This is a genomic window from Streptomyces sp. MAR4 CNX-425, assembly GCF_048656465.1.
In the GTDB taxonomy this organism is placed as follows: domain Bacteria; phylum Actinomycetota; class Actinomycetes; order Streptomycetales; family Streptomycetaceae; genus Streptomyces.
In genome coordinates, this window is the sequence record NZ_JBMDLF010000001.1 from 623,917 (window position 1) to 681,587 (window position 57,671).

Sequence of the window (57,671 nt, forward strand, 5' to 3'; positions counted from 1 at the left end):
GGGTCCGGCCCCGCCGGCAGCCGGCAGGGCAGCGGCGGCGGGGTCTTCGGCGCCCGGCCGCCGGGCCCGTCGCGCAGGTCGCGCACCTCGAACACGCCGCGCGGCCCCGACCGGCGGACGGTGACCAGCTTGCCGCCGTCCGGGCTGAACGCCGCGCCCCGCAGCGGCCGTTCGCGCCAGCCGGCGCCGGCGATGCCGCCGAGCCGTACCGTACGCACCACGTGCCCGGACAGGCCGCTGAGGTACCGCAGCTCCCCGTTGCCCGGCGTCAGCCGCAGCTCCGTCGCGTACTCGCTGACCAGCGGGTGACGCAGCACCGGCGCGGAGGTGTCGGCCGTGCGCCAGACGACCAGCTCGTCCGGGCCCACGGCCGCGACCAGCGACCCGTCCCGGCTGAACTCGATCTCCGACAGCCCCGCGCGCGCGACCTCCAGCCGCTCCCGCCCGGTCGCCACGTCCAGCACCCGGAAGCCGGTGGCGTCCCTGACGACGACGCCGCGGCTGTCCGGCGTGAACTCGATCGTCGCCGTGCCGGAGCGGCAGGCGCCGCGGGCGGCGGGGTACGCGCGCAGCCGGCGCTGCCGCTCGCCGGTGCGCCACACCTCGGGCGGGCCGTGCCGCGGGCACAGCACCACGAGCCGGTCGTCGGGGCTGACGTGGACCGGCCGCCCGTCGCCGCCGGTGCCCGTCTCGTAGGTGAAGAGCTTCGTGCGGCGGCGTACGTCCCAGAGGGCGAGGCGGGTCCGCCCGCCGCCGGATAACCGCGTGCCGGCGGCGTACGTCCGGCCGCTGGGGCCGAACCAGCCCGTCGAGCCGGGTATCTCGCCGCGGCCGGGGCGCAGCCGTATGCCGCCGCCGTCGGCGGCGACGGCGAGGGTGCGGCCGTCGGGGGAGACCTGGAAGCCGGTCTCGTCGGCCGGGCGGCCGAGGCCGGGGCCGGAGTCGAGCCGGCGGTGCGTGGCGACGTCCCAGCGCTCGGTGCGGTCCTCGCCGACGCTGGTGACCGTGCGGCCGTCGGCGCTGAGGAAGCGCTGCGCGCGCGGCTCGCCGGCCGCCGGGAGGGCGAAGGAGTCGGACTCGCGCTGGTGTAGCGCGCCGAACAGGGCGCCGCGGGTCTCGGGGGTGTCGGCGAGCCGCCAGGCGGCGACGCTGAGCCGCATGGCCCGTACCGGATCGGTGAAGCGCAGGCTGTCGGCGACGGCTGCGACGCGGCGCGCCTCGGCGCGGCGGTGCTCGGCGTCGGCGGCGCGGTCCTGCTGCCAGGCGAACGAGCCGGCGACCAGGGCGAGGACGAGCAGCGCCACCACCGTGGAGAGCAGCCCGCGGAACCGGCGCCGCTCCCGGGCGCGGGCGGCGGTGCCGGCGGCGAGGAACGCGGCCTCGCCGGCGGTCAGCTCCTGCGGCCGGTCGGCGAACAGCTCCTCGGCCTGCGCCAGCAGGCTCCCCCGGTACAGCGCGCCGGGGTCGCGGTCCAGCTCCTCCCACCCGCGCGCGGCCTCGGTGAGCCGGCGCTGGGCGCGCAGCCGCTCGCGATCCTCCTCGATCCAGCCGCGGAGCCGGGGCCAGGCGGTGAGCAGCGCCTCGTGCGCGAGGTCCACGACGTCGTCGTCGAGGGTCAGCAGCCGGGCCGCGACGAGCCGTTCCACGACGTGCCCGACGTCGGCGCGGCTGGCGAAGGCGGCGGTGGCGGGCCCGCCGGCGTCGGGGTGCGCGGCGATCTCCGCCAGCTCCGCCCGCGGCACCGGCCGCCGGGTGTCCTGGGAGCCCTCGCCGGGTGCGACCAGGCGCAGCAGCGCGCGCCGGGCCACCAGCCGCTGGGCCGGCGTCAGCTCCCCGTAGGCCCGCTCCGCGGTCGTGGCGATGGCGCCGCGGACGCCGCCGGCGGCCTCGTACGCCTCCTCCGTCAGCGCCCGGCCGCGCCGCCGGCGCCACGTCTCCAGCAGGACGTGCGACAGGAGCGGCAGCGCGCCCGGCTCGCCGTCGACGTCCTTCAGGATGCGCGCCGTCAGGGCCCGCTCGACGATCAGGCCCTCGGCCGTCGCGGGCCCGACCACCGCCTCGCGCAGCTCCGCCGGCGACATGGGGCCGACGAGCAGCTGGGCGTCGCGGAGCGCCTCGGTCAGCTCGCGGTGCTCGGCGCAGCGGCCGTAGAAGTCGGCCCGGACGGCGATGACCACCCGCAGCCGGCGCGCGGGGTCGCGGGCGGCGAGGAGGCGGTCGAGGAAGCGGGCGCGCTCGCCGGGGTCCTGGCAGAGGGTGAAGAGCTCCTCGAACTGGTCGACCAGCAGGTACGTGTCGCCCTCGGCGGAGGCCGCGTCGAGCACGTCGGCATGGGTACGCGCCGGGTGCTCACCCGGGGTGAGGATGCGCAGCGCGCCGGGTGGCGGGCAGCCGTCCGGCCCCGGCCCCTCCCCCGGCCCGCGCTCCTCGCGCGCGTTCCGCCCGTTCCGCGGCCCCGCCGGCTCCCGCGGCCCCCGGGGCGACTGCAACGCCGGCACGAGCCCGGCCCGCAGCAGCGACGACTTGCCGCTGCCCGACGGGCCGAAGACCGCCGCGAAGCGGCGGGCGCGCACCAGCTCCACCAGGTCCGCGGTGAGCCGGTCGCGGCCGAAGAACCGGTCCCGGTCGGCGGGTTCGAAGCGCGCGAGGCCCCGGTACGGCGGCTCGGCGGCGCCGGGCTCCAGCGGCTGCTCCGCCTCCTCCTCCGCCGCCTGCCGCCAGCGCCACTCCCACTCGCCCGGATCGCCGCCGCAGCCCTCCACGTACGCCAGCGCCACCGGCAGCGACGGCAGCCGGTCGCCGGCGGCGGCCTGCGAGAGCGCCGTGACCGAGTACTCCCCGCGGGCGGCGAGCTGACGGTAGGTCGGTCCCCCTGCTTCGGCCCGCAGCTTGCGCAACTCGTGCGCGAAACGCTGGACCGGGCCCGCGGACGGGTCCACGGGCTTCTCCCGCCGCCCCATGGGCGACCCCCTCGTTCCCCTGCTCCCCCTGGTCGGTCCCCACGATAAACCGCGCCGCCGACACCGCCCCGGGGATTGTTCAGCACGGCCGGAACGGGGTGCTGAACAACGGCCGGACCGCTTTTATCAGTACAGACCGAACAAAACGAAGGGACTTCCCATGAGCACATCGGGGGGAGGCGGCCGCCGCCTGCGGCAACGCGTGGTGTGGGGGGCGCTGACGGCCGTCGCGGGCACCGCGGCGGCCGTCGTCGTGGCCGTGCCGTTCGGCGCGGCGGGCGACGACCGGCAGGACGGGGACCCGGGGGCGTCCGCATCGTCTCCGGCACCCGGCGCGCCGGGGACGCCGGGGGCGCCGGGCGCCGGAGGACCGGGCGCCGGAGAGCCGGGCAGCGCGCCGCTGCCGGCCGGCAGCACGGGCACCGGCAGCGACCCGCTGACGCCGGACGAGGAGCGGCGCGCCGAGGAGCTGGCGCTCGCGGGCGACCGGACGCTCCGTACGGAGAGCGAGGGCGTCCGGGGCCGCGAGGGCGTACCGCAGCTCGTCAACACCGAACTCGCCGACTCCTCGGTGAGCGCGGGCGACCGCCGTATCGCCGAGGTGTACTTCTACGACTACGCGCGCGACACCCTCGTGCTGAAGAGCGTCGACCTCGGCAGCGGCGAGGTCGTGGACACCGTCGAGTCCACCGGCGCCCAGCCCCCGCCGGCCGCGCCGGAGTCGGCGGCCGCCGCCGACCTGCTGGTGGCCAGCCCCCTGGGGGCGGGGCTGCGGCAGGACTACCGGGCGGCGACCGGCGAGGAGCTGACGGGCGCGGAGCAGTTGCAGGTCCAGGGGATGACGTACACGGCGCGGCCGGGCGACTCCGGCGGCCTGCAGCGGTGCGGGGAACACCGCTGCGTGCGGCTCTTCACCCGGGTCGCGGACGGCCCGTGGATCGACACCCGCGACTACGTCATCGACCTGAGCGAGCGGAAGGTGCACCATGCGTAACGTCACGACCCCCGGCCCGGACGAGCCGGACGGGCTCGCCGCCGGCCGGCGCGGAGCCGCGTACCCGCGCCGCTCCGCGGCCTGGCGCCGCGGCGCCGTCGCCGCCCTGGTGCTGCTCCTCCCGGCCGCCGCCCCCGCCGCCCTGCCCAGCGCCGGCGCCGCGACGCCGCACGCGCCGCGGGCCGCCGCGCCGGACTGCAGCGAGGAGTACCGGATCGCGCACAAGCTGCCCAACGGCACCGAGTGGCAGATGTGCTACCGCAACAACGACTACGCGGGCCTGGTCCTGGAGGACATCTCGTACCGGCCGAAGGGCGCCCGCAACGCGGTCCCCGTACTCAACAGCGCGCGGCTCGGCCAGATACACGTGCCGTACGACGACGGGAACATCGAGTACTACGACGTCACAGGTGTCGCGCTCGGCTCCGCCCCGGTGTCCCTCAAGGACAAGGACTGCCCCGGCGGCACCCGCCGCCCGGTCAGGGTCGGCGGCGACCGGTACGACGCGGTCTGCGTCACCCAGCAGCCGCGCGGCTTCGCACACTTCGGCGACAGCGCGTACGCCGGCGAGGACAACAGCCGCATGGACCGCGCGCAGGGCGACGACCTCGTCGTCTACGCCATCCACTCGGCGGGCTATTACTACTACATCACCCAGTGGAACTTCTCCGACGACGGCACCCTCACCGCCCGGGAGGGCGCCACCGGCAACCTCGCCCCCGGCGACTTCGACGCCTCCGACAAGCACGGCTGGCCGATCGGCAAGGGCTCGCGCGACCGCGCGACCAGCCACCAGCACAACGTCTTCTGGCGGCTGGACTTCCAGACCGACCGCGCCCGCCCGGCCAGGATCCAGCGGTACGACACGAAGCGCACCGGCACCGGATCGGGCGGCTACCCCGCGCAGGAGACCACCCGCAAGAACGTCACCAGGGAGACCGCGGGCAACTCCGGCCAGCACCGCTGGTGGCGTGTCAGCGGCACCGCGGGCCGGAACGGCGACGGGCACACGCGGTCCTGGGAGCTGGTGCACAGCAACGACGCGCGCTACACGGGGCGCAAGTTCACCGCCAAGGACGTGTGGTTCACGCAGTACCGGAAGTGCGAGAAGTACCCCAACCACAACCGGCAGTTCAACGAGAACTGCGCGAAGAACATCGTGGCCGCCACGAACGGCGAGCGGCTGAAGCATCCGATCGTCTGGGTCAACGTCGGCTTCCACCACATCGCGCGCGACGAGGACCAGTCGCCGATGCCGGTGCACTGGCAGGGCTTCCAGCTCTCGCCGCGCGACGTGACGAGCATGAGCCCGCTCACACCGGACCGGCTGCGCAAGCCGCGGTACAACGGCGACCCGTTCGACTGACCGGCGGCGGACACGCGCGCGCGGTACGCGCTGCGCGGCACGCGGCACCCCTGTCCGGCTCCGGTCCGGGCGGGGGCGCCGTATTGTCGTCTCCAGCCCCCGCGATCTGTCTGTGCGTGCGAGACCCGAGGAGATGCCGATGCCCCCTACCGTCGTCCACCCGTCGCTGCGCGAGCAGATCCGCGAGCACATCGTGGAGGGCGTCGTCAGCGGCCGGTGGAAGCCGGGCGAGCGGATCGTGGAGCGGCGTATCGCGGTCGAGCTGGAGGTCAGCCAGACGCCGGTGCGGGAGGCGCTGCGCGAGCTGGAAAGCCTGCGGCTGATCGAGTCGGCGCCGAACAAGGGCGTACGGGTCCGCGACCTCACCGCGGCGGACCTGGAAGAGATCTATCCGGTACGGGCCGGGCTGGAGCAGATCGCGGCGGAGCTGGCGGCGCCGCGGCTGGCGGACGACGTCTCGGCGCTGGAACCCCACGTGGGGGCGCTGCGGGAGGCGGACGCGAAGGGCGACGGCGGAGCGCAGGTGCGGCACACGGTGGCGTTCCACCGGGAGCTGGTGCGGGCGGCGGGCAACAGCGTGCTGCTGCACACGTGGGAGTCGCTGGGGATCGAGATCTACACGTCGCTGGCGATCCGCTGGCTGGGCACGCGGCAGCAGAGCTACGCGGAGGAGCACGCGGAGATCGTCGCGGCGTTCCGCCGCCGCGATCCGGCGATCGCGGAGCTGGTGAAGGACCACGTCCTGGGCTGCGCACCGGCCTGACGGGGGGCGCCAGCCCCCCGAACCCCCCACGCCAGGGCCGCGCCCACCCACGCAACCCCGCCCGCGCCCCCGGGGGCGCAGCCCCCGACCCCCACCAGACTCCGCGCCCCCTGGGGCTCCGCCCCAACCCCCGGGGCTCCGCCCCACCCCTCCTCGGAGCGGGGCCCCGAACCCCTCGGGGCCCCGCCCCGAGCCCCTCCGGCCACGTCCCGCGCCTCCCGGGGACGGCCGCCCGGAACCACGAGGCCACCACCCCGCCCCAGGAGCCCCCTCAGGCCACGCGCCAGCCCCACCGAGGGCCACACCCCCGAACCCCACCGAGGCTCCGCCCCGCACCCACCGACCCCCAGGTCCCCACCCCGCCCCACCGGGCTCCGCCCCGAACCCCCGGCGGGCTACCCCCGAACCCCGCCCACCCACGTCCCGCGCCTTCCGGGGACCGCCGCCCGGAACCGCGCGGCCCCCTCAGGCCGCGCGCCAGCCCCACCGGGGGCCACAGCCCCGAGTCCCACCGAGGCTCCGGACGGACCCCACCGCCGCTCCGCCCCGCAGCCCGCCGACTCCCCCGGGCTCCGCCCCCGGGCTCCGCGTCCGCGGGCTCGCCGCCCGCAGGACCACCGGTCACCTCCCGGGCCCCCTGCCCCAGGGCTCTCGACGCCCCGCCGGGCGCCACGCCGGACCCCCGCCCACGGGCCCGGTGTCTCGCCGCTCCACACCTCCACACGACAAGCCGGGGTCCGCCCCGGCTGCGCCTGCCCTGCCAGCGGGCCCGCCCTCGCCCCGTGCTCCCTCCACCTCATCGGCAGCGGCCCACACCCCGCCCCACCCCGCCGCGCCCGCCGCAGGCACTGCGTGCCTGAGGGGGTGGCACGGCATGCCTACTTTCGGCTTGCGGGGGTATTTTGCCTTCCGACCTTTGATCGATCATCGATCGCGGACTTACAGTTCGGAAGAGGAGGTAGCCATGCAGAGTCAGCTCGACCAGCTCCCGGACCGCGACCCCCAGGAGACCGCCGAGTGGCGCGAGTCCCTGGACGCCGTGGCACAGCACGCCGGCCCCGACCGGGCCGCCCAGCTGCTCCGCAGCACCGTCGCGCACGCCGCCGACGCCGGTCTGGACGTTCCCGCGCCGCTGGAGACGCCGTACGTCAACAGCATTCCCACCGCCGCCGAGCCCGAGCTGCCCGGCGATCCGGAGCTGGAGCGGCGGATCGCCGCGTGGAACCGGTGGAACGCCGCCGCGATGGTGACCCGCGGGTCGCGGTACGGGCTCGGGGGGCACATCGCGACCTTCGCCTCCGCCGCCTGGCTGTACGAGACCGGGTTCAACCACTTCTTCCGCGGCAAGGACGACTCCCGCGCCCCCGGCTCCGGCGACCAGCTCTACGTCCAGGGCCACGCCTCCCCCGGCATCTACGCCCGCGCCTTCCTCGACGGCCGGCTCTCCGAGGCGCATCTCGACCGCTTCCGCCAGGAGGCCGGTGGCGAGGGGCTGCCCTCGTATCCGCATCCCCGGCGGCTGCCCTGGCTCTGGGAGTTCCCCACCGTCTCCATGGGGCTCGGCCCGATATCCGCGATCTACCAGGCCCGGTTCAACCGCTATCTGGCCCACCGCGGCATCAAGGACACCTCCGCCAGCCACGTCTGGGCCTTTCTCGGCGACGGCGAGATGGACGAGCCCGAGTCGACGGCCGCGCTCGCCCTCGCCGCCCGCGAGCGGCTCGACAACCTCACCTTCGTCATCAACTGCAACCTCCAGCGCCTCGACGGCCCCGTACGCGCCAACTTCAAGGTGGTGCAGGAGCTGGAGGCCCAGTTCCGCGGCGCCGGCTGGCACGTGGTCAAGTCGCTCTGGGGTTCCGCCTGGGACGAGCTGCTCGCCCTGGACACCACCGGCGCGCTCGTCCGCCGGCTCCGGGCCGTTCCCGACGCGCAGTTCCAGACGTACGCCACCCGCGACGCCGCGTACATCCGCGAGCACTTCTTCGGCGCCGAACCCGCCCTCGCGGAGATGGCGAAGCTGCTCACCGACGACAAGATCCTCGACTGCTTCCACCTCTCCCGCGGCGGCCACGAGCCCCGGAAGGTGTACGCCGCGTACCGCGCCGCCGTCGCGCACGAGGGCGCGCCGACCGTGATCCTGGCGCAGACGGTCAAGGGCCACACCCTCGGCCGCGGCTTCGAATCGCGCAACGCCAACCACCAGATGAAGAAGCTCACCGGCGCCGAGTTCCGCGAGATGCGGGACCTGCTGGAGCTGCCCATCCCGGACAGCGCGCTGGCCGAGGGGCCGGTGCCGTACGGCCATCCCGGCCCGGACTCCCCCGAGGTGCGCTACCTCCAAGAGCGCCGTGCCGCTCTCGGCGGTCCCGCGCCCGCGCGCCGGGTGCACCCGGTGGCGCTGCCGGAGCCGTCGGCGAAGCCGTTCGAGGCGCTGAAGAAGGGCTCGGGCAGCCAGGAGATCGCGACGACCATGGCGTTCGTACGCCTGGTCAAGGACCTGATGCGGGAGAAGGAGACCGGCCGGCGCTGGGTGCCGGTGGTGCCGGACGAGGCGCGTACGTTCGGGATGGAGTCGCTCTTCCCGAGCGCCGGGATCTACTCGCCGCTCGGCCAGAACTACGACCCGGTCGACCGCGACCAGCTCCTCTACTACAAGGAGGCGGCGGACGGGCAGATCCTCAACGAGGGCATCACCGAGGCCGGTTCGCTGGCGGACTTCACGGCCGCCGCGACGTCGTACGCGACGCACGGCGAGCCGATGATCCCGTTCTACATCTTCTACTCGATGTTCGGGTTCCAGCGCACCGGTGACCAGTTCTGGGCGCTCGCCGACCAGTTGGGCCGCGGCTTCGTCATCGGCGCCACCGCCGGCCGCACCACCATGACCGGCGAGGGCCTCCAGCACGCCGACGGGCACTCCCCGATGCTCGCCGCCACCAACCCCGCGGCGCTGACCTACGACCCGGCGTTCGCGTACGAGGTCGCGGTCATCGTCCGGGACGGCCTGCGGCGGATGTACGGGCACGCCGCCCCCGGCGAGGACCCGGACGTCTTCTACTACCTCACCGTCTACAACGAGCCGAAGGTGCAGCCGCCCATGCCCGCGGGCGAGGGCGTCGAGGAGGGCATCGTCCGCGGCCTCTACCGCTACCGGACCGGTGGGCTCCCCGCCGGTGCCGCCGCGGACGACGCCCCGCGCGCGCAGCTGCTCGCCTCCGGCACCGCGATCCACTGGGCGCTCGCCGCCCAGCAGCTGCTCGCCGAGGACTGGGGTGTCGCGGCCGACGTCTGGTCCGCGACCTCCTGGAGCGAGCTGCGCCGCGACGCCCTGTCCTGTGACGCGGCGCAGCTTCGGGGCGAGGACCGGGTCCCCTACGTCACCCGTGCTCTGGAAGGCGCACCGGGCCCGGTTCTCGCCGTCAGCGACTGGATGCGGCAGGTGCCGGACCAGATCGCGCAGTGGGTCCCGCAGGACTACACGTCGCTGGGCACGGACGGCTTCGGCCTCTCCGACACCCGCGAGGCGGCCCGCCGCCACTTCGGGGTGGACGCGGAGTCGATCGCGGTGGCGGTGCTGGACCGGCTGGCGCGCCGCGGCGAGGTGAAGAAGGAGGCGGTCGCGGCGGCGGCGGCGAAGTACGGGCTGGCCTGACGGACGGGCCCGACGGGCCCGGTGCCGCCGTGCCGCGAAGGAAGACGGGTCCGGCCCGCGCGGCGCGCGGACCGGACCCGTGGGGCGCCGGGGGCGGCTCAGTCCCGTTCGTCGGGGTAGGTGCGCAGCTTGAGCAGCGCCGCGATGAGGCCGCCCCACACGATGACGATCGCGACGATCAGCATGACGATGGCGCTCGCCGACATCAGCGGCTCCCTTCCTTGGGCTGGGGGTCGTCCACGGGCCCGGCGTCCACCGCCGGGCCGCCGATGTCGCCGTGGCGGCGCCAGGGGATGAGCGAGAGCAGCACGGCGACGACCAGGACGCCGCCGGCGACGCCCCAGCCGGCCCAGCCGAGGAACGAGGTGGGATAGCCCTCGTAGTTCTCGTCGAACTCCGTGCGCAGGCTGTCGACCATCATCCAGCCCAGCACCAGCGGTGTGACGACGCCCAGGAAGAACAGCCACCAGCGGCCCAGCCGCACCGCGGAGGTCGCGTTCGCGTCCCGTTGCAGCATCGGCAGCCGGCGCAGCGCCCAGGCCACCACGACGACCGACACCAGGGCGGCCAGCGCGATGCCGTACTGGTTGATGAAGTGGTCGGAGGCGTCGAGCAGCGTGAGCCCGCCGTCGGTGGAGAACGCCAGCGTGGAGACCGCGGTCAGCACCAGGCCGACGGTCAGGACGGCCGCCTTCCGGGACAGGCCCGTGCGGTCCTCGACCGCCGCGACCTGCACCTGGACGATGCTCACCAGCGAGGTGAGGCCGGCGATCACCAGCGACAGGAAGAACATCACGCCGAAGAACGCACCGCCCGGCATGCTGGAGATGATCTGCGGGAACGCCACGAACGCCAGCCCGACCCCGGAGGTCGCCAGCTCGTTGACGCCGATGCCCTGCTGCGCGGCCATGAAGCCGAGCACGGAGAACACCCCGATGCCCGCGAGGATCTCGAACGAGCTGTTGGCGAAGCCGGCGACGAGCGCCGAGCCGGTCAGGTCCGACTTGCGGCCCAGATACGAGGCGTACGTGATCATGATGCCGAAGCCGATGGACAGCGAGAAGAAGATCTGCCCGTAGGCGGCGACCCACACGCTGCCCTCGGTGAGCGCGTCCCAGTCCGGCTTGAACAGCGCGTTCAGGCCCTCGCCGGCCCCGTCCAGCGTGACCGCGCGGACGACGAGGATGCCGAAGAAGACCAGCAGCGCCGGAATGAAGACCCGGTTGGCCCACTCGATGCCGCGCCGCACGCCGAACCAGAGGATGACGAGGGTGACCAGCCACACGCCGAGCAGCGGCCACATCACGCCGGGGACGAACTTCGAGAAGGTGCCCGGCTCGCCGGCCTTGAGGAAGTCCTCGGCGAAGAAGGCGTTGGGGTCGTCGCCCCACGACTCGTTGACGGAGAAGCCGACGTAGCGCACGGCCCAGGCCAGGATGACGGCGTAGTAGGCGGCGATGACGAAGCAGATCGCCACCTGCCACCAGCCGATCACCTCGGCGGGGCGGGACAGCTGCCGGTAGGCGCCGGGCGGCGAGGAGCGGTAGCGGCGGCCGACGACGTATTCCATGATCAGCAGCGGCAGCCCGGCCGTCAGCAGGGCGAGCAGATACGGCACGAGGAAGGCGCCGCCGCCGTTGTCGTACGCGATGTAGGGGAAACGCCAGATGTTGCCGAGTCCGACCGCCGACCCGATCGCGGCGAGCAGGAAGCCCGCCCTTGTGCCCCAACGCTCCCGAGGCTGGTTCGACATACAAAACTCTCTTGTTCTTGGTGCAGGACCAACAGAAGCTATCAGCGCCGGTGCACGATGGCTGGCATGCGCGCCGCCCGTCTCATTCACCTGGTCCTGCTTCTCCAGTCACGTGCCGCCATGACCGCCGCCGAACTGGCCCAGCGGCTTGAGGTCTCCGAGCGGACCGTCGCGCGCGACGTGCAGGCGCTGGCGGAGGCCGGGGTGCCGGTCCACGCCGCCCGCGGGCGGGTCGGCGGCTACCGGCTCGTCGGCGGCTACCGCACCCGGCTGACCGGGCTGGGGCGGACCGAGGCGGAGGCGCTGTTCCTGTCCGGGGTGCCGGGCGCGCTGCGGGACATGGGGCTGGCGGACGCGGCGTCGGCGGCGCGGCTGAAGGTGTCGGCGGCGCTGCTGCCGGAGCTGCGCGGCGCCGAGGCCAGCGCGGCGCAGCGGTTCCACCTGGACGCGCCGGGGTGGTGGCGGGAGCCGGACGCGCCGGAGCTGCTGCCGGCGGTGGCGGAGGCGGTGTGGGCGGACCGGCGGCTGGCGGTGACGTACCGGAGGCGGCCGGACGCGGCGGCGGTGGAGCGGGAGCTGGAGCCGTACGGGCTGGTGCTGAAGGCGGGGGTCTGGTATCTGGTGGCGCGGGTGCCGGAGGGCGGTGCCGGCGACGGTGCGGGGGCGGCGGGGGCGTTCCGGGTCTACCGGGTGGAGCGCTTCGAACGCGCCGAGCCGCTCGGGGCGGGCGGGGACGGCGCGGAAGGCGGGGGCGGCGGGGAGGCCGCCGAGCGCTTCGAGCGGGACGAGGACTTCGACCTGCCCGGCTTCTGGGCCGAGCGGGCCGCCGCGTTCGCGCGGTCGATCCTTCGCGACGAGGTCACGGTCCGGCTCTCCCCCGGCGCCCTGCGGCGGCTGCCGCACGTCACCGACCGGGCCGCCGCCGAGGACGCCGCGGCCGGCGCCGGGGAGCCGGACGACCGGGGCTGGACGGCCGTCCGGCTGCGGGTGGAGTCCCTGGACGTCGCGTACACCCAGCTCCTCACCCTCGGCCCGGACGCGGAGGTGCTGGGGCCGCCGGAGCTGCGCGACCGGTTCGCGGCGGCGGCGGCCCGCAGCGCCGAGCTGTACGGGCGCGCGTCCTAGGGGCGGAGCCGGTAGTCCTCCGGGTCGCCGGGGTCCTCGCCGGCCATGACGCGCGCGAAGTACGGCCAGCTGTCCGGCACGGTGCCATCGGCGTCCGTGAACCCGTACTCCTTGGCGACCTGCCCGCTGTACAGCGACGCCCCGTTCCACCGCGCCTTGTCCGGGTCCGCCGCCAGCGCCGCCGCCGCGCGGCCGACGAGGACGGGCGACTCGGAGAGCGCGAAGTGCCGCTCCTTCGTGACCGCGTCGCGCCAGTTCTCCTCCGTCACCCCGAAGTGGTCGAGCATCTGCTCGGAGCGCAGGAAGCCGGGGGTGAGGGAGAGCGCGGTGGCGCCGGCGTCCTTCAGCTCGTGGCTCAGGTTGAACGCCATCCGGATCGGGGCGTTCTTCGTCAGGTCGTAGAAGAACATCTCGCGGTACGGCCGGTTGGCCTCGGCCGTGCCGTCGGTGATCTCGATCAGCAGCCCGCCGCCGGTGCGCAGCAGCAGCGGCAGCGCGCAGTGGCTGGTGATGATGTGGGTCTTCACGCCGAGTTCCAGCATGCGCAGGCCGCGGTCGAGGTCGATCTCCCACATCCTCTTGCCGAACTCGACGAGGTGCTCGCCGCCCCAGATGTCGTTGACCAGCACGTCGAGCCGTCCGTGGTCGCGCTCGACGCGGGCGAGGAGGTCCCGTACCCGGTCGGCTTCGAGGTGGTCGACGGCGACCGCGACGCCTTCGCCGCCGGCCGCGGTGACCAGCTCGGCGGTCTCCTCGATGGTCTCGGTGCTGCGGCCGACCTCGCTGACGCGCTGCCGGGTCGTACGGCCCGTGGCGTACACGGTGGCGCCGAGGGCGCCCAGCTGCACCGCGATCGCCCGGCCCGCGCCCCGCGTGGCGCCCGCGACCAGGGCGACCTTCCCGCTCAGCGGCTTGTCTCGGTTCTGCTCTTCGCTCATGCGCACACCGTGACACCGAATCCGGACACCCTCTGTCTGGTTTTCCGGCGGGTTGCGAAAGCGGCTCGGGATGTTCCGATCCCGCCGCTCCGCGTGCGTACGGGCGCCGGAAGGCCGATGCTGGACCCGTGATGGAGGAGTCGGAGTTCTGGGAGCTGATCGACGGCACCCGCGAGGCCGCCGAGGGCGACCCGGCGGAGCAGGCCGACCTGCTCGTGGACCGGCTGACGGCGCTGGACCCGGACGCCGTGACCGACTTCGCCTGCCACTTCGAGTCGCGGATGAACCGCGCGTACCGCATGGACCTGTGGGGCGCCGCCTGGGTGCTGCTGGACGGCGTCAGCGACGACGCCTTCGACTCCTTCCGGGGGTGGCTCGTCGGGCAGGGCCGGACGGTCTTCGAGGGCGCCCTGCACGAGCCGGACGACCTCGCCGACCTGCTGGCGGACTTCGACGAGGAGACGGACGGGGACGCCGAGGAGCTGACGTACGCGGCGGACGAGGCGTACGAGCGGCTGACGGGGCTGAAGCTGCCGGAGCTGGGGCTGCCGGAGGGGCCGGCGGAGCCGGTGGGGGAGCCGATCGACTTCGAGGACGCACGGATGCTGGCGCGGCGGTTCCCGAAGCTGTGGCAGCTGTACCGGGAGGACTGAGCGGGCGGTGTCCGGGGCGGGGCGGCGGGCCCGTCAGAGCGCGCGGCCCATCAGCACGTCGTCCACGTACGCGCCGTCCAGCAGGAACTCCTCCGGCAGCACGCCCTCCACCGCGAACCCCTCCGACTCGTACAGCCGCCGCGCCGGGGCGTTGTGCCCCAGCACCCGCAGCGTCAGCCGGCGGGCGCCCGCGGCGCGGGCGTGCCCGGCCGCGGCGCGCAGGAGCGCCCTCGCGACCCCGGCGCCGCGGACGTCGGGGGCGACGACGAGGCCCTGGATCTGGCGTACGTGCGCGTTGACCGGCAGCGCGGTCGGGGGCACGACGCAGACATAGCCGACGACGCGGACGCCGTCCGCGGGGGCGGCGGGCAGCTCGGCGACGAGGTAGTCGTCGGTGCGGTGCCGGTCGTCGAAGAACGGGGTGCCGGGGCTGGGCGGCTCCGTCACGGCGTGCAGGTGCGACCAGGTGGCGACGTCGAGGGCGCGGAGGACATCGCCGTCGGCGGCTCTCGCGGGGCGTATGCGCAGCTCGCCGCCGCCGGCCGCCCCACCGCGGTGCACGTTGGTCATCGACTCACTGTGACACGAGCTGACCCGGGACGGCACGGGAGGGCAGGATGGTCCCATGCGCATCGCGGTCTCCGGCTCCTCCGGACTCATCGGCTCCGCCCTCGTCGGCTCGCTGCGGACCGACGGGCACGACGTCCTGCGGCTGGTGCGGCGGGAGGCGGCCGCGCCGGACGAGGTGCGGTGGGACCCGCAGCAGGCGTACGTCGACACCGCCCGGCTCACCGGCTGCGACGCCGTCGTGCACCTGGCCGGCGCCGGCATCGCCGACCGGCGCTGGACGGAGCAGTACAAGCGGGTCCTGCGCGACAGCCGGGTGCTCGGCACCGCGGCCGTCGCCGACGCCGTCGCCTCCCTCGACCGGCCGCCGTCCGTCCTGGTCTGCGGCAGCGCCATCGGCTACTACGGCGACACCGGCGACCGCCGCATCGACGAGACCGCCCCGCCGGGGCGGGGGTTCCTCGCCGAGCTGTGCGAGGAGTGGGAGGCCGCGGCGGGCCCGGCGGCGGAGGCCGGGATCCGTACCGTCCACGCGCGCACGGGCCTGGTGGTCTCCCGCAAGGGCGGGGCGTGGGGGCGGATGTTCCCGATCTTCCGGGCCGGGCTGGGCGGGCGGCTCGGCGACGGGCGGCAGTACTGGAGCTTCATCTCCCTGCACGACCACGTCGCCGCGCTGCGCCACCTCATCGACACCGCGTCGGTCTCCGGGCCGGTCAACCTCACCGCCCCGGAGCCGCTGACCAACCGCGAGGTGACGGCGGCGATGGGGCGGGTGCTGCGGCGGCCGACGCCGTTCCCGGTGCCGGCGGCGGTGCTGCGGCTGGTGCTGGGCGAGCTCGCGGAGGACGTGCTCGGCAGCCAGCGGGCGGTGCCGCGCAAGCTGCTCGACTCGGGCTTCACGTTCGCCTTCCCGGAGATCGACGACGCGCTGCGGGCGGCGCTGCGGCGGTAGGGCGCGCGGGGAGCGCGCCGGGGGCGCGTCCGTGCCCTTGTGTGCGCACCTGGGCGGCGCCACCATCCGACCTATCGTCCCTATTGTCATCGGAACGCGTCCACACCGTTACGCGGATACGGCCGTGCCCGGCCGGGCATCAAACGGGCGTCCAGAGGCAGTTGAGCGCGCCCGGTCGTGGACGCACAACCCCCGGGAGGCACCCGTGCCCCATGCAGGAAGCACGGACCCCGTAGACGTCGTCGTCGTGGGCGCCGGACTCGCCGGTCTCTCCGCGGCCCGGCACCTGGTCGGAGCGGGGCTCGACGTGACCGTGCTGGAGGCGGACGAGCAGGTCGGCGGGCGGATGGCCACCGACCACGTCGACGGTTTCCGGCTGGACCGCTCGCTGACGCTGCTCAACACCTCGTACCCGGAGCTGCGCCGGATACCGGGGCTCACGGGGGTGCCGCTGTGCCCGCTCGGCGGCGACGTGGTCGTCTGCGCGGGCGGGCGGCGGCAGCGTATCGGCGGATCGAGGGGCACGGGGGGCGCGTTCACGACGGCGAGCGCCTTCGCCAGCGCCGCGCGTGCGCCCCGGGGCGGGTTCATCGACCAGGCGTGGCTCTCCGCGGCGCTGGCCCGGCTGGCGACCGTACCCACGGCCCGGCTGCTGGCCCGGCCCGAGCGCCGGGCCGCGGACGCCCTGGCCACCCGGGGGCTGCCGCCGCGGATCGCGGCGGGCTTCCTGCGGCCGCTGCTGGTGGCCCTGCTCAACGACCCGGCGCTGACGACGTCGAGCCGCTCCGCGGACCTGGCGCTGCGGTCGTTCGCGCGCGGGCGGCTGTGCCTGCCGGCGGGCGGGGCGGCGACGGTGCCGCGGCGGCTGGCGGCGGGGCTGCCGCACGGGACGGTGCGGACGGGCGTGCGGGCGGTGTCGGTGTCGACGACGGCGGTGCGGACGGCGGGCCACGGGGTGCTGCGCTGCCGGTCGGTGCTGATCGCCACGGGGGCGCGGGCGGCGGTGGCGCTGCTGCCGGGGCTGCGGCTGCCGGGGTTCCACCCGGTGACGGTGCTGCACCACAGCGCCCCGGCGGAGTCGCTGCCCGGCGGGGGCGGCGGGGCGCGGGCCGGGGACGAGGCCGCGGAGGACCGCGGGGATGGCGCATGGGACGGTACGCGAGCGGGCGCGTACGCCGGCGCACGGGAGCCGGCGGTACGGGACGGCGGGGGCGGAGCCGCGGACCGGGGCGGCGGGGAGGACGGCGCCCCGGTCCGCAACGGCGCGGCCCGGGGCGGTTCCGGACGGGGCGGCCCGGGGCGGGGCCCGGCCGGTGCGCGGGAGGCGGCGCTGCTGCTGGACGCCGAGGGCGCGTACGGGCCGGTGTCGCACACGGCGGTGGTCAGCCGCGCCGACACCTCGCGGGCGCCGCGGGGGCGGGCGCTGGTCAGCTCGGTGGTGCTGGGCGAGGACGCGGGACGCCCGGCGCGGGTGCTGGACAAGTCGGCGCGGCGGCAGCTGAGCGAGCTGTACGGGACGCCGGCGTTCGACTGGGAGCTGGTGGCGGCCCACCACGACCCGGAGGCGGTACCGGCGATGCCGGCGCCGCACGACCTGCGCCGGCCGGTACGGGTGCTGTGCGGCCTGTACGTGTGCGGCGACCACCGCGACACGAGCACCCCCCAGGGCGCCCTGTACTCCGGCCGCCGCGCGGCCCGCGCGCTGCTCCGCGACTTCGGCCTGAGCCCGGCCGTGGAGACCGCGGCGGTCCCGGCGGTGGCCTAGCAGGAACGGTTCTCCACACCCCCGCGCAGGGTGCTCCCGGTACGGCGCGGCGCGCCCCGGAGCGCGGAGCGCGGAAGCGACCGGCTCTCCCCGTCCGTGCCGCTCACGCCACGGCACGGACGGGGAGCACCGCGCCACAGCTGTCCACCGGCCGCAACGACCCCCGGCCCGGCCCGGCACCCTCGCCGGAGACCTGCGGCCCGGACCCGGCCCGGTCAGGCGGCGCCGTACGCAACAGCCGTGCCCGCCGGCCGCAGCCACGGCCCCGCTCCGGAGCACCCCTGGGCCGGGGGCGGCGCCACCCCGCGCGAGCACCCGCCACCGGGCGGGCCGCCCCGCGCCGGTCGCCAGGCCGTACCGGGGCTCACACCGCCAGCGCCGAGACCCGTTCCCGGTACGCCCGCACCGGAGGCGCGTCGCGGTACGGCTCCAGCCGGCGTTCGAAGTCGCGCACGTACTCCGCCGCCCGCGCCGACCGCATCTCCGCCGCCTGCTGCGCCGCCTCCGCGCCCAGCACGCACGCCTGCTCCACCTCGCCCAGCCCCAGCCGGGCCGTGGCCAGCACCAGCCGGCAGAACAGCCGGCTGCGCGCGAACCCCGCCGCGCGCAGTTGCAGCGAGCGCTCCGCGTGCTGGGCCGCGGTCCGGTACTGCTGGAGGTCGCGGTGGCAGTGCCCGAACTCGTCCGCCAGCTGCGCCTCGTCGAAGAACCGCGACCAGTGCGGCGCCTCCTCCCCCGGCCGCGCCGACTCCAGCGCCCGCTCCGCCCGCGCCAGCGACGTCGTGCACGCCCGCACCTCGCCGAGCAGCCCGTGCCCGCGCGCCTCCGCGGCGTGCAGCAGCGCCTGCACCACCGGCGGCGCGCCCCCGCCGACGCCCTGCTGGGCGACCCGGGCCAGCTGCACGGCCTCCCGGCCGTGCCCCAGGTAGACGGCCTGGCGGCTCATCGTGACCAGCACGTAGCTGCCGTACGCGCGGTCGCCCGACGCCTGCGCCAGCCGCAGCGCCTGGACGAAGTACCGCTGGGCGAGGCCGTGGGCGGCGATGTCGTACGAGGTCCAGCCGGCCAGCCGCGTCAGGTCCGCGGCGGCGGAGAACAGCCGCCGGCCCGTGGCCTCGTTGTACGTGCCCCGCAGCATCGGCTCGACCTCGTGCTCCAGGTACCGCACGAGGGCCTGGCGGGCGTGCCCGCCGCCGTACGCGTTGTCCAGCGCCCGGAACATCTCGGCGACCGACCGCATGGCCCCGATGTCGCCCTGGGTGACCCGCTGCCCGGGGGCCCGGGCGCCCGGCCCGCCCCATCCGGGCCCCGGGTCACCGCGCCCGCCCGGGCCCCCGGCCCCGGCGGCGGGCCCGGGCCCGCCGCCCGGCCCCGTACCGGCGCCGGCGGCGCCGGCTCCGGCGGCCGCGGCCACGCCCCGCCCGGACCGCGCCCCTGCGCCGGCACCCGCGCCGCGCCGGCCGGCCCGGCGGCGCCCGCCCCCGGCGGTCCCGGCGGCGCCCCCGCCGCCCGCTGCTGCAACTCCCGCGCCACCTTCTCGTCCGGCCTGCCGATCAGCCAGTCGCGGCTGGGCACCACCAGACCCGCAGGAGTGAACGCAATCTTCCGCAGCTCCGCCTGGCTGCCCGTGTCCTTGCGCCACAGCCCGCTCACGATGTCGATCGCCTCGGCCGGCGACGCGGCGAACTCCAGTCCGGCGTACACGGGTGCGCACGCGTCGAGCCCGAGGTCCTGCGCGGTCAGCCGGCGCCCGAGGCGCCGGGTGAACACCTCGGCGATCAGCGCCGGCGTCGTGCCGCGCGGCTGCTGGCCGCGGAGCCAGCGGGTCACGGACGTCTTGTCGTACCGCAGATCGAGGCCGTGTTCGAGACCTAGCTGATCGACTCTGCGGGCCAGCCCCGCGTTGGAGAACCCGGCCTCGGAGATGAGGGCGGCGAGCTGGCGGTTGGGAGGTCGCTGTGAAGGTCGTTCCGTCGTCACCTGTGGGGTCTCCTGCCTGGGCCTCCGGGAACGGCGCGAATGTAGCGGCGAAACAAGCCTTACTCGCCACTTTCGTCCCAGCTTCATTCGATCGTGTGAGGAGACCCGAGCGCAGGGCGGGAACGTATACCGCCGTAGAGTGGTGAGGGTCGGCTGGAAAGCGGCCAGCCGCATATGCCGTACGGCGCATGCACACCGCGACCGGAAGGCGAGAGCAGCGCAAACAGCGCGAGGAGGGCACCGTGGGCGAGCTGCGCTTCGTTCACCTGGGGTTCGGCGAGGACGCCGTCGAGTACCTGGAGGCTTGGCAGGAGCAACGGCGGGTGCACGCCGCCCGCTTCGCCGAGGAGATTCCCGACACCTGCCTGCTGCTGGAGCACCCGCCGGTCTACACCGCGGGCCGGCGCACGGCCGAGGACGAGCGCCCCCTCGACGGCACCCCCGTGGTGGACGTGGACCGGGGCGGGAAGATCACCTGGCACGGCCCCGGGCAGCTCGTCGGCTACCCGATCCTGAAGCTGCCCCGCCCCGTCGACGTCGTCGCGCACGTCCGCCGGCTGGAGGAGGCCCTGATCCGCGCCTGCGCCGACTTCGGGCTGGAGACCACCAGGATCGAGGGCCGCAGCGGGGTGTGGGTGCTGGGCGACCCGGTGGAGCGGCGCGCGGAGCTGGGCGGGCTGTCGCTGGACTTCGACCCCCGGCTGACGGACGAGGAGTACGACGCCCGCCTGGCCGGTCCCGAGTACGCGCCCTCGAACGCCGGCCAGCGCCGCGAGGACCGCAAGCTGGCCGCGATCGGCATCCGGGTCGCCAAGGGCGTGACCATGCACGGCTTCTCCCTGAACTGCAACCCGGACAACACGTGGTTCGACCGGATCGTGCCGTGCGGCATCCGCGACGCGGGCGTGGCGTCGCTCTCCGGGGAGCTGGGAAGAGACGTACCGGTGTCGGAGGTTCTCCCTGTCGTGGAGAAGCACCTGCGCGAGATCCTGGAGACGGCCGAGCCCCTCCCCCGCGCGGTCTGACTCCCCTATTCAGAGGCGTACGCTGGAGAACGCCGAGGAATCGAAAGCTAGGAGCCCGGACGTGTCCGCTGTCGCACCCGACGGTCGCAAGCTGCTCCGCCTGGAAGTCCGCAACAGCCAGACCCCCATCGAGCGCAAACCCGAGTGGATCAAGACCCGCGCGAAGATGGGGCCCGAGTACAACGCGCTGCAGAAGCTCGTCAAGGACGAGGGCCTGCACACGGTCTGCCAGGAAGCCGGCTGTCCCAACATCTTCGAGTGCTGGGAGGACCGCGAGGCGACCTTCCTCATCGGCGGCGAGCAGTGCACCCGGCGGTGCGACTTCTGCCAGATCGACACCGGCCGCCCGGCCGAGCTGGACCGCGACGAGCCGCGCCGGGTCGCCGAGTCCGTCGAGCGCATGGAGCTGCGGTACGCCACGATCACCGGCGTCGCCCGCGACGACCTCGACGACGGCGGCGCCTGGCTGTACGCGGAGACGGTGCGCCAGATCCACGCCACCACCCCCGGCACCGGCGTCGAGCTGCTGATCCCCGACTTCAACGCCGTACCGGAGCAGCTCGCGGAGGTCTTCTCCGCCCGCCCCGAGGTGCTGGCGCACAACGTCGAGACCGTCCCGCGGATCTTCAAGCGCATCCGCCCCGGCTTCCGCTACGAGCGCTCCCTGGAGGTCCTCACGCGCGCCCGCGAGGCCGGCCTGGTGACGAAGTCGAACCTCATCCTGGGGCTGGGCGAGGAGCGCGAGGAGGTCAGCCGGACGCTGCGGGACCTCCACGAGGCGGGCTGCGAGCTGATCACCATCACGCAGTACCTGCGGCCGTCGCCGCGGCACCACCCGGTCGAGCGCTGGGTCAAGCCCCACGAGTTCGTGGAGCTCCAGCAGGAGGCCGAGGAGATCGGCTACGCGGGCGTGATGTCCGGGCCGCTGGTGCGGTCCTCGTACCGGGCGGGCCGGCTGTACAAGCAGGCCATGGACAGGCGCGCGCAGCGCAGCGCCGCCTGAGCGCCGCACCGTGCTTCACCCCGCTTTGACCGCCGGGCCACGCCCTGGTAACACCGTGGGGTGAGCATGGAGCCCGGCCGGGCCGTGACCGCCCGGCCGTCCTGACTTCTCGACCGCCGAGGGGGGCCGTCATGCCGTCGTCACCGTCGTCGTTACCGTCCTGGCCGCCGCCCCGGCCCACCGTCACCGGGGTGCTGCGGACCGTCGAGAGGCTGCTGCTGCGCGGCGAGCAGCGCACCGCGCGGCGTAACGCCTGGGACGCCGTTCTGGAGGACCGCCGCCGGGCCCGGGCCCGGCGGGAGTCGGAGTCGGCGGTGGGCAGGGCCGGCCCGGCGGGCGGTACGTCCGCGCTGCCCCGGTAGCCGGCGCCCCGGCCCCGCCCCCCGGCCCCGCCCCCCGGCCCCGCCCGCCGGCCCTGCCCCCGGCCCCGGTCTGTCGCCGGGCCCGGCTGGCCGTAGAATTCGCGGCATGGCCAGCAGTGAATCCACCCCCGAGAACACCGGGCGTCTGAAGCAGATCGCCCTCACGTACAAGATGACCAGGCGGGCCGACCCGAAGGTCGGCTGGATCGTCGCGGGCGTGGGCATCCTGGTCCTCGGCGCCGCCCTGGGCGTCGGCTTCCTCATCGGGCACCCGGTCTACCTGGGCATCGTCGGTTTCCTGCTGGCGCTGCTCGGCATGGCGATCGTCTTCGGGCGCCGCGCGGAGGCGGCGGCGTTCGGCCAGATGGAGGGCCAGCCGGGCGCGGCCGCGGCGGTGCTGGACAACATGAAGCGCGGCTGGACCGTCACCCCGGCGGTGGCGATGACCCGGCAGCAGGACGTCGTGCACCGGGCCGTGGGCAAGGCGGGGATCGTCCTGGTCGGCGAGGGCAACCCGAACCGGCTGAAGGGCCTGCTGGCGGCCGAGAAGAAGAGGATGAACCGGGTCGTGGCGGACGTCCCCGTCCACGACGTCGTCGTCGGCAACGACGAGGGCCAGGTGCCGCTGAAGAAGGTGCGCAGCACGCTGATGAAGCTGCCGCGGGTGCTTCAGGGCCCGCAGGTCACGCAGGTCAACGACCGGCTGAAGGCGCTGGGCGACCTGATGAGCAACATGCCGGTCCCGAAGGGTCCGATGCCGAAGGGCATGCGCATGCCGAAGGGCGGCGGCAAGCTGCGCTGAGCGCGGCGGGCGGAAGGCCCCGTACGGGCGGGAAGGCGCGCCCGTACGGCCGGGCCGCCGCCGTCCGGGCCTGGGCCGCCCGGTCTCAGATCCGGACCTCGACGGCGCGGGCCACGCGGTCGTGCAGGCCGCGGGTGTCGCGGTCGAAGACGACGGCCGGGATCAGCAGGCAGAGCAGCACGGTGCGCACGACCGTGGCGAGGACGCCGAGCCGGGAGCCGTTCTCGGCGATGACGCGCAGCCGCATGATCCGCTTGCCCGGCGTCAGGCCGACCGTGCCGACCATCAGCACGGTCATGACGAAGAAGACGGCCATCGTCCACAGCGCGACCGACCGGCTTTCGCCGTCGGCGAACAGGCCGTAGGCGATCAGCTGGCACAGCAGCCAGTCGATGACCAGCGCCGCGATCCGCCGGCCGACCGGCGCGACGGAGCCGGGCCCCGTCTCGGGCAGCCCGAGCTGCTCCCCCCGGTAGCCGAAGTCGACGCCCATGTCCTCGGCCGCCGAGCGGGGGCCGGAGAGCCACGATCCGATTGCTTGCCGCTTCTCCGCGTTGTCCACGTATCCACGGTACTGCCAGGCCCGCGGACCCCCTCGGGGCCCCCTGCCGGCGGCGTCGGACGGCATACGATTCCGGCCACCCGCCGGGCGGCGCAGGGGCGGCCCCAGGCGCGTTCCCGGGGCCGCGCGGGGAGCGCGGTTAACATCGGCGAAACAAATGGGTCATGCCCGAGAAATCCCGGGTGCCTACGCTCGGGCGAGCAGGCCGGCACGCCGGCACCCGCCGGAAAGCGCCCGAACGCGCACCCGCGCAGGCTCAGCAGGCTTACCCGTCCCCTCGCGGCGGGCCATAGGAGGAATGGGATGTTCCAGAACGCCGACGAGGTCCGGAAGTACATCGCGGACAACGACGTGAAGTTCGTCGACGTGCGCTTCTGCGATCTGCCGGGCATCATGCAGCACTTCACGGTGCCCGTCGAGGTCTTCGAGCCCGACGGCCAGCTGATGTTCGACGGCTCGTCGATCCGGGGCTTCCAGGCCATCCACGAGTCCGACATGGCGCTCGTGCCGGACCTCACCACGTCCCGCCTCGACCCGTTCCGCAGGGACAAGACGCTCAACGTCAACTTCTTCATCCACGACCCGATCACCGGCGAGCAGTACAGCCGCGACCCGCGGAACGTGGCCAAGAAGGCCGAGGCGTACCTCGCCTCCTCCGGCATCGCCGACACCGCCTACTTCGGCCCCGAGGCGGAGTTCTACGTCTTCGACGACGTCCGCTTCGAGACCAAGGCGAACGCCGGCTACTACCACATCGACTCCGAGGCCGGCGCCTGGAACACCGGCGCCGTCGAGGACGGCGGCAACCGCGGCTACAAGGTCCGCTACAAGGGCGGCTACTTCCCCGCCCCGCCCGTCGACCACTTCGCCGACCTGCGCGCGGAGATCTCCCTCGAACTGGCCGCGTCCGGCCTCCAGGTCGAGCGCCAGCATCACGAGGTGGGCACCGCCGGCCAGGCCGAGATCAACTACAAGTTCAACACCCTGCTGGCCGCCGCCGACGACCTGATGCTCTTCAAGTACATCGTGAAGAACGTCGCCTGGCGCAACGGCAAGACCGCGACCTTCATGCCCAAGCCGATCTTCGGCGACAACGGCTCCGGCATGCACTGCCACCAGTCGCTCTGGACGGGCGGCGAGCCGCTCTTCTACGACGAGCAGGGCTACGCGGGCCTGTCGGACACCGCCCGCTACTACATCGGCGGCATCCTCCGCCACGCCCCGGCGCTGCTGGCCTTCACCAACCCGACGGTGAACTCCTACCACCGCCTCGTCCCCGGCTTCGAGGCCCCGGTCAACCTGGTCTACTCGCAGCGCAACCGCTCCGCCGCGATCCGCATCCCGATCACCGGCGCCAGCGCCAAGGCCAAGCGCATCGAGTTCCGCGCCCCGGACTCCTCCGGCAACCCGTACCTGGCCTTCTCCGCCATGCTGCTGGCCGGCCTGGACGGCATCAAGAACAAGATCGAGCCCGCCGAGCCGGTCGACAAGGACCTCTACGAGCTGGCCCCCGAGGAGCACGCCGCGGTCCCCCAGGTCCCGACGAACCTCCCGGCGGTGCTGGAGGCCCTGGAGGCCGACCACGAGTTCCTGCTCCAGGGCGGCGTCTTCACCGCCGACCTGATCGAGACCTGGATCGACTTCAAGCGCACCCAGGAGATCGCACCGCTCCAGCTGCGCCCGCACCCGCACGAGTTCGAGCTGTACTTCGACGTGTAAGACCGGTCTCTGCCGCCGCGCCCGCCCGCCCTGCATCCGCAGGCCCGGACCGGGCGCGGCGGCGTCCGCGGGACCGGGGCCGCGGCCTGTGCGGCGTGTCTCAGTGCCGGAGCAGGAGGTGCTCCGCGACGGCGGGTACCGCCCGCCCCGTCGCCGCCGGCACCGGCGGCCGCTCCGGGCGGCGAGGTGACGTACGGCGTCGTCGCCGAGGGCCGGGGTGTCCTGGCAGCAGGAGACCCCGCCGGGCGGCGGGGTCTCCTCCGTTTGCCGCCCGGCGGGTCCGGGGCCGGGTGTCAGGTGGTCAGTTGGCCGTGGATGATGTTCGCGTACGCCTCCTCGCCCCGTGCGTTCGGGTGCAGCGGCGCTGCCGGGGCGGTCGGGACGTAGCCCTCGACCCACTTCTCGCCCGGCGACTGGCAGGCGTCGTGGCCGCGGCTCGGGGTGAAGACGTCGACGTACTCGGCGCCGTGGGCCGCCGCGCGGTCGGCGATGACGCGGTTCATGTGGTTGACGCTGCCCTGCAGCCAGTCGGCGTCGGCGGCGAGCACCGGCTGGTACGGCCAGCAGCCGCCGGGCTTGATGTAGTCGCCGTAGCCGGTGACGAGGACGCGGGCCTGCGGGGCGCGCGCGTGGATGCCGTCGAGCACCGCGCCCAGCTTCGGGCCCATGGCCTCGATGCGCTGCGCGACCGTGTCGACGCCGCCCTCCATGAAGCCGTCCTTGCACGGGTCGGCGGTCGGGTCCAACTGCATGCAGTCCTGTGCGACGCCGACCAGCCCCGCGTCGTTCCCGCCGATCGTCAGCGTGACCAGGGTCGTGTCCGCGTCGAGCGCGTCGAACTGCGGCGGCGCCTCGCCCATGTCCACGCCGAGCAGCGAGAGCGACTGCGGCTGCGTCATGTGCTCGGTCTCCGCGCCGCTGCACGTGACGTCGCGCAGTTCGGCGACGTCCAGCCGGTCGGCCAGCTCGTGCGCGTAGTTCTCGGTGGAGCGCCCGCAGGCGAGCGGGCCGGTGGGGAGGGGGATGAGCGGGCCCGAGGCCATGGAGTCGCCGAGGGCGACGTAGACCTCGCCGGCCGCGGCGTCGGCGGCGGCCGGTGCGGCCGTGCCTCCGACGACGAGGCCGATCGCCGCGGCGGCGCCCAGCGCGCCCTTGAGGAGTTTCGGCACCACGTTCATTCGCGGCTCCCGGCGGTGGGGGTCGGGGAAATTGTGTCGTGCACATGATGCAGACGGGCCCGGCTGCGCTTAACTGGTCAGTAACGCAGACTTCTCCGGGAGCCGTTGTGACGCGTGACAACACACCGCTGTGCGTCGGCGGCGGCCCGGTCGACGCGCGGCTGCGGGCCCGGGTGCCCGCGCTCACCCGCCGCGTCGTCGACCGGCTGCTGGCCGAACTGCCCGTGTACGCCGCCCTGCCGCCCGAGGAGGTCGCGGGCGACATCGCGGACATCGTGCAGCGCAGCCTGCGCCTCTTCGCCGACGTGCTCCAGCGCCGCGGCCCGGCGCGCGACGACGAGCTGGTACGGCAGCGGGAGTCGGCCGCCCAGCGCGCCGAGGAGGGGGTACCGCTGGACGCCATCCTCAGCGCCTACCAGATCGGCACGGCGATGGGCTGGGAGGAGATCTCCGCCGAGGCACGGCCGGCGGACCTCGCCGACGTCCAGGAGGTGCTGACGCATCTCTTCGTGCTTCAGCGGCAGCTGGTCTCGGCGGTCAGCGCCGCGTACCTGGAGGCCCGGCAGGTCCTCGACGTCCAGGAGCACGCGCCACGGCACGCGCTGCTGGCCGCGCTCCTCGCCGGCGAGCCGCTGGAGGGGATCGCCCGCCGCACGGGGCTGCGGCCGGCGCCGCGGTACGTGGCCATGACGCTGCACGTCGCCCCGCACCCCGACGAGCACTCCCCCGGGTCCCGGGCCCGGATCGCCGCCCGGCGCAAGATCCGCCGGCTGCAGACGGCGCTGAACGGCTTCGCCGGCGAACCGGCGCTCACCGCGCTCGACGCCGGCGGCGGCACCGCGCTGTTGCCGGTGCCGGTGCCGGAGGAACCGGCGTGGGCGGCGCTGTGCGGGCTGATCGACCGTACGGCCCTGGCCGTGGGCGCGCCGGTGACCGCCGCGGCGGCGGAGGCGGCGCCGGACGGGCTGCCGGCGGCGGTGGCGCAGACGGCGGACATCGTGGAGCTGGTACGCCGTACGGACCGGCCGCCCGGGCTGTACCGGCTGGCCGATGTGCTGCTCGACTACCAGCTCAGCCGCCCGAGCGAGGCCCTCGCCGGGCTGGCGGAGCTGCTGGAGCCGCTGGCGGGGCGGCCGGAGCTGTTGCACACGCTGGAGACGTACCTGGCCCGCGACCTCGACCGGCGCGGCACGGCGGCGGCGCTGCACGTGCACCCCAACACGGTGGACTACCGCATCCGCCGCATAGCCCGGCTCACGGGCCTCACCCCGACGGCCCCGGCGGACGCGCGGAGGCTGAGCGCGGCCCTGGTCGCCCGCCGCACGTTACGGGCCTGACCGGCCCGGCACGCGGGGATCGGGGGCAGGGCGTGATGGGGCCCGGGGGCAAGCGTGCGTGGGGCCGGGTGTCGCGGCCCGCTCCCCGGTGCCGTGGTCCCGGGGCTGGGGCTACGCCGGGGCGTGGGCAGTGACCAGCCAGGCCGGGGAGCGCAGCAGCACCCCCGCCGGGGTGGCGTACGGGGTCAGGGCCGTGCGCAGTTCCTCCGTCGCCTTCGCCGCCGTGGCGGCGTCGGTCTCCGACAGCGGGCCGCGCACGTGGGGGCGGTTGAGGACGAAGTCCAGCGCCTCGTCGACGTCGGCGCCGAGGTCCATCAGCTCGTCCTCGGGCTCCAGCCGCACGTCGGCCAGCCCCGCGCGCGCCAGCACGTCCCGTACGCGGTCGGGGTCGGCCAGCGAGTTCGGGCCCGGCTCGTTTGCGCCGCCCGGGCCCGGCAGGGTGACGTACCGGCCGAGGGCGGCGCGGGGCACCAGGGAGTACTCGCTCTCCTCCGGCGCCCGCCACGCCACGAACGCCAGCCGCCCGGCGGGCCGCAGCGCCCGCCGTACATTGGCGAACGCCGCCACCGGGTCGTCGAAGAACATCACCCCGTTGCGGCTGATCGCCAGGTCGTACGCGCCCGTCCCGAAGTCGTGGACCTGCGCGTCGGCCTGTTCGAAGCGGACGTTCTCCAGGCCCTCCGCCGCCGCCCGGCGGCGCGCCTGGGCCAGCATCGCCGCGGACAGGTCGACGCCCAGCACCGAGCCGTCCGTCGCCAGGGCGGCGGCCACCCGGGTGGTCTGGCCGCAGCCGCAGCCGATGTCGAGGACCCGGTCGTCGGGGCGCACGCCGGCGCCGGCGAAGAGCCGCTCGCTGTAACGGAGCATCGCCGCGTTGTACTTCTCCTCGTACGCGACCCAGTGGTCGCCCGTCTCGCCGTCCCAGTCCAGGGTCCGCGTGCTCTCCGCCACGTCCGCCGCCTCCGGTCCCGCCATTGGTCGTACGCCACCGCCACCGTACGCGGAGCGGCGGCCCCGCGAGCGTCGAAGGCACCACGAGCGGGGCCTCGCGGGCGCCGGTCGCCGCCGCGGGGGCGTCACCGTACGCGGAACACCGGCCCCCGGGCGACGAACGGCAGCGACGCCCCCGCCGGGATCAGGTAGGCGTGCTCCCTGCGCACCCGCAGCACGTCGCACATGCCGTCGGTGATCACCAGCACCGGTGCCCCGGGCGGGAAGTCGTCCGCCCGGTCCAGCAGGTCCAGGCCCGGCTGGAGCACCGTTCCGCCGCGTCCCCGGACGCGGACCCGGCCGGCGATCTCCGTCGCCGGCAGGAAGCCCGCGTCGTAGGGCGCGGCGTCGCAGAAGACGACGCGGGCCGCCGGTACGTCGCGGGATTCGGCGTAGGAGGCGATGGCGCCCAGCGCCTTGCCGAGCAGGGTGCGCTCCATGGAGGCGGAGGTGTCGAGGACGACGCCGAAGGTGCAGCGGGCGACCTCCTCGGGCGGGAAGTAGCGGCCGGCGCGGGGGATGTCGGGGGTGGCGGCCTGCCGGCGGGCGGGGCGGGCGAAGGTGCGCACCGGTTCGGCGCGGGGCACGAACTCGTCGAACCAGCGCGCCAGCCGCGCGTCCCACGGCAGCGGCGGCTGCGCGAGCGCGCGGATCTCCTCGACCAGCCCGGCGGGCAGCAGCCCGCGGTCGTGGTCGCGCTCGTGCAGGTCGAGGCCGCGTTGCAGTCCGCGGCGGTAGAACTCGTCGAGGTCGACGTACGCGGCGGCCGGATCCCGCGGCACCAGCGGCCCGCCGAGTATGTCGCCGAGTCCCCGGCCGCGCAGGGTGGCGAGCCGGCGGCGCTGGAGCCGCAGGTCGGCGGCGAGGCGGTCGTAGACCTCCTCGGTGGACAGGCCGGCGAGCCGCGGGTCGTGCAGCAGCCCGGGGGGCATCTCGCCGACGCGCATCTCCAGCAGCCAGCCGTTGACGACGAAGTCGGCGGCGATGTTGAAGAGGTACGGGTCGCGGGCGCCGCGGCGCTCGCCGTGGCGCAGGGCGGCGTGCAGCATCTCGTGGCCGAGGATGAAGCGCCACTCGTCGTCGGTGTGGTCCTTCAGCGGGTTGATGTAGATCTCGCCCGCGGCGGCGTCGACGGCGGCGACGGAGATGTCGTGGGCGCGGGCGAGTTCGGCGTCGGCGACGAGGGTCATGCCGGTGGCGATGCCGCCGAGCAGCGGGTACGAGGAGACGAACCACTCCAGCGCCCGCTCCCACGGCCGCCGGGGCGTGCGCGCGCCGGTGAGCGCGTCGCGGCGGCCGCCGGCGACCTCCATGGCGGCGGACATCGTACGGGTGAGGGCGTGCGCGAAGCTCCGCTGCCAGTCCGGCGGGGCGGCGCCGGTCCAGTCCTCCCACGGCAGCAGCAGCACGTCGGGCTCGCCGCCGGCGGCGCCGCAGTGCTCGTACTCGGCGGGGATGCCGTCGCGCCGCCAGCGTGCGGCGAGTTCCTCCTCGGTGCCGCCGGGGTACTGCTCGGGCAGGTCGGCGGGCGGGCGGCCGGTGCCGAAGGTGACGAGGAAGCGGTTGACGACGGTGCAGCGGGCGGCCTGCTCGTAGCGGTCGGGCTGGGTGCGCTCGCCGCGGGCTGCGGGGGCGTGGCCGAAGCCGAGGTGGAGCAGGCAGTGGGCCAGCGCCCAGGTCCACTCGGCGGGCTCGGCGCGCCGGGTGGGGTGGGCGTGGACGGCGCCGTCGGAGTCCACCCGGGCCAGGCCGTGGGCGGGGGCGCGGGTGGTGCCTCCGGGCTCCGCGTCGACGGCGGTGCGCCGGCCGGACGAGGCCGGGGCCTGCGCCGTGCCGGTACGGAGCACGCGTGCGTTGAGCGCGCGCAGGGCGGGGTTCTGCATGGTCTTGGCGAGGCCGGCGGAGAAGGCGCGGGTCGCCGGGTCGTCGCGGCGTTCCGCCTTGGCCTTGCCGCGCCGGCCCGCGCGGTTCGTACGGCTCACCGGCGGGCTTCCACCAGGCGCGGCATGTCGCGCGCGGCCTCGACCAGGAACCAGGCGGGCAGCACCGGCCGGCCGTCGTCGTCCTCGGCGATGACGGTCTGGGCCACCTCCACCGATATCTCGGCCAGCTGGACGAGGAGCGCCTTGGCGCGGTACGCGGTCTCGCGCACGGCCGGCGAGGCGTGCTCCTTGCTCGCGGGCAGCTCCTTGACGAGCCGGCCGCGGAACGCCTCGGCGAGGTAGTAGAGCAGGTCGCGGTCCTCGGTGCGGCGCGGCCAGGAGGCGTCGCCCTTGAGAATGGCCTCGATGCCGTACCGGTGCCGGACGATCTTGACGTACCCGCAGAAGGAGACGGCGTGCGCGGGCGTGAGCGTGCCGTGCGCGACGGTCTTGAGGGTGGGGTCGTCGAGCGTGGGGCCGAAGGAGTGCAGCGCGTCGGAGAGCATGTGCCACGAACGCGGGGTGGAGAAGGGCTCCTCGGTCTTCGGCGGCTTCGACCACAGGTGGTCGGGGCGGTCGGTGAGGTAGTCGGTGGCCCAGGGGTGGATGCCGTGCTCGCCGGCCCAGACGAGCCAGTCGGGGGCGGACGCCTCCAGGTGGACGTGGGCGAGGCGGTTGACGAGGGCGGAGGCCATGGGGCGGGCGAGCGCGTTGTCGGTGGCGCGGTTGCCGGCGCCGATGACGATGCTGCCCTCGGGCAGCTCGTAGTTGCCGATGCGGCGGTCGAGGATGAGGGAGTAGAACGCCTTCTGCACGTCGGGGGTGGCGGCGTTCAGCTCGTCGAGGAAGAGGCAGTACGGCTCGTCGCGGGCGATGGCCTCCGGCGGGCAGAAGACGCTGCGGCCGGCGCGGATCTGCGGCACGCCGATGAGGTCCTCGGGGGCGAGCTGGGTGCCGATAAGGCTGACGCAGTCGAGGCCGAGGGAGTCGGCGAACTTCCGCACCAGCGAGGACTTGCCGATGCCGGGGGCGCCCCAGAGGAAGACCGGGCGGACGGTGGCGAGGCCGAGCAGCAGCTCGGGGATCCGGGCGGGGGTGACGGTGACTGCTGCCTGCACGCGGCGGGCTCCTGGTTCCGGTCGGGGTGCGGCGCGCGCAGGGGGTGCGCCGTGTCGGCATGTCCAGTGTGGTCCGGGACGGGACGCGGCGCAGCCGAATTTCCGGGGAGCGGGGGCGGTGCGGCAGGGTGCGGCGGGGGCGCGGGGTTCCGTGGGGGCGCGCGGGCGCGGGGCGTACGGCCTTGCGGGCCGGGCCCCGCGCCCGGGGCGGACGGAGCGGGCGGAGCGGGTGGGGTCAGACCAGCGGGAGCAGGCTGCGCACCAGCCGGCAGGTCGTCAGCGAGGGCGGGTGGACGCCGATCCGCTCGGCGGTGTGGCGTATCACCTCGTTGCGGGCGCGCTGCGGGGTGTAGACCCCGGTGTCGAGCAGGGCGATGGCGATGCGCATGGCCTTCAGCATGCGGTTGTGCGCGACATACCACTCACGCGGCATGCCCGCCGGAAGCGGCTTCCTGGGCAGGGGTGTCGGGGCGTACGCCACTGGCATGGGCGACCTCCTCGGCCTCGTCTTGGCCCGTGTTCACTCCCTCTATGATACCGCCACCGACTGACAAACACTCCTGGTCAAAGGTCATTTCGGGATACCAGTTCGAATGCACGGAAGGCTACGGGGCCCCCGTTCGGCACCGGGCGCCGCAGTCGGGCATGCTGACACCGATGACCTCCACCGGACCCCCGCTCCCCGCCGCCACCGCCCCCCGCACCCGTACCGTCGCCGAGCTGGACGAACGGCTCGTCGACTGCCGCGCCTGCCCGCGGCTCGTCGCCTGGCGGGAGGAGGTCGCCGCCGTCAAGCGCCGGTCGTACGCCGACTGGGACTACTGGGGCCGCCCCGTGCCCGGCTTCGGCCCGGCGGACGCGGCGATGCTGATCGTCGGCCTCGCGCCCGCCGCCCACGGCGCCAACCGCACCGGGCGCATGTTCACCGGCGACCGCTCCGGCGACGTCCTGTACGCCGCCCTGCACGCCACCGGCCTCGCCAGCCGGCCCGACGCCACCCACCGCGGCGACGGCCTGACCCTGCGCGGCGTCCGCATCACCGCCCCCGTCCACTGCGCCCCGCCCGAGAACAAGCCGACGCCCGCCGAGCGCGACACCTGCCGCCCCTGGCTGGTCCGCGAGACCGAGCTGCTGCGGCCGACGCTGCGCTCGGCGGTGGTGCTCGGCGCCTTCGGGTGGCAGGCGGCGCTGCCGGCGCTGGCCGCGGCGGGCTGGGAAGTGCCGCGTCCGCGGCCGGTGTTCGGGCACGGGGCGCGCACGACGCTGCGGCGGGCGGACGGGGGCGCGCCGCTGGAGCTGTACGGCTGCTACCACGTCAGCCAGCAGAACACGTTCACGGGGCGGCTGACACCGGCGATGCTGCGGGAGGTGCTTGCCGCGGCGGCGGCGTCGGCGGGCCTGTAGCGGGGCGGGGGCGCGGGGTCCCGGGCGGCTCGGGGTCCCGGCGGCTCGGGGTGCGGTGTCAGTGGCGGCTTCCATACTGGGCGCATGAGACCCGAGGAGCTGCACGCCGCGTGCCTGGAGCCGAACGGGGCCGTGGAGGAGTGGCCCTTCGGCCCGGAGACGTCCGTCTTCAAGGTCGGCGGCAAGGTGTTCGCGCTGAGCCGGCTGGACGCCACGCCGCTGTCGGTGAGCCTGAAGTGCGACCCGGAGCTGGCGGTGCAGCTCCGCGCGACGTACCCGGAGATAGTCGGCGGCTACCACCTGAACAAGCGGCACTGGAACACGGTCCGCCTCGACGGCACCGTGCCCGAGCGCCTGGTGCTGGAGATGATCGAGGACTCGTACGACCTCGTGGTCGCCAAGCTCCCCCGCGCCCGCCGCCTGGCCCTCGACTGGCCCGGGGAACGCCACCGGACGCCCCCGGGCACCTAGCCGCTACCGGGCGATCACCTCGCCGAAGCCCGGGTGGTCACCGCCGGCTCCCACGGCGGAGGCGGTGATGTTGACCGAGCCGGTCGTCGCGATGCCGCCGAGTTCGCCCGGCGCGTGCCAGACCATGCCGCTGTCGTTCTCCCCCGGAACGCCCACGGTCAGGTCGTACCGGCCGTCGCGGTTGCGGTCGTTCAGCACGACCTCGCTGCCGAACACGTCGTAGTTCTCCGGTGTCCCCGGCACCCCGGGGGTGTTCTGGTGGAGCAGCCGGGCGCCGGTGGCGGTCAGCCCGTCCGCCGATCCCCGCAGCAGCGTGACGGTCCCGGCGTCGTACGTGCCGCCGAAGGACTCACCGGCCACCCCGACGGCCACGTCGGCGAGGCCGTCGTCGTCCATGTCCGCGACGGTGACCGACCCGCCGAAGCCGTCCCCGGCCTCACCGACGCCCGGGACGCCCGCGGTGTCCTGGTGGACGCGCCGCGGCCGCTGCGCGGGGTCGATCCCGTCCGGGCCGCCGAACCAGACGTCGACCGTGCCCCCGGCGGGCCACGGATAGCCCTCCCGGGCCTCCTGCGGGAACCCTGTCACCAGGTCGCCGTAGCCGTCGCCGTCGATGTCCCCGATGTCGCCGGTCAGGCCGCCGGCGTCGGTGAGGCGGATGCGGGCGAAGCCGTCGCCGTCCGGTTCACCGGTCCAGTCGTCGACGTAGATCCTGCCGCCGGGGTTGCCGTCGACCAGACCGGAGAACACGATGCGCTCCGCCTCCGGATCCCCGTCGACGTTCCCGTAGACGCCGCCGCGGGTCGTGCCGAGCAGGGGGTCCCGCTGCTGGCCCAGCGGCTCGCCCGCGCGGGTGAAGGGCCCCCGGAGGTGGAACGGCGAGCAGCGGCCGGCGACGCTGACGTCGGGCGCGCCGTCGCCGTCCAGGTCGCCGGAGTACAGCCCCTCGGCGAGGGCGCAGCCGGTGTCCGGGAGGTTCGCCACCCGCACCGGGGCGGCGCCGCTCAGCCCCTCGGGGCCGCCCCAGAGCACGGTCAGGGTGCCGCGGTCGACGTCCCCGCTGATGTTCTCGCGCGGCGAGCCGACGATCAGGTCCGAGTAGCCGTCGCCGTCGAAGTCGTCGAAGACCATGCTGTACCCGAACCGGTCGCCGTCCTCCGGCGAGCCCGGCACGCCGGCCGTGGCCTGGTGGATCACCGCGCGCCGGGTGCGGTCCGGGCCGTCGGCCGAGCCGTAGAGCACGACCACGGCCCCGGCGTGGTCCTTGCCGGACACGACGGCCGCGGGGTTGGCGACCGCGAGGTCGCGGTAGCCGTCGCCGTCGAAGTCGCCGCGCAGCCCGCTGGGGTCGGCGGCGGCGGGTGTGGCGGCGGTCGTGGCCGTCAGGAGGCCGCCGGCCAGGGCGAGGGACGTGGCCAGCGCCGTGAGGACGCGACGGCGGGGCTGAACGATCACCTGGTACCTCCCGGTCCGGGGCGGACGGAAGTCGTCCGCGCGGGGTGTGGAGAGGACCGGTGGGACGGGGCAAAGGTTGTACGCGGAACGGAAGTTCGGCGCCCCACGGCGCCGGCCCGGCCGGTCTCCTCAGGGCGCCCGGGAGTTGAGGCGGCGGACGGCGCCGACCGCGTCCCCGAGGGTCAGGTGGTTCACGGCCACGATCGTCGGCAGCCGGCCGCGCAGCAGGGCGCACGTCCGGGCCCGGTCGACGATGACGTCGGCGTCGTTGACGGCGGCGGCCGCGGTGCGGGGGGCGCCGGAGCCGCGGGTGACGAAGTGGTTGAGGAGGAAGAGCCGCTTGCGGGGGTCGCTGCCGCCGCGGTGCGGCGCGCAGCGGAAGTCGGCGGCGCTGCGGGCACGGTACGGGGTCTCGACGCCGTAGTCGTAGAAGTTGCGGTACCAGGGCGCGGTGCCGGCGGCCTTCTCGGCGAAGACCACGAGCCGCCGCCCGGAGTCGACCATCTCACCGAGCGTGGGCCAGGGAGCGGCGGGGTCCGGGCCGGGCCGGTACAGGTACGGGCCGAGGCCGGCGGCGCGGAAGGCGCGGGCGGTGTCGGCGGGGGTGATGGCGTCCTGGACGATCAGGGTCACGACGTCGCGGGGGTGGTCCGCCAGCCAGTCGCGGAGGTCGCGCAGCCGGTCGGTGAGCGGGGTGGCGCCCATGCGGCACGGCCCGTGGCACAGCCACGTCCCGGGCCGCGGCCGGACCACGGAGTCCACGGCCCGTACGAGGGTGGCGCGGGCGGCGGCGTCGAGCCCCCCGGTGCCGGCGGGCGGGACGAGGCGCTCGGCGGTCTCCCAGTAGTGGGTGTCGAGGAGGAGCGCGCGGGCGCCGCGGTCGAGTTGGCCGGTGAGGGAGAGGTCCTGGTGGGCGCCGAGGAAGCCGTCCGGCACGGTGGCCATGGCGTTGTGCGACCCGACCTGCACGACGCGGTCGTACGGGCGGTCGCAGTAGGCGACGTCGCCGTTGCAGGCGAGCGCGGCCTCGGAGGGTACGCCGACGAGGACCCAGACCTGTGCGAGAGCGGCGCCGAGCGCGGCACCGACAGCGCCGAGGCGCCGCAGCGCGGGGCGGCCTCCGGCCGGACCCCGGACCGCCTCCGGCGCGGGGGCGGAGCACCGGCGGGCGGGTCCGGGACAACAGACTCCACAGCGGGGCCCCGGCCGCCCACGGCGGCGGCTCCTGCCGCCGCACGCGGAGACGCACGACCCGCGGCGAGACGAAGCTCGCGGACCGCCCCCGGCGGAGCCGCGCGGCCACCGGCGCGGTGTGGCGTCGACGGAGTCACAGAGGGGTCGCGGACCGCCTCCGGCGCGGGCGGCATCGCGGAGGGTTCACGGACCGGATCCGGAACGGGCTGTGACGGTCGGGGCGGGCGGGTGAAAGGGCGGTGCAGGGTTCTGCGGACGGGGGCCGAGGCCGCGAGGGCCAGGGCGGCGGCGGTCAGGGCCAGCGCGAGCAGGGCCCCGGCCCAGGCCAGGGCCGCTTCGCGGTAGAGCCCGGCCGCCACGTCCGCGAGCAGCGCCGACACGCTCGGCGGCAGGCCGTCCGGCACCAGGCCCGCGGCCGCCGGCAGCGCCGCCCACACCGCCGTGCCCGCGGCGGCGGTCAGCGCCGCGGCGCCCCCGCACACCGCCGCGGCGGTACGCGCCCGGGGGCGCCCGCTCCGCGCCGCCGCGCGCAGCGCCAGCGCCCCGGCGCCAGCCGCCGCGCCCGCTGTCCCGGCGACGGCCCACCACGTCGCGGACGCCGCGAGCACGGCCCGTACCACCGCGCCCCGCTCCGGCGCCCACCCCGGCCACCCCGAAGCGGCCCTCTCCCCGGCACCGGCGCGGGCCACCAGCGGCGCCCGCAACTCCCCCGTCGCCTGCACACCCCCGCCCGCGACCAGCGGCGGACGCGCCCCCGCCCCGCGCCCCGCCGCGTCGCCCGCCGCCACGCCCTCCGGCGCCCCCGCCGGCCCCGCGGCCTCCTCGCGCGGCGCCAACGGCGCCAACGGCGCCGCCGGCGCCACCGGCCGCCCGCCTTCCGCGGCCGGGCCCCCGGCCACCATCAGCGGCACCCGCGCCCCCGGCCCGCCGCCCCTTCGCTCCACTCCCGCCGGCAGCACCCCGTCCAGCGCCGTCATGATCCGCCGCGCCGCCCCCGGCGGCCACGTGTCGTGGACGAACCCCGCCACCGCGCTCCGCAGCGCCGACGTCGGCGGACGCGCCGGCGCCACCCCCGCCCCCGGCGGAGCCGCGTACGTGCGGAGGCGGTTGATCAGCTCCGTCAGCCCGCGGGCCGCCGCCGGGTCCGCGTCGGCGCGCAGGGCGCGCAGGTGCGCGCTGCCCGCCGCCGTCGCGCTCTCCGCCACCGGGCCGCGCCACGCGGCGCCGAAACCCGGCCGTCCGGTGCCCGTCAGCGCCGCGACCAGCGCCCGCGCCTCCCGGTGCGCCGCCTGTTCCAGTGCCGGCCGCGGCACCAGCAGCGGCAGGTTCTCGATGACCGCGTCGCTGCGCAGCGGGACGCCCAGGGCGCCCGTGCGCAGCGCCTGCCGGACCGCCGGGTCCGGCAGCACCTCCTCGTAGACGCGCCGGTAGCCGTCGGCGTCCCGTACCGCGCGCGTGTAGTACGACGGGTCCGCCACCGTGTACCGGCACAGCAGGAGCACCGCCACGGCGCTCAGCAGTGCGCCGGCGGCCACCGTCCAGACTCGCCGCGCCCCTGACATGCCCTCAGCCTCGACAGCGCCCGGGCCGCGGGCCAGCGCAGCGCCGCCGAAAGAGCGAGCCCAAAAGCCGGTTGCACACGTTCCGCACGGCGGCCGACAATCGCGCGATGCCTCATCCCGTACGCGTACGACCCGCAGAGCCCGCGGAGCTTCCGACCCTCCTCGCGCTGCCCGACGACCGCCCGACAGCCGAGACCCGCCCCGCCGAGCGCAACGACGGCACCGCCGCCTACCTCTCCGACCTTCTGGCGAAGGAGTGCACCCGCCCCGGGTGGTGCTTCCTCGCCGGGCAGGACGGCGCCCCGCCCCGCGGCAGCGCCGTGCTGTGGACCCTGCCGGGCAAGTCCGTCCCCGAGTCCGTCGTGCTCGTCGAGGCGCCCTGGGACGACGCCGACGACGGCCGCTCCGTGGCGCTGCCGCTGCTGGAGCACGCCTGCGCCGAGGCCCGCGCCCTCGGCGCCGCCGAGCTGCTGTACGTGATCGACTCCCCCGTCCAGCCGCCGCAGTACCAGTACCACCCCGCCGCCCGCGAGCGCGTCTTCACCGACGCCGGTTTCGCGCTCGTCCGCGACGGCCGCCGCTTCCGGTGGCTCGCCGGGCAGGAGATGCCGCCGGAGGATCCGCGGCTGACGTTCCGCGGGCTGCCCGAGCTGGGCGAGGAGCCGTTCATTGCGCTGCTGACGCGGCTGCTCGCCGACACCGCGGACACGTGGCTGGCCGCCGATGTCGCCGAGCGCGGGCTGCGCGGCGCGGCCGAGACGCTGTTCGCCGACTGCGGGGAGATGGAGCACGACCCCGCGTGGTTCGAGATCGGCTTCACCGGCGACGGCGACCCCGCCGCGGTGAGCCTGCCGGCCGTCAACCCCACCGTCGCGGTCCTCGGCTTCATCGGCGTCGACCCGGCCCACCGGGGGCAGGGCTTCAGCGCCGCGGTCGTCGCCCGCGGCACCCGGATCCTCGCCGAGCACGGCGCGCGGGAGATCCGCGGCGACTGCGACGCCGGGAACGCGGCCATGGTCCGGGGCTTCGAGCGCGGCGGCTACGTCAACTTCGCCGCCCGCCGGGAGCTGATCCGCAAGCTCTGACGTACCCGGCGGCGACCGGCCGCGGCCCGGGCCAGCCCGGGCCAGCCCGGCCCGGTCCGGCCCCGGCCCGGTCCGGCACCGCCCCGGTTCAGCCCAGCCCCGGTCCCGCCTCAGTCCAGCCCCGCCTTCTCCAGCGCCGCGCAGCACGTGTCCACCATCAGCCGCGTCACCACGTACGGGTCGACGTTCGCGTTCGGCCGCCGGTCCTCGATGTAGCCCCTGCCGTCCCTCTCCACCTGCCAGGGGATCCGCACCGACGCCCCGCGGTCCGAGACGCCGTACGAGTACTCGTCCCACGGCGCCGTCTCGTGCGCCCCCGTCAGACGGGTCTCCACGCCCGCGCCGTACGCGCGCACGTGCGTCAGCGGCTTGTCGCCCTCGCCCAGCGCCTCGCAGGCGGCGACGATCGCCTCGTAGCTCTCGCGCATCCGCCGGGTGGAGAAGTTGGTGTGCGCGCCCGCGCCGTTCCAGTCGCCCTTGGCGGGCTTGGGGTCCAGGGTGGCGGAGACGCCGAAGTCCTCGGCCGTACGGTAGAGCAGCCAGCGCGCGACCCACAGCTGGTCGGCGACCTCCAGCGGGCCCAGCGGCCCGACCTGGAACTCCCACTGCCCCGGCATGACCTCGGCGTTGATGCCGGAGAGGCCGAGGCCGGCCCCGAGGCAGTTGTCGAGGTGGGCCTCGACGACCTCGCGGCCGAAGATCTCGTCCGCGCCGACGCCGCAGTAGTAGCCGCCCTGCGGGGCGGGGAAGCCGTTCTCGGGGAAGCCGAGCGGGCGGGAGCCCCGGAAGAAGGTGTACTCCTGCTCGATGCCGAAGACGGGCTCCTGCGCGGCGTAGCGCTCGGCGACCTCGCGCAGTTCGGCGCGGGTGTTGGTGGAGTGCGGGCTCATGTCCGGGTCGAGGACCTCGCAGAGCACGAGCACGTCGGCGCCGCCGCGGATCGGGTCGGGGCAGGTGAAGACGGGCTGGAGGACGCGGTCGGAGGAGTCGCCCGCGGCCTGGTTGGTGCTGGAGCCGTCGAAGCCCCAGAGCGGCGGCTCGGCGCCGGTCTCGACGATCTTGGTCTTCGAGCGCAGCTTGGCGGTGGGCAGGGTGCCGTCGATCCAGATGTACTCGGCCTTGTAGCTCACGGGGTGACTCACGGGTGGCTCCGGGGTGTGCGGTGTCGTCCTGGCGGCAGCCTCGCAAGGTGCGGTTTCCCGTCCGTTGCCCGGATGTAAATCCGGTGTGTCCCTGCCGGCGCCGCCGCGGGGGTGGTGCTAGCTACACCCCGGTCAGGGGGTACGGACCCGTGCCCGGGCCCCGGCCGCGCGGCAGACTGTGAGGTGCCGGCCGGGAGGGACCGGGCGGCAGGGACGGCCCCCGCGGGCGGGACCGGCAGGGACAGAGGGGAACACGGAGATGATCATCCGGAACTGGGCGCTCGCCGGCGTCCGCGCGCTGGCGCTGACGGTGCTGTGCACCGCGGCCTCGATCACGCTCTTCGTGCTGACCGTCGTCTCCGTCGTGCTCATCCCCGTCCTCGGCATCGGCCTGGTCACGACGCCCTGGGTGCTGGAGGGGGTGCGCTTGCAGGCCAACCTGCGCCGGCTGCTCGCCGCGCAGTGGTCGGACGTCGCCGTCCCGGCCTCGTACCGCCCCTGGCCGCCGGGCCTGCGCGGCGGGCTCGTCGGCCAGGCGCAGCGCACCCGCCACCTGCTCACCGACCCGGCGACCTGGCGGGACGTGCGCTGGCTGTTCACCGACATGACCGCGGGCGCGGTCCTCGCCATCGTGACGGTCGCCCTGGCCTACTACCCGCTGGAGGGGTACGTGATCGCGGCCGGGGTCTGGGACCCCATGACCGGCGGCGGCGACAGCACGTACTGGTACGGCTTCGTCCCCGTCTCCTCGCAGAGCACCGCCTTCATGGCCGCCGGACTCGGCACCGCGCTGCTCGGTGTCGGCCTCTTCGCCACCCCCCGCCTGCTGCGGCTGCACTTCCAGCTGACCAAGGGGGTGCTCGCCCCGCGCGAGGTCGAGCTGGCCCGGCGGGTGGCGCGGCTGACCGAGACCCGCTCGGACGCGGTCGACAACTCCGCCGCCGAGCTGCGCCGCATCGAGCGCGACCTGCACGACGGCGCGCAGGCCCGGCTGGTCGCGATGGGCATGAGCCTGGGGACCATCGAGGCGCTCATCGAGAAGGACCCGGCCAAGGCGAAGGAGCTGGTGTCGAGGGCGCGCGGGGAGTCCGCCGAGGCGCTGACCGAGCTGCGCGACCTGGTACGGGGCATCCACCCGCCGGTGCTCGCGGAGCGCGGTCTGGCGGACGCGGTACGGGCGCTGGCGCTGCGGCTGCCGGTGCCGGTCGAGGTGGACATCGACCTGGGCACGCCGCCCGGGCGGGCCGCGGAGCCGGTGGAGTCGGCGGCGTACTTCGCGGTCAGCGAGGTGCTGACGAACGCCGTCAAGCACGCCGAGGCACGGCACGTGTGGCTGGACATGGGCTACCGCGAGGGCATGCTGCGCATCGCGATCACCGACGACGGGCGCGGCGGCGCGGCGCTGGACAAGGGCTCCGGGCTCGCGGGCGTGGAGCGCAGGCTGGGTACATTCGACGGCGTACTGGCCGTCAACAGCCCGGTGGGCGGCCCCACGATGGTGACCCTGGAGATTCCGTGCGCGCTGTCATCGCCGAAGACCTCTTCCTTCTGAGGGACGGTCTCGTCCGCATGCTCGAAGCGTTCGACTTCGAGATCCTGGCCGCGGTGGACAACGGCCCGGAGCTGGCGCGGGCGCTGGACGAGCTGGAGCCGGACGTCGCGGTGGTCGACGTGCGGCTGCCGCCGTCGTTCTCGGACGAGGGGCTCCAGTGCGCGCTCCAGGCCCGGGCGAAGCGGCCGGGGCTGCCGGTGCTGGTGCTGTCGCAGCACGTGGAGCAGCTCTACGCGCGCGAGTTGCTGGCCGACGAGCGCGGCGGGGTGGGGTATCTGCTGAAGGACCGGGTCTTCGACGCCGACCAGTTCATCGACGCGGTACGGCGCGTGGCGGGCGGCGGTACGGCCATGGACCCGCAGGTCATCTCGCAGCTGCTGAGCCGCCGGGCGGCGCAGGACCAGCCGGTGAACTCGCTGACGCCGCGGGAGCGGGAGGTGATGGAGCTGATGGCGCAGGGCCGGTCCAACGCGGCGATCGCGGAGCGGCTGGTGGTGACCGAGCGGGCGGTCGCCAAGCACACCTCGAACATCTTCACGAAGCTGGGGCTGCCGCCGTCGGACGACGACAACCGCCGGGTGCTGGCGGTGCTGGCGTACCTGGACCACGGCTGAGGGACCCCTTCCCCCTACGACGGCAATCGCCGGGCGCCGGCGCTGCCGGTGCACCCGGGCCACGGCGGTGCGGCCGGTTTCACCCGATTTCGCTCCGTTGCCCCCTCCCCCGGCGCGTGACTACCGTCCGCGGATGACGGAGATGACGCGACGCAACGTTCTGGGCACGGCCGGTGCGCTCGGCGCCGGCGCGGCACTCGTGGGCGGGCCCGCGCAGGCCCGCGGCGTGACGGCCGGAGACGGAGCCGGAGGCGTGCCGGCGGCCGGCGGGAGGTTCGACGTGGCGGCGGCCCGGGAGGCGCTGGCGCGGCTGCTGCCGGAGCACGCCGGGCAGTTCGCGCTGACCGCCCTCGACGGCGCCGAGCGGTTCACCGTACGCGGCCGGGCCGGCCGGATCGAGGTCGGCGGCACCAGCCCCGCGGTGCTCCTCACCGGCGTGCACTGGTATCTGAAGTACACCTGCCGCGCCGTCGTCTCCTGGTCCGGCGACCAGACCCGGCTGCCGCGCACCCTCCCCGCGCCCGTCGCCCCCGTCGAGCGCCGCGCCACCGTCCCGGCCCGCTTCGCGCTCAACGACACGCACGACGGCTACACCGGCCCGTGCCACGACTGGCCGCGCTGGGAGCGGTTCCTCGACGTCCTCGCCCTGCACGGCTGCAACCAGGTCCTCGTCACCCCGGGCGCCGAGGCCGTCTACCACCGGCTGCTCCAGGACTTCGGCTACTCCGACGCCGAGGCCCGCGCCTGGCTGCCCGCCCCCAGCCACCAGCCCTGGTGGCTGCTGCAGAACATGAGCGGCTACGGCGGCCCCGTCAGCCCCGCGCTGCTGACCGCGCGCGCCGAGCTGGGCCGGCGCATCGTGGACCGCATGCGCGAGCTGGGCATGTCCCCCGTGCTGCCCGGCTACTTCGGCACCGTCCCCGGCGGCTTCGCCGACCGGAACCCCGGCGCCCGCACCATCCCCCAGGGCACCTGGGCCGGACTCGCCCGCCCCGACTGGCTCGACCCGCGCACGGACGTCTTCCGCGACGTCGCCGCCGCGTTCTACCGCCACCAGGAGGAGCTCTTCGGGCCCGTACGGCACCTGAAGATGGACCTGCTGCACGAGGGCGGCGACCCCGGCGACGTCCCCGTGCCCCAGGCCGCGCGCGCCGTCGAGGCCGCGCTCCAGACCGCCCGGCCCGGCGCGACCTGGGTCATCCTCGGCTGGCAGGAGAACCCGCGGCGCGACCTGCTCGACGGCCTGGCCCACCCCGACCGGATGCTCGTCGTCGACGGCCTGTCCGACCTGGAGCGGGTCACCGACCGCGAGGCGGACTGGGGCGGCGTGCCGTACGCCTTCGGCACCATCCCCAACTTCGGCGGCCGGTGGGGGTACCGCCCACGGGCGAAGCGCTGTGGGGGAGATCGGCGCCAAGACCCACATGTGGGCGGAGCGCTTCGCCGCCTGGCGCGACAAGCCGGGCAGCGCGTGCGCCGGCACCGCGTACATGCCGGAGGCCGCCGAGCGCGACCCGGCGGCGCTGGAGCTGTTCAGCGAGCTGGCGTGGCGGGCGGAGGCGGTGGACCGGGAGGAGTGGTTCGACGCGTACGCGGCCGTGCGCTACGGCGCCGAGGACGACGCGGCGCGCGCGGCGTTCGCGGCGCTGCGCACGACGGCGTACGCGATCTCCAGCGCCGACGGCCGCCCGCACGACTCGGTCTTCGCCGCCCGCCCGTCGCTGGACGCCCGCTCCGGCGCGTACTACGCGACCAAGACCCCGGCCTTCGACCTTGCCGAGTTCGACAAGGCGTTCGACGCGCTGCTGGACGTCGCCCCGCCGCTGCGCCGGTCGGACGCGTACCGCCACGACGTCGTCGACCTCGCCCGGCAGGCGCTCGCGAACCGGTCGCGGGTGCTGCTGCCGCAGCTGAAGGCGGCGTACGGGCGGAAGGACGCGGCGACGTTCCGCACGCTCTCCGACCTGTGGCTGAAGCTGATGGACCTCAGCGACGACGTCACCGGCGCGCACCGCGCGTTCCTCCTCGGCCCCTGGCTCGCCGACGCCCGCCGGATGGCCGCCGACGACGCCGAGGCCGCGCACCTGGAGCGCACCGCGCGGATCCTCGTCACCACCTGGGCCGACCGCCCCACCGCCGACGGCGGGCACCTCGCGGACTACGCGAACCGCGACTGGTCCGGGCTGATCCGCGACTTCCACGCGCCGCGCTGGCGCGCGTACCTGGAGGAGCTGCGGGACGCGCTGGCGGCGGGGCGCGAGCCGGAGCCCTTCGACTGGTACGCGGTCGAGGAGCCCTGGACCCGGCGGCGCAACCGCTACCCCGAGCGCCCCTCCGGCAACGCGCACGCCTTGGCGCGCCGCGTGCGCGACGTGCTGGCGGCGGCGCCGTATCAGGGGGTGGTGACGGCCGCGGCGGATCCGGCGGCCCTCGCGCCCGGCGGGACGGGGAAGCTGACGGCCGGGTTCCGCAACATGTGCGGGCTGGCGGCGACGGGCCCGGTGGAGCTGGAGCTGACCGGCCTCGACGCGACACCGCCGGGAGCGGTGTCCCTGCCGGGGGTGCCGGCGGCGGGGCGGACGGAGCACGCGTGGGAGGTACGGGCCCCGGGGGTGCCGGCGGCGGGGCGGACGGAGCACGCGTGGGAGGTACGGGCCCCGGCGGGGCCGCCGGCGGCGCCGCTGACGCCGCTGGCGTACGAGGTGCGCGCGGCGTACGCGATGGACGCGGGGCGCGAGCCGGTGACCGTGCACACGCCGGGGACGCTGTTCGTCGCCGGTCCGCTGGGCGACGACGTCGCGACGGTGACGACGAACGACGCCGTCTTCGGGCAGCTCGGCGACCGCTTGGGGGTACCGCCCACGCGCGAATTGCTGTGGGGGAGATCGACGGGGGCGGGGCGGACATGTGGAAGTCGAGGACGGAGTTCGGCGCGGTCTTCCGCCCGGGCGCGCTGGCCTCCGGCGGCTCGGTGACACTGACCGTCGACGCGCAGGCGCCGACCGGGCCGTGGGCGCGGGCGGGCATCGTCGCCCGCAACAACCTGCGGACGGCGGGCGCGGGCGGGTTCCTCAACCTGGCGGTCACGCCGGCGAACGGGGTGGTGCTGTCGTACGACTCGAACGGCGACGGGACGCTGGACACGTACCGGCGGGTGAAGGGCGTGACGGCGCCGGTCACGCTGCGGCTGACGCGGGCGGGCGCGGAGTTCACCGGGGAGTTCTCGACGGACGGCGGGTCGACGTGGCGGACGGTGGCGACGGTCGCGGTGCCGGGGACGGCGGCGGCGCAGGACGCGGGGCTGTTCATGTCGGCGGCGGCGGGGGTGCGCGGGACGGTGGAGTTCAGCGGGTGGACGAGCGGGTGAGCCGGGTCGCGCACCGTGGGCGGCGGCCGCCGCGCCCGGGGGCAGGGTGACCATCTGAGGATTCACTCGTTCTACCCAGCGTGGATCAGCAGGCCGTCACCGCCCAGGGGGCAGCGGAGCGGACACCGTTCGCGGACGCCGCCCCACCGCCCGTCGACGTGGAGCAGGCCGAGGCCGCGGTCGTCGAGCACTACGCGCACCTGACGCGGCTCGCGTACCTGCTGCTGCCGGCGGAGGAGAACCGCGGCAGGCGGGTGCTGGCCGCCCACGGCCTTGTCCAGCGGGCGCTGCCGCGCGGGCGCACCGCCCCCGGGGCGCCGGAGGCGCCGCGGCCGGGCGGCGCGGCGGACAGCGGCAGGGTGCCGCCGGCCGGGCCGGTGCCGGGCCCGCGGACGAACGGGGGCGGCCCCCGCGGGCGCGGGGCACCCGGCGCCCCGGACCGTGCCGCGGCGCCGGAGGACGCGGAAGCCGGTGGGCCGTACGGCGCGCAGGCCGGTCCCGGCGCCGACGACGCCGCGGGCGACACGTGGCGACCGGACGGCGGCGGGGGCGGCTACGCCTACGTACGGCTGCGGATCGTGCGGGCCGCGCTCGCCGCCGGGCGGCCGCGCGGGCCGCTGGGGCTGCCCCGGCCCGGCCGGCTCCCGAGCCCGCTGCCCCGGCTCTGGGGCCTGCGGCTCCACCCCCGCCCCGGCGGCTCCGACGAACTGGCCCTCGACCGCGCCCTCGCGGCGCTCGACGCGCCGGCCCGCGCCGCGTACGTCCTGCGCGGCCTCGAAGCGCTGCCCGACGCCGCCGTGCGGCGGACCCTCGCGGCGGCCGGCGCCGCGGACCCCGGGGCCGCGCTCGCCGCCGCCGGCCGCGTCGCGGAGCCGCCCGGCAGCGCGGAGCGGCGGCTGCTGCTCTCCCCCGAGTTCGACCCCTGCGCGTTGCAGGCCCGCCCCACCGACCTGCTACGGCGCCGCCAGCACACCCGCGCCGCGCTCGCCGCCGCCGCGGCCGTCGTCGCCGTCGTCGCCCTGCTCGGCGTCCCCGGCGCCGGGGACGGCGCGGACGGCGCCGCGGCACCCCCGTACACCCGCAACGCCTTCGCCGAGCAGGCACTCGACCCGGCGCGGCTCGCCGTCGCCGGCCGCGACGACTGGCGGCACGCCGGGCGCGCCGACTTCGCCGTCTGGCCCGCCCGCGGCGCCCGCACGGGCGACGCCGCGCTGCTGCGCCGGGCGCTGGCCGCCTGGGCCCGGCCCGGCGAGTCCGTACGGGTCTCCGCGACGCCCGGCACCGCCGCCGGGCCGCCCGCGGGCCCGCCGCGGCTGCTGTACGCGGGGGACGTCGACCGGGCGACGGTCGTCCTCTTCCACGACGGCCTCCGGCTCGTGCGGTACGCGGAGGTGCGGGGCGAACCGGGCGCCGCGGTGCTCGACTTCGCCCGCGCGGACGGCGCCGGCGCGGCGAACGCGCTCGCGGTCGTCGTCGCCAGGACCGACGGCGACGTGCGCTATCTGACCGCACCCTGGGTCTCCGGCGTCTCGCTGCGCGAGCTGCTGGACCCGGAGGCGGAGCCGCGGCGGGTGGGTCGCGCCCCGGACGGCGTGACCGATCCCGTACCGAGCCCGCCGCTGCCGGCCACCGTCCCCGACGAGAGCGGCGCGCCCCGGGGCGGGGAGACGGGCGGCGAGCGGCCGCAGGGCGGGCGGGCCGGCGGCGCCCCAGCGGCCGGCGCCCCCACCGGGACACCCGGCGCGCGGCCCCCCGCCGCCCGTCGGCCCTGCACCACCTGGCCCGCGCTGGAGCTGCGCACCCGGCCCTCCGCCGGGACCGGCGCGCCCGCGCAGCTGACCACCGACCTCGGCGAGCTGGTGCCCGCCCGGCTGACGTACGGCTCCCCCGCCGCCGCCACCGACGTCTCCGGCGCCGCCGCCCGCGACCGCTGGGCCCGTACCGCGTGCCACCTCGCCGCGCTCCGCGCCGGCGGCGTACGGACGGTGAACTCCTGGACGTTCGCCGGCCAGCCGCTGCCCGAGGCGGGCGGCACGGCCGCCTGGGTGTGCACCCGGGCCGAGACCTGGCGCGGCTCGGGCGGGGTGGCGCTGGCCCAGTTCCAGCCGCCGGCGGCCGAGGCGGGGCAGCAGGGCGCGGTGGCGGCCCGCGCGCGGGACACCACGGCGTGCGGGGTGCGGGCGCCGCACGCGCTGGCGGGGGTGCTGTGGAAGGCGCGCTCCGGCAGCTGGTACGTGCTGGCGGCGGGCAGCCGCGACGTCACGTCGGTCACCGCCTCCGGCGGCGTCAGCGACGCGGCGGAGGGCCGCTTCCTGGCCGCCCCGGCGGAGGAGGGCGCCCGCGCGGAGCTGACCGCGACGCTGACGGATGGCACGACGCTGCACCCCCCGTCGTAACAACCACCACGACAGCCCCACCACCGGCCGTACGGGGCCCGCCGTCACAGGCCCCCGGGCCCCGTAAGCCCGCGGGCCCCGTACCGCCGCGGACCCCGACCGTAAGCCCGCGAGCCCCGTAGGCCGCCGCCGCGCGCGGCCCGCGGGTCCCGTACGGCCACCGCCCCACACCACCGGCGCCGCGCGCGGCCGGGGCCCGTACGGCCGCCGCCCCACTCGCCACCGGCGCGTGCGGCCGGGGCGCGCCCCGGCCGTCCGCCCGCCGGCGATCCGCGCCCGGCCCCCGCCGCCCCCGCCCTCAGACCCGCGTCCCACCCGCGGACGCCCACCGCCGCCACCGCACCCCACGACCACCACCGTCCCCCACCTCGCCGCCATCCCCGCCCCGGCCACCACCGACGGGCCCCCGCCGCCCCCGCCCGCAGACCCGCGTCCTCACCCGCGGACACCCACCGCCGCCACCGCGCCCCGCCGCCATCCCCGCCCCGCGGCACTCCGCGGCCCTCCGCGGCACCCCGTACCCCGCCGCCCCCGCCGGAGGCGCCCCGCGGGGTGCGAAACCCGGGGGAAACTCCGTAGCGTGATACTGAGGGCTCGCGCCCGCGCCACCGAGTCACCTGCGAGGATGTGGACCATGGAGAAGCAGCAGGAGTTCGTGCTCAGGACCCTGGAGGAGCGCGACATCCGCTTCGTGCGGCTGTGGTTCACCGATGTGCTGGGGTTCCTGAAGTCCGTCGCCGTCGCCCCCGCCGAGCTTGAGCAGGCGTTCGACGAGGGCATCGGCTTCGACGGCTCCGCCATCGAGGGCTTCGCCCGCGTGCACGAGTCGGACATGCTCGCCAAGCCCGACCCCGGCACCTTCCAGGTGCTGCCGTGGCGCGCGGAGACCCCCGGCACCGCCCGCATGTTCTGCGACATCCTCATGCCCGGCGGGTCCCCGTCCTTCGCCGACCCGAGGTACGTGCTCAAGCGGATCCTCGCCAAGACCTCCGATCTGGGCTTCACCTTCTACACGCACCCGGAGATAGAGTTCTTCCTCCTCGACAAGAAGCCCGTCGACGGCAGCCGCCCGGTGCCCGCGGACAACTCCGGCTACTTCGACCACACCCCCCAGAACGTCGGTATGGACTTCCGCCGCCAGGCGATCACGATGCTGGAGTCGATGGGCATCTCGGTGGAGTTCTCGCACCACGAGGGCGCCCCCGGCCAGCAGGAGATCGACCTGCGCTACGCGGACGCGCTGACCACCGCGGACAACATCATGACGTTCCGGTTGATCATGAAGCAGGTGGCGCTGGAGCAGGGTGTGCAGGCGACGTTCATGCCGAAGCCGTTCTCGGAGTACCCGGGCTCCGGGATGCACACGCACCTGTCGCTCTTCGAGGGCGACCGCAACGCCTTCCACGAGTCCGGCTCGGAGTTCCAGCTGTCGAAGGTGGGCCGCTCCTTCATCGCCGGGCTGCTGCGGCACGCCGCGGAGGTCTCCGCGGTGACGAACCAGTGGGTCAACTCGTACAAGCGCATCTGGGGCGGTTCCCAGCGCACCGCGGGCGCGGGCGGGGAGGCGCCGTCGTACATCTGCTGGGGCCACAACAACCGCTCCGCGCTCGTCCGCGTCCCGCTCTACAAGCCGGGCAAGACGGGCTCCACCCGCATCGAGGTCCGCTCCCTCGACTCCGGCTGCAACCCCTACCTGGCGTACGCGATGCTGCTGGCCGCCGGCCTCAAGGGCATCGAGGAGGGCTACGAGCTGCCGCCGGGCGCCGAGGACGACGTCTGGGCGCTGACGGACGCGGAGCGCCGCGCGATGGGCATCGAGCCGCTGCCGCAGAACCTCGGCGAGGCGATCGCGCTGATGGAGCGCAGCGAGATCTGCGCGGAGACGCTCGGCGAGCACGTCTTCGACTTCTTCCTGCGGAACAAGAAGCAGGAGTGGGAGGAGTACCGCTCCGAGGTCACGGCCTTCGAGCTGCGCAAGAACCTCCCGGTGCTGTAGGCGGCGTCCGCCGCCGTAAGCTCGTAGCGGCGTGATCACGGGACGGGAGGCGGTGCGCGCGATGGCGGTTCCGCAGGGGCGCAGGAGCAGCGCGTTCACCCGGTTGCTGCGGTACGGCTTCGGCGAGCCGGCCGACGCCGGGCGGCTGCTGGAGTCCACGGCGCTCGACGGCGTACGGGACGACCCCGTGCTGCTCGACGCGCTGGGCGGCACCGCCGACCCGGACCGGGCGCTGCTGGGGCTGGTGCGGCTCGCGGAGGCGCTGGCGCCGGAGCGGCGGCAGGCGCTCCTCGACACGCTGGTGGCGGCCAAGCCGCTGCGGGACCGGCTGCTGGGGGTGCTCGGGGCGTCCGAGGCGCTGGGGGACCATCTGGCCCGGCATCCGGACGACTGGGAGTCGCTGGTCACGTACGAGGCCGCCGACCTGCACCCGACGACGGGGGAGTTCGAGCGGGCGCTCGCGGAGGGCGTGTGGGGGGCGCGGGGCGCGGAGCTGCCGCGGGCGGACGCGCTGCGGGTCGCGTACCGGCGGGCGCTGCTGGGGATCGCCGCCCGCGATGTGTGCGGGACGACGGACGTGGTGCAGGCCGCCGCGGAGCTGGCGGACCTGGCGACGGCGACGCTGCGGGCGGCGCTGGAGATCGCCTCGGAGGAGGAGCCGGAGGACGCCGCGCGGTGCCGGCTGGCGGTGATCGGGATGGGCAAGTGCGGCGGGCGGGAGCTGAACTACGTCTCGGACGTCGACGTCATCTTCGTCGCCGAGCCCGCCGACGCCGCCGAGGCCGCCGACGAACGCGCCGCCCTCCAGGCCGCGACCCGCCTCGCCGCCCGCCTCATGCGCGTCTGCTCGGACACCACCGCCGAGGGCACCATCTGGCCGGTCGACGCCAACCTCCGCCCGGAGGGCCGCAACGGCCCCCTCGTCCGCACCCTCTCCTCCCACCTCGCGTACTACCAGCGCTGGGCCAAGACCTGGGAGTTCCAGGCGCTGCTCAAGGCCCGCCCGGTCGCCGGCGACACCGCGCTGGGCGAGGCGTACGCGGACGCCATCGCGCCGATGGTGTGGCAGGCGGCGGAGCGCGAGAACTTCGTGCCGGACGTGCAGCAGATGCGCCGCCGGGTGGTCGCGAACATCCCCGCGGCCCAGCTGGACCGGGAGCTGAAGCTGGGCCCCGGCGGGCTGCGCGACGTGGAGTTCGCGGTGCAGCTGCTCCAGCTCGTGCACGGCCGCGCCGACGCCTCGCTGCGCAGCGGCACGACGCTCGACGCGCTGGCCGCGCTCGCCGCCGGCGGTTACGTCGGCCGCTCCGACGCCGCCGCGCTGGACGCCGCGTACCGCTTCCTGCGCTCCCTGGAGCACCGCATCCAGCTGCGGATGCTCCGCCGTACGCACCTGGTGCCGGAGGGCGAGCACGAGCTGCGGGCGCTGGGCCGCTCGCTGGCCCGCCTGCTGCCCGACGAGGGCCGCGGCGACCCCGTCCCGCAGCTGCGGAAGGCGTGGCGGCGGCACGCGTTCGAGGTGCGGCGGCTGCACGAGAAGCTGTTCTACCGCCCGCTGCTGAACGCGGTCGCCCGGCTCGCGCCCGGGGAGGTGCGGCTGACGCCGGGCGCCGCCCGGGAGCGGCTGGTGGCCCTGGGGTACGAGGATCCGGCCGCGGCGCTGCGCCATCTGGAGGCGCTGACGTCGGGGATGAGCCGGAAGGCGGCGATCCAGCGGACGCTGCTGCCGGTGCTGCTCGGCTGGTTCGGCGACTCGGCCGACCCGGACGCGGGGCTGCTCAACTTCCGCAAGGTCTCGGACGCGCTGGGCAGCACGCCCTGGTACCTGCGCCTGCTGCGCGACGAGGGCGCGGCGGCGGAGAACCTGGCCCGGGTGCTGTCCGCCGGCCGGCTCGCGCCGGACCTGCTGCTGCGCGCGCCGGAGGCGGTGGCGCTGCTCGGCGACGAGCAGGGGTTGCGGCCGCGCGGGCGGGCGCACCTGGAGCAGGAGACGCTGGCGGCGGTGGGGCGGCACGCGGACCCGGAGACGGCGGTGGCGGCGGCCCGCGGGGTGCGGCGGCGGGAGCTGTTCCGTACCGCGGCGGCGGACCTCATCGACGCGTACGGGGCGTACGGGGCGCAGGCGCCCGGCGGCGAGGACCCCGGGAGCGCCGACGCCGCGCGGCGCCCGGACGGCGACGACGCGGACGGCGGGGACGACGCGGATGGGCACGCCCGGATGGCCGCCGCCGTCGACCGCACCGGCGACGCCCTCAGCGACCTCAACGCCGCCACCGTCGCCGGCGCCCTGCGCGCCGCGACCGCCGCCCGCTGGGGCGACACGCTGCCGACGCGGTTCGCGGTGATCGGCATGGGCCGCTTCGGCGGCCACGAGCTGGGCTACGGCTCGGACGCCGACGTGCTCTTCGTCCACGAGCCGCGCGACGGGGTCTCGGACGAGGAGGCGAGCGCCGCGGCGTTCGCCGTCGCCAACGAGCTGCGCCGGCTGTTGCAGCTGCCCAGCGCCGACCCGCCGCTGCTGGTCGACGCCGACCTGCGGCCGGAGGGCAAGTCGGGGCCGCTGGTGCGGACCCTCGGGTCGTACGCGGCGTACTACCGGCGCTGGTCGCTGACGTGGGAGAGCCACGCGCTGCTGCGCGCCGAGCCGGTCGCGGGCGACGCGGGGCTCGGGGCGCGGTTCACGGAGCTGATCGACCCGCTGCGCTACCCGGAGGGCGGGCTCGGCGAGGACGCCGTACGGGAGATCCGGCGGCTGAAGGCGCGGATGGAGGCGGAGCGGCTGCCGCGCGGCGCGGACCCGGCGCTGCACGCGAAGCTGGGGCGCGGCGGCCTCGCGGACGTGGAGTGGACGGTGCAGCTGTTGCAGTTGCAGCACGCGCGCGAGGTGCCGGCGCTGCGGACGACCCGCACCCGCGCGGCGCTGGCCGCGGCGCTGGCGGCGGGGCTGCTGGGCGCGGAGGACGCGCGGATACTGGACGACGCCTGGCTGCTGGCGACGCGGCTGCGCAACGCGGTCATGCTGGTCCGCGGCCGGCCGGGGGACACCTTCCCGGCGGCCGAGCGCGAACTCGGGGCGGTGGCGCGTTACTTCGGCTACGGGCCGGGGCAGGCCGGCGAGCTGCCGGAGGAGTACCGGCGGACGACGCGGCGGGCGCGCGCGGTGGTGGAGCGGCTCTTCTACGGCGACTGAGGCGCCGTTCGGCCGTCCGGGGGACGGTTCGGCGGGCCGTTCGTACCATCGCGCCGCGTTCGAGCGATTTGCCCTTTTTGTCCGCCCGGCCCGCTGGTAGACCGGCCGCACGGAGGACCGGGCGGCAGCGGCAGGGTGGTGACACGGGATGCGTACGGCGATCGCCTCCGCGGCGCTGGCCGCGGGCCTGCTGGCGTCCCTCGCCCCGGCGCCGCCGCTGTCCCCCGCGGGACCGCCCGCGGGGGACGCGCCGTCGTCGCCGGTCCGCCTCGCCCTCGACACCCGCCCGGCGCGGGACGGCGGCACGACGTACGCGATCACGGTGCGCAACACCTCCGGGTCGGACGCCCCGCACGGCCTCGTCACCCAGCTCCTCCCCGACGCGCTGGGCTACGTCTCCGCGCGCCCCCGGGCCCGTACGACCGGCCGCCAGGTCACGTGGCGCCTCGCGCTGCCGGCGGGCAGCAGCCGGGTGCTGACGGTGACCGCCGCGCCCGACCGGACCGAGGACAACGGCGCGCCCGCCCCGTCGGCGCCGCGCCCCTACGACGCGCCCGCCGCGGCGGACGCCGCCGACGGCGTACGGGCCGCCGAACGGCGCGCCGACGCCGGGGACGGGCGCCCCGCGTCCGCCACCACGGTCTGCTTCCAGGGCGGCGCCGGCGGCCGGTGGCTCACCTGCACCAGCGCCGGGGACGACTGGCCCCCGGAGTCCTGGGTCTCCTCGAACAAGGTCTACGCGGCCGTCAGCGCCGCCGCCGCGCTCGTCGTCGGCACCGCCGGGATCGTGGTGCTGCGGCGCCGCCGCGCCCGGGACACGGACGACGACCGGACGCCGCGCTGACCGCGCGCCGCGCTAGGGGGACGCCACCGTCCGTGGCAGCCGGTACGCGATCGTCCCGTACCAGGCGAACGAGACCGTGAAGCCGAAGGCGAGGCAGATGACGCCGCCGACCGCGTCCATCCAGAAGTGGTTCGCCGTCGCCATGATGACCACCAGCGTCAGGACCGGGTACAGCACGCCCAGCAGCTTGATCCACAGCGGCTTCGCCAGCACCGCGATGGTGATGCCCGCCCACACCGACCAGCCGACGTGCATCGACGGCATGGCCGCGTACTGGTTCGAGACGTTGGCGAGGTTGCCCGACGACGTCGAGCCCAGGGTCTCGTGCACCCGCACGGTGTCGATGAAGTCCATGCCCTCCATCAGCCGGGGCGGCGCCAGCGGGAAGCTGTAGTAGCCGACGAGGGCGAAGCAGGTGGTGACCGCGAGCGCGAGGCGGACGGCGGCGTAGCGGCCGGGCTGGCGGCGGTAGAGCCAGACGAGCACGCCGAGGGTGACGACGTAGTGGAGCGTGCCGTAGTAGTAGTTCATCGACACGATGAGCCAGGTGACGCCGTCGACCGCGTGGTTCAGCGAGCGTTCGAAGGCCAGCCCCAGGTCCTCCTGGAAGCTCCAGATGCGGTCCGCGTTCCGCTGCGCCTGCGCCGCCTGGTCGGGCGCGGCGTTGCGGATGATGGAGTACGTCCAGTAGACGAGCGCCACCAGCATGATCTCGAACCACAGCCGCGGCGGGCGCGGCGAGCGCATCCGGCCGAGCAGGGCGCGGAGCCTCTCCCGGGACGCCGACGAGACACGGCGTCCCCCCTCGGCGTCCGGGTCGGCGGGGGGTACGGGTGTCCGCCGGTCCTGGAGAGTCCTCGCAATCTCCGCTGGCCGGGGAGCAAGGTCCCGGGAATACGACGCGCCCATGGGCAGACAGTTTGCCAGACGGCGGGAGGTCGTCAGATCATCCCCCGGTGCCGCATGGGGGCCGGCACCTCCACCCTGGGCCGTACCGGACGCCGCCGTGACGGGTCCCGCACCGGTGGGGAGGGACGGCGCGGGACCCTGCTCGCGGGGTGTGCCGGGCGCGTACCCGCGCGGTCAGGCGACGGGCCGCAGCCAGCCGCTCAGCAGCACGGTGCCCTCGCCGAACCTGCGGTCCAGCTCGCGCCGCAGCTCCGGGGTGGCGGCGACGACCTCGACGGCGACGGCGTTGCGCACCGGGTCGACGGCGGAGCTGAGCATGCCGTCGACGTCCCTGTCGACCTGCTCCTGGACGCGGCTCAGCTCGTCCTCGGTGTGCTCGGCGCCGACGACGCACAGCGGTCCGTCCCACAGGGCCCGCAGCTCGCGCTCCGCGGCGTCCGGCCCGCCGCCGTCGCCGGCGAACCGGAGGTTCACGACGTCGCCGTCGAGCCAGGCCCCGGCGTAGCCGGGCATCTGCTGCGCCCGGTCCAGCACCCGCTGCCGGGCGCGGCCGCCGGCTCCGCCGGGGTCCCCGCCGCCGTCCTTCAGCTCCTCGCAGGGCGTGGCGCGGTCCGCGGCGCCGTCGCCGGGCGCGTCCGGCGGCGCGGACGTGTCGGCGGGCCGCGGCTTCTCGACGGGGGTGAAGCGCTCGCCGTCCCAGGTGCCGACGAGGACCAGCGGGTCGGTGTACGTGGTGCCGCTCTGCCGGTGCGCGCGTACGTCGTCCCAGCGCCAGCCGACGACGTCGGGGCCGCCGCACGTCGGCGGCATCGACGTGGCGATCGTGCGGCAGAGCTGGGGTCCGTGCTCGCCGTTCGCCAGGACCGTGGCCCGGACGCGGTAGAGCTGGGCGGCCCCGTCGCCGGCGCGGCGGTCCTCGTCCCCGGCGGGCCCGGAGGAGTCCTGGGAGCCGCAGCCCGCGGCGAGCACCGCGGTGGCGACGGCCGCGGCCGCGGCCGCGGAGATGCGTGGGGGGCTCGTTCGGTTCATGCCACTCGGACGGGCCCGCTCCGCGTCGGGTTCCATCCGGGCCGGGGGCGCGGCGGGCGCTCAGCCGTCGAGCGCGGCGCGGATCAGCCGGGCGGTGCCGGCGGCGTGCTCGTCGTCCCGGTAGGTCGTCCGCGGCCAGAAGAAGCCGCGCAGCCCGTCCTTGCGGTTGCGCGGCACGACGTGCACGTGCAGGTGCGGCACGGACTGGCTGACCCGGTTGTTCACGGCGACGAACGACCCCGCCGCGGCCATGGCCTTCTCCACCGCGGCGGTCAGCCGCCGGACCCGTACGAAGAAGGGGCCCACCTCCGGCTCCGGCAGGTCGGTGAGGGTCTCCACGTGGCGGCGCGGGACCAGCAGGACGTGGCCGGCGAACAGCGGCCGGGTGTCGAGGAAGGCCACGGCCACGTCGTCCTCGAAGACCCGGTGGCTCGGGAGTTCGCCGGCGGCGATGTCACAGAAGAGGCAGCTCACCGCTCCAGTCAACACCGGGCCGGGGACATCGCGGGGCGTACGGCGGGCAGATGCAGCGCACGCGGCCGCAGTGCGGGCAGACGGGCACAAGCGCGTTCATGGCACCCAATGTCGGCCGCCCGCCTGAGCATCAGGTGAGAACCGGATGCGTAATCGCTGAAGTCCCGGCTGTTGACACCGCCCGCGGCTGTGACTAAGTACCTCGGTTAACTGTTCGGTAACCACCCGTTGGAGGCCCCTGTGCGCGCTCGGCTCACGGTCCTGACCACCGTCGCGGCGCTCACGCTCGGTCTCCTCGCCCCCACCGCGCTCGCCGGGGAGCCGTCCCGTACCGGACAGCCGGCCCGCGGCGGACCCGAACGCGGCGGCTGCGACCCCATCGCGCCCGCGGACTGCCTGCTGCCGTTCCCCAACGACTGGTACACCGAGCGCGACCGCCGGACCGGCACCGGCCGCCGGGTCGCCTTCGAGCCGTCCGCCATGCCCGCCAACGCCGCCGGCACCCGCATCGACCCCGCCGAGTGGAACCGCGCCGACGGCTTCTCCCCCGGCTCGATGATCCTCGCCCACGTGCCCGGCCTCGACCTCGGCGAGACCGGCGCCGCGCCGCTCACCGACATCGGCGCCTCCCTCGACCGCGACGCCCCGATCGTGCTCCTCGACGCCGACACCGGCGAGCGCCACCCGTACTGGGCGGAGCTGGACGCCAACGCCACCGACCCGGCCCGGCAGGCGCTCATCGTCCGCCCCGCGCGCAACCTCGAAGAGGGCCACCGCTACGTCGTCGCGCTGCGCGGCCTCAGGGACGGCGACGGCCGCGCCATCCCCGCCCCCGCCTCCTTCCGCCGCGTCGACGGCCGCCCCCTGCGCGGCCACGACCCGCTCCACGAGCGCCAGCGCGACCACCGCCAGGTGCGCCGCGACCTGGCCCGCGCCGGCGTCTCCGCCCGCGGCCTGTACCTGGCCTGGGACTTCACCGTCGCCAGCGAGCGCGGCCTGAGCGAGCGCATGCTGCACATCCGCGACGACTCCTTCGCCCGCCTCGGCAAGGGCGTCCCCGAGCATCTCGTGTACGAGGTGAAGGACCACCCGGCGGACGACCCGATAGCCCGCACCGTCCGCGGCGTCTACAACGTGCCCAGCTACCTCGACGCCCCCGGCGGCCCGCCCGGCTCCGGCTTCCACCGCGACGGCGACGGCAAGGACGCGCTGCCCGCCCGGCTGCCCGGCAACAAGCAGGTGGTCCCGTTCCAGTGCGAGGTCCCGCGCGCCGCCCTCGACGGCAGCGGCGACGCCGGCCGGCCGGTGCTCTACGGCCACGGGCTCCTCGGCAACGAGACCCAGGTCGGCTCCGGTACGCAGCGCGAGCTGGCGGCCCGCGGCAACTTCGTCATGTGCGCCACGAAGTGGCAGGGCATGGCGGACGAGGACATCCCCTTCATCGCGGCCACGCTCCAGGACCTCGGCCGCTTCCCGGCGGTCGCCGACCGGTTGCAGC

At 75.7% G+C, this 57,671-nt stretch carries 43 protein-coding genes and 1 pseudogene (2 of these 44 only partly in view); 26 read left to right on the plus strand and 18 right to left on the minus strand.

Annotated elements, in window-relative coordinates; all coding sequences use genetic code 11:
• Positions 1-2,960: the 5' portion of a DNA-binding protein gene (locus ACHZ99_RS02725; protein WP_420302670.1), read on the minus strand. 877 nt of this gene lie to the left of the window's left edge; 2,960 of the gene's 3,837 nt are visible here — the first part of the coding sequence; the start codon lies at positions 2,958-2,960; the stop codon falls past the left edge of the window.
• A gap of 160 nt (positions 2,961-3,120) precedes the next feature.
• Between ACHZ99_RS02725 and ACHZ99_RS02730 the strand changes: the two genes are divergently transcribed.
• The 4 genes from ACHZ99_RS02730 to aceE all read left to right on the plus strand — a co-directional run bounded on the left by ACHZ99_RS02730 (position 3,121) and on the right by aceE (position 9,738).
• Positions 3,121-3,954 (plus strand): hypothetical protein, encoded by an 834-nt coding sequence (locus ACHZ99_RS02730; protein ID WP_420302671.1) that lies wholly within the window; start codon positions 3,121-3,123, stop codon positions 3,952-3,954.
• On the plus strand, positions 3,947-5,320 hold the full coding sequence (locus ACHZ99_RS02735; RefSeq protein ID WP_420302672.1) for a copper amine oxidase: 1,374 nt from the start codon (positions 3,947-3,949) through the stop codon (positions 5,318-5,320). The genes ACHZ99_RS02730 and ACHZ99_RS02735 overlap by 8 nt, the downstream gene beginning before the upstream one ends.
• Before the next feature lie 139 nt (positions 5,321-5,459).
• Positions 5,460-6,083, plus strand: a complete 624-nt coding sequence (locus ACHZ99_RS02740; RefSeq protein WP_420302673.1) for a GntR family transcriptional regulator — start codon at positions 5,460-5,462, stop codon at positions 6,081-6,083.
• A 964-nt stretch (positions 6,084-7,047) separates the two neighbouring features.
• Positions 7,048-9,738, plus strand: a complete 2,691-nt coding sequence (aceE, locus tag ACHZ99_RS02745; protein WP_420302674.1) for a pyruvate dehydrogenase (acetyl-transferring), homodimeric type — start codon at positions 7,048-7,050, stop codon at positions 9,736-9,738.
• 98 nt (positions 9,739-9,836) lie between these two features.
• Here the strand turns inward: aceE and ACHZ99_RS02750 are convergent, their stop codons facing one another.
• Both ACHZ99_RS02750 and ACHZ99_RS02755 read right to left on the minus strand, forming a co-directional pair.
• Positions 9,837-9,944 (minus strand): methionine/alanine import family NSS transporter small subunit, encoded by a 108-nt coding sequence (locus ACHZ99_RS02750; protein ID WP_344292464.1) that lies wholly within the window; start codon positions 9,942-9,944, stop codon positions 9,837-9,839.
• Entirely contained in the window at positions 9,944-11,491 is a 1,548-nt protein-coding gene (locus ACHZ99_RS02755) for a sodium-dependent transporter (RefSeq protein ID WP_420302675.1), read from the minus strand. Before ACHZ99_RS02755 ends, ACHZ99_RS02750 begins: the two co-directional genes overlap by 1 nt.
• 66 nt (positions 11,492-11,557) lie before the next feature.
• On the opposite strand from ACHZ99_RS02755, the gene ACHZ99_RS02760 reads away from it, so the two are divergent.
• The gene (locus tag ACHZ99_RS02760; RefSeq protein ID WP_420302676.1) at positions 11,558-12,616 is read left to right on the plus strand and encodes a helix-turn-helix transcriptional regulator; all 1,059 of its coding nucleotides are present in this window, start codon (positions 11,558-11,560) and stop codon (positions 12,614-12,616) included.
• Here the strand turns inward: ACHZ99_RS02760 and ACHZ99_RS02765 are convergent.
• Complete coding sequence (locus ACHZ99_RS02765) at positions 12,613-13,554, minus strand: SDR family oxidoreductase (RefSeq protein ID WP_420302677.1); 942 nt, start codon at positions 13,552-13,554, stop codon at positions 12,613-12,615. The two genes, ACHZ99_RS02760 and ACHZ99_RS02765, sit on opposite strands and share 4 nt — an antisense overlap.
• A 131-nt stretch (positions 13,555-13,685) precedes the next feature.
• On the opposite strand from ACHZ99_RS02765, the gene ACHZ99_RS02770 reads away from it, so the two are divergent.
• Positions 13,686-14,207: a DUF4240 domain-containing protein gene (locus ACHZ99_RS02770; RefSeq protein WP_420303188.1), complete on the plus strand. Its 522-nt coding sequence runs from the start codon at positions 13,686-13,688 to the stop codon at positions 14,205-14,207.
• Between the two features lie 33 nt (positions 14,208-14,240).
• Here the strand turns inward: ACHZ99_RS02770 and ACHZ99_RS02775 are convergent, their stop codons facing one another.
• Positions 14,241-14,777 (minus strand): GNAT family N-acetyltransferase, encoded by a 537-nt coding sequence (locus tag ACHZ99_RS02775; RefSeq protein WP_420302678.1) that lies wholly within the window; start codon positions 14,775-14,777, stop codon positions 14,241-14,243.
• Between the two features lie 55 nt (positions 14,778-14,832).
• Between ACHZ99_RS02775 and ACHZ99_RS02780 the strand changes: the two genes are divergently transcribed.
• Together ACHZ99_RS02780 and ACHZ99_RS02785 are read left to right on the plus strand one after the other, a co-directional pair.
• Positions 14,833-15,726 (plus strand): TIGR01777 family oxidoreductase, encoded by an 894-nt coding sequence (locus ACHZ99_RS02780; protein WP_420302679.1) that lies wholly within the window; start codon positions 14,833-14,835, stop codon positions 15,724-15,726.
• 205 nt (positions 15,727-15,931) lie between these two features.
• Positions 15,932-17,491: an FAD-dependent oxidoreductase gene (locus tag ACHZ99_RS02785; protein ID WP_420302680.1), complete on the plus strand. Its 1,560-nt coding sequence runs from the start codon at positions 15,932-15,934 to the stop codon at positions 17,489-17,491.
• A gap of 364 nt (positions 17,492-17,855) precedes the next feature.
• Here the strand turns inward: ACHZ99_RS02785 and ACHZ99_RS02790 are convergent, their stop codons facing one another.
• Entirely contained in the window at positions 17,856-18,731 is an 876-nt protein-coding gene (locus ACHZ99_RS02790; protein WP_420302681.1) for a hypothetical protein, read from the minus strand.
• 982 nt (positions 18,732-19,713) lie between these two features.
• Between ACHZ99_RS02790 and lipB the strand changes: the two genes are divergently transcribed.
• From lipB to ACHZ99_RS02810, 4 genes are all read left to right on the plus strand, one after another.
• Positions 19,714-20,496, plus strand: coding sequence for a lipoyl(octanoyl) transferase LipB (lipB, locus tag ACHZ99_RS02795; protein ID WP_420303189.1), 783 nt, complete (start codon positions 19,714-19,716; stop codon positions 20,494-20,496).
• Positions 20,497-20,557: 61 nt separating this feature from the next.
• Positions 20,558-21,499: a lipoyl synthase gene (lipA, locus tag ACHZ99_RS02800; protein WP_420302682.1), complete on the plus strand. Its 942-nt coding sequence runs from the start codon at positions 20,558-20,560 to the stop codon at positions 21,497-21,499.
• Between the two features lie 131 nt (positions 21,500-21,630).
• Positions 21,631-21,861: a hypothetical protein gene (locus tag ACHZ99_RS02805; protein ID WP_420302683.1), complete on the plus strand. Its 231-nt coding sequence runs from the start codon at positions 21,631-21,633 to the stop codon at positions 21,859-21,861.
• 106 nt (positions 21,862-21,967) lie between these two features.
• On the plus strand, positions 21,968-22,663 hold the full coding sequence (locus ACHZ99_RS02810) for a DUF4191 domain-containing protein (RefSeq protein ID WP_420302684.1): 696 nt from the start codon (positions 21,968-21,970) through the stop codon (positions 22,661-22,663).
• 85 nt (positions 22,664-22,748) lie between these two features.
• On the opposite strand, the gene ACHZ99_RS02815 is transcribed toward ACHZ99_RS02810, so the two are convergent.
• Positions 22,749-23,225: an RDD family protein gene (locus ACHZ99_RS02815; RefSeq protein WP_420302685.1), complete on the minus strand. Its 477-nt coding sequence runs from the start codon at positions 23,223-23,225 to the stop codon at positions 22,749-22,751.
• A gap of 303 nt (positions 23,226-23,528) precedes the next feature.
• Between ACHZ99_RS02815 and glnA (ACHZ99_RS02820) the strand changes: the two genes are divergently transcribed.
• A complete protein-coding gene (gene glnA / locus ACHZ99_RS02820) occupies positions 23,529-24,944 on the plus strand; it encodes a type I glutamate--ammonia ligase (RefSeq protein ID WP_420302686.1) in 1,416 nt (471 codons plus the stop codon).
• Positions 24,945-25,237: 293 nt separating this feature from the next.
• On the opposite strand, the gene ACHZ99_RS02825 is transcribed toward glnA (ACHZ99_RS02820), so the two are convergent.
• The gene (locus tag ACHZ99_RS02825) at positions 25,238-26,122 is read right to left on the minus strand and encodes an SGNH/GDSL hydrolase family protein (protein ID WP_420302687.1); all 885 of its coding nucleotides are present in this window, start codon (positions 26,120-26,122) and stop codon (positions 25,238-25,240) included.
• Between the two features lie 107 nt (positions 26,123-26,229).
• Between ACHZ99_RS02825 and ACHZ99_RS02830 the strand changes: the two genes are divergently transcribed.
• A complete protein-coding gene (locus ACHZ99_RS02830) occupies positions 26,230-27,459 on the plus strand; it encodes a PucR family transcriptional regulator (protein WP_420302688.1) in 1,230 nt (409 codons plus the stop codon).
• Positions 27,460-27,570: 111 nt separating this feature from the next.
• Here ACHZ99_RS02830 and ACHZ99_RS02835 read toward each other — a convergent pair whose 3' ends face one another.
• The 4 genes from ACHZ99_RS02835 to ACHZ99_RS02850 all read right to left on the minus strand — a co-directional run bounded on the left by ACHZ99_RS02835 (position 27,571) and on the right by ACHZ99_RS02850 (position 31,976).
• Positions 27,571-28,434 (minus strand): class I SAM-dependent methyltransferase, encoded by an 864-nt coding sequence (locus ACHZ99_RS02835; RefSeq protein ID WP_420302689.1) that lies wholly within the window; start codon positions 28,432-28,434, stop codon positions 27,571-27,573.
• 101 nt (positions 28,435-28,535) lie between these two features.
• On the minus strand, positions 28,536-30,431 hold the full coding sequence (locus ACHZ99_RS02840) for a DUF2201 family putative metallopeptidase (RefSeq protein ID WP_420302690.1): 1,896 nt from the start codon (positions 30,429-30,431) through the stop codon (positions 28,536-28,538).
• Positions 30,428-31,489: an ATP-binding protein gene (locus ACHZ99_RS02845; protein ID WP_420302691.1), complete on the minus strand. Its 1,062-nt coding sequence runs from the start codon at positions 31,487-31,489 to the stop codon at positions 30,428-30,430. Before ACHZ99_RS02845 ends, ACHZ99_RS02840 begins: the two co-directional genes overlap by 4 nt.
• A 235-nt stretch (positions 31,490-31,724) precedes the next feature.
• A complete protein-coding gene (locus tag ACHZ99_RS02850; protein ID WP_420302692.1) occupies positions 31,725-31,976 on the minus strand; it encodes a hypothetical protein in 252 nt (83 codons plus the stop codon).
• 170 nt (positions 31,977-32,146) lie between these two features.
• On the opposite strand from ACHZ99_RS02850, the gene ACHZ99_RS02855 reads away from it, so the two are divergent.
• Both ACHZ99_RS02855 and ACHZ99_RS02860 read left to right on the plus strand, forming a co-directional pair.
• The gene (locus ACHZ99_RS02855; protein WP_420302693.1) at positions 32,147-32,893 is read left to right on the plus strand and encodes a uracil-DNA glycosylase; all 747 of its coding nucleotides are present in this window, start codon (positions 32,147-32,149) and stop codon (positions 32,891-32,893) included.
• Positions 32,894-32,977: 84 nt separating this feature from the next.
• Positions 32,978-33,364 carry an MmcQ/YjbR family DNA-binding protein gene (locus tag ACHZ99_RS02860; protein WP_420302694.1) on the plus strand — a complete coding sequence of 129 codons (387 nt, stop codon included), beginning with the start codon at positions 32,978-32,980 and terminating at the stop codon, positions 33,362-33,364.
• A 3-nt stretch (positions 33,365-33,367) separates the two neighbouring features.
• Here the strand turns inward: ACHZ99_RS02860 and ACHZ99_RS02865 are convergent, their stop codons facing one another.
• Both ACHZ99_RS02865 and ACHZ99_RS02870 read right to left on the minus strand, forming a co-directional pair.
• Positions 33,368-34,819, minus strand: a complete 1,452-nt coding sequence (locus tag ACHZ99_RS02865; protein WP_420302695.1) for an FG-GAP repeat protein — start codon at positions 34,817-34,819, stop codon at positions 33,368-33,370.
• Between the two features lie 129 nt (positions 34,820-34,948).
• Positions 34,949-35,788 carry a hypothetical protein gene (locus ACHZ99_RS02870; RefSeq protein WP_420302696.1) on the minus strand — a complete coding sequence of 280 codons (840 nt, stop codon included), beginning with the start codon at positions 35,786-35,788 and terminating at the stop codon, positions 34,949-34,951.
• A gap of 666 nt (positions 35,789-36,454) precedes the next feature.
• Here ACHZ99_RS02870 and ACHZ99_RS02875 point away from each other — a divergent pair.
• Positions 36,455-37,432, plus strand: coding sequence for a hypothetical protein (locus tag ACHZ99_RS02875; protein ID WP_420302697.1), 978 nt, complete (start codon positions 36,455-36,457; stop codon positions 37,430-37,432).
• 250 nt (positions 37,433-37,682) lie between these two features.
• Positions 37,683-38,660, plus strand: coding sequence for a GNAT family N-acetyltransferase (locus ACHZ99_RS02880; protein WP_420302698.1), 978 nt, complete (start codon positions 37,683-37,685; stop codon positions 38,658-38,660).
• A gap of 110 nt (positions 38,661-38,770) precedes the next feature.
• Here the strand turns inward: ACHZ99_RS02880 and glnII are convergent, their stop codons facing one another.
• Entirely contained in the window at positions 38,771-39,790 is a 1,020-nt protein-coding gene (gene glnII / locus ACHZ99_RS02885; protein WP_420303190.1) for a glutamine synthetase, read from the minus strand.
• Positions 39,791-40,061: 271 nt separating this feature from the next.
• On the opposite strand from glnII, the gene ACHZ99_RS02890 reads away from it, so the two are divergent.
• The 7 genes and pseudogenes from ACHZ99_RS02890 (at position 40,062) to ACHZ99_RS02920 (ending at position 53,761) form a co-directional block, all read left to right on the plus strand.
• Positions 40,062-41,354 carry a sensor histidine kinase gene (locus ACHZ99_RS02890; protein ID WP_420302699.1) on the plus strand — a complete coding sequence of 431 codons (1,293 nt, stop codon included), beginning with the start codon at positions 40,062-40,064 and terminating at the stop codon, positions 41,352-41,354.
• On the plus strand, positions 41,318-41,968 hold the full coding sequence (locus tag ACHZ99_RS02895; protein ID WP_420302700.1) for a LuxR C-terminal-related transcriptional regulator: 651 nt from the start codon (positions 41,318-41,320) through the stop codon (positions 41,966-41,968). The genes ACHZ99_RS02890 and ACHZ99_RS02895 overlap by 37 nt, the downstream gene beginning before the upstream one ends.
• Positions 41,969-42,101: 133 nt before the next feature.
• Positions 42,102-45,335, plus strand: a pseudogene (locus ACHZ99_RS02900) (alpha-N-acetylglucosaminidase).
• An 80-nt stretch (positions 45,336-45,415) separates the two neighbouring features.
• Positions 45,416-47,731: a hypothetical protein gene (locus ACHZ99_RS02905; RefSeq protein ID WP_420302701.1), complete on the plus strand. Its 2,316-nt coding sequence runs from the start codon at positions 45,416-45,418 to the stop codon at positions 47,729-47,731.
• A 634-nt stretch (positions 47,732-48,365) separates the two neighbouring features.
• Positions 48,366-49,727, plus strand: a complete 1,362-nt coding sequence (glnA, locus tag ACHZ99_RS02910) for a type I glutamate--ammonia ligase (protein WP_420302702.1) — start codon at positions 48,366-48,368, stop codon at positions 49,725-49,727.
• 61 nt (positions 49,728-49,788) lie between these two features.
• The gene (locus tag ACHZ99_RS02915; protein ID WP_420302703.1) at positions 49,789-52,917 is read left to right on the plus strand and encodes a bifunctional [glutamine synthetase] adenylyltransferase/[glutamine synthetase]-adenylyl-L-tyrosine phosphorylase; all 3,129 of its coding nucleotides are present in this window, start codon (positions 49,789-49,791) and stop codon (positions 52,915-52,917) included.
• Between the two features lie 148 nt (positions 52,918-53,065).
• Positions 53,066-53,761, plus strand: coding sequence for a DUF11 domain-containing protein (locus tag ACHZ99_RS02920; RefSeq protein WP_420302704.1), 696 nt, complete (start codon positions 53,066-53,068; stop codon positions 53,759-53,761).
• A 12-nt stretch (positions 53,762-53,773) separates the two neighbouring features.
• On the opposite strand, the gene ACHZ99_RS02925 is transcribed toward ACHZ99_RS02920, so the two are convergent.
• From ACHZ99_RS02925 to ACHZ99_RS02935, 3 genes are all read right to left on the minus strand, one after another.
• Entirely contained in the window at positions 53,774-54,508 is a 735-nt protein-coding gene (locus tag ACHZ99_RS02925; RefSeq protein ID WP_420302705.1) for a phosphatase PAP2 family protein, read from the minus strand.
• Between the two features lie 336 nt (positions 54,509-54,844).
• Positions 54,845-55,699: a hypothetical protein gene (locus tag ACHZ99_RS02930; RefSeq protein WP_420302706.1), complete on the minus strand. Its 855-nt coding sequence runs from the start codon at positions 55,697-55,699 to the stop codon at positions 54,845-54,847.
• 60 nt (positions 55,700-55,759) lie between these two features.
• Positions 55,760-56,173: an HIT family protein gene (locus ACHZ99_RS02935; RefSeq protein ID WP_420302707.1), complete on the minus strand. Its 414-nt coding sequence runs from the start codon at positions 56,171-56,173 to the stop codon at positions 55,760-55,762.
• Between the two features lie 240 nt (positions 56,174-56,413).
• Here ACHZ99_RS02935 and ACHZ99_RS02940 point away from each other — a divergent pair, with 240 nt between their 5' ends.
• A protein-coding gene (locus tag ACHZ99_RS02940; RefSeq protein ID WP_420302708.1) for a hypothetical protein crosses the window boundary here: on the plus strand, positions 56,414-57,671 show its 5' portion. It continues 770 nt past the right edge of the window; 1,258 of the gene's 2,028 nt are visible here — the first part of the coding sequence; its start codon is at positions 56,414-56,416; its stop codon lies beyond the right edge, outside the window.

What these genes read in the sequence shown, in the direction of transcription:
- ACHZ99_RS02730 (WP_420302671.1), top strand. Translation starts at nt 3,121, where the DNA reads ATGAGCACATCGGGGGGAGGCGGCCGCCGCCTGCGGCAACGCGTGGTG.
- ACHZ99_RS02735 (WP_420302672.1), top strand. Translation starts at nt 3,947, where the DNA reads ATGCGTAACGTCACGACCCCCGGCCCGGACGAGCCGGACGGGCTCGCC.
- ACHZ99_RS02740 (WP_420302673.1), top strand. Translation starts at nt 5,460, where the DNA reads ATGCCCCCTACCGTCGTCCACCCGTCGCTGCGCGAGCAGATCCGCGAG.
- aceE (WP_420302674.1), top strand. Translation starts at nt 7,048, where the DNA reads ATGCAGAGTCAGCTCGACCAGCTCCCGGACCGCGACCCCCAGGAGACC.
- ACHZ99_RS02750 (WP_344292464.1), bottom strand. Translation starts at nt 9,944, where the DNA reads ATGTCGGCGAGCGCCATCGTCATGCTGATCGTCGCGATCGTCATCGTG.
- ACHZ99_RS02755 (WP_420302675.1), bottom strand. Translation starts at nt 11,491, where the DNA reads ATGTCGAACCAGCCTCGGGAGCGTTGGGGCACAAGGGCGGGCTTCCTG.
- ACHZ99_RS02760 (WP_420302676.1), top strand. Translation starts at nt 11,558, where the DNA reads ATGCGCGCCGCCCGTCTCATTCACCTGGTCCTGCTTCTCCAGTCACGT.
- ACHZ99_RS02765 (WP_420302677.1), bottom strand. Translation starts at nt 13,554, where the DNA reads ATGAGCGAAGAGCAGAACCGAGACAAGCCGCTGAGCGGGAAGGTCGCC.
- ACHZ99_RS02770 (WP_420303188.1), top strand. Translation starts at nt 13,686, where the DNA reads ATGGAGGAGTCGGAGTTCTGGGAGCTGATCGACGGCACCCGCGAGGCC.
- ACHZ99_RS02775 (WP_420302678.1), bottom strand. Translation starts at nt 14,777, where the DNA reads ATGACCAACGTGCACCGCGGTGGGGCGGCCGGCGGCGGCGAGCTGCGC.
- ACHZ99_RS02780 (WP_420302679.1), top strand. Translation starts at nt 14,833, where the DNA reads ATGCGCATCGCGGTCTCCGGCTCCTCCGGACTCATCGGCTCCGCCCTC.
- ACHZ99_RS02790 (WP_420302681.1), bottom strand. Translation starts at nt 18,731, where the DNA reads ATGCGGTCGGTCGCCGAGATGTTCCGGGCGCTGGACAACGCGTACGGC.
- ACHZ99_RS02805 (WP_420302683.1), top strand. Translation starts at nt 21,631, where the DNA reads ATGCCGTCGTCACCGTCGTCGTTACCGTCCTGGCCGCCGCCCCGGCCC.
- ACHZ99_RS02810 (WP_420302684.1), top strand. Translation starts at nt 21,968, where the DNA reads ATGGCCAGCAGTGAATCCACCCCCGAGAACACCGGGCGTCTGAAGCAG.
- glnA (WP_420302686.1), top strand. Translation starts at nt 23,529, where the DNA reads ATGTTCCAGAACGCCGACGAGGTCCGGAAGTACATCGCGGACAACGAC.
- ACHZ99_RS02825 (WP_420302687.1), bottom strand. Translation starts at nt 26,122, where the DNA reads ATGAACGTGGTGCCGAAACTCCTCAAGGGCGCGCTGGGCGCCGCCGCG.
- ACHZ99_RS02835 (WP_420302689.1), bottom strand. Translation starts at nt 28,434, where the DNA reads ATGGCGGGACCGGAGGCGGCGGACGTGGCGGAGAGCACGCGGACCCTG.
- ACHZ99_RS02850 (WP_420302692.1), bottom strand. Translation starts at nt 31,976, where the DNA reads ATGCCAGTGGCGTACGCCCCGACACCCCTGCCCAGGAAGCCGCTTCCG.
- ACHZ99_RS02855 (WP_420302693.1), top strand. Translation starts at nt 32,147, where the DNA reads ATGACCTCCACCGGACCCCCGCTCCCCGCCGCCACCGCCCCCCGCACC.
- ACHZ99_RS02860 (WP_420302694.1), top strand. Translation starts at nt 32,978, where the DNA reads ATGAGACCCGAGGAGCTGCACGCCGCGTGCCTGGAGCCGAACGGGGCC.
- ACHZ99_RS02880 (WP_420302698.1), top strand. Translation starts at nt 37,683, where the DNA reads ATGCCTCATCCCGTACGCGTACGACCCGCAGAGCCCGCGGAGCTTCCG.
- ACHZ99_RS02890 (WP_420302699.1), top strand. Translation starts at nt 40,062, where the DNA reads ATGATCATCCGGAACTGGGCGCTCGCCGGCGTCCGCGCGCTGGCGCTG.
- glnA (WP_420302702.1), top strand. Translation starts at nt 48,366, where the DNA reads ATGGAGAAGCAGCAGGAGTTCGTGCTCAGGACCCTGGAGGAGCGCGAC.
- ACHZ99_RS02915 (WP_420302703.1), top strand. Translation starts at nt 49,789, where the DNA reads ATGGCGGTTCCGCAGGGGCGCAGGAGCAGCGCGTTCACCCGGTTGCTG.
- ACHZ99_RS02920 (WP_420302704.1), top strand. Translation starts at nt 53,066, where the DNA reads ATGCGTACGGCGATCGCCTCCGCGGCGCTGGCCGCGGGCCTGCTGGCG.
- ACHZ99_RS02925 (WP_420302705.1), bottom strand. Translation starts at nt 54,508, where the DNA reads ATGCGCTCGCCGCGCCCGCCGCGGCTGTGGTTCGAGATCATGCTGGTG.
- ACHZ99_RS02930 (WP_420302706.1), bottom strand. Translation starts at nt 55,699, where the DNA reads ATGAACCGAACGAGCCCCCCACGCATCTCCGCGGCCGCGGCCGCGGCC.